At 57.8% G+C, this 46,685-nt stretch carries 34 protein-coding genes; 11 read left to right on the forward strand and 23 right to left on the reverse strand.

Annotated features, from left to right (window positions below):
• A partial coding sequence (locus V6936_RS16975) for an alpha/beta fold hydrolase (RefSeq protein WP_442892628.1) occupies positions 1–211 on the reverse strand: 211 nt, incomplete at its 3' end.
• Positions 212–297: 86 nt separating this feature from the next.
• On the reverse strand, positions 298–2,556 hold the full coding sequence (locus V6936_RS16980; protein ID WP_003802268.1) for a xanthine dehydrogenase family protein molybdopterin-binding subunit: 2,259 nt from the start codon (positions 2,554–2,556) through the stop codon (positions 298–300).
• Positions 2,557–2,952: 396 nt separating this feature from the next.
• Between V6936_RS16980 and V6936_RS16985 the strand changes: the two genes are divergently transcribed.
• Positions 2,953–3,429 carry a (2Fe-2S)-binding protein gene (locus V6936_RS16985; RefSeq protein WP_003802266.1) on the forward strand — a complete coding sequence of 159 codons (477 nt, stop codon included), beginning with the start codon at positions 2,953–2,955 and terminating at the stop codon, positions 3,427–3,429.
• A complete protein-coding gene (locus V6936_RS16990) occupies positions 3,426–6,278 on the forward strand; it encodes a c-type cytochrome (protein WP_301605964.1) in 2,853 nt (950 codons plus the stop codon). Before V6936_RS16985 ends, V6936_RS16990 begins: the two co-directional genes overlap by 4 nt.
• A gap of 374 nt (positions 6,279–6,652) precedes the next feature.
• Here the strand turns inward: V6936_RS16990 and V6936_RS16995 are convergent, their stop codons facing one another.
• The 6 genes from V6936_RS16995 to V6936_RS17020 all read right to left on the reverse strand — a co-directional run bounded on the left by V6936_RS16995 (position 6,653) and on the right by V6936_RS17020 (position 12,972).
• The gene (locus V6936_RS16995; RefSeq protein WP_131070870.1) at positions 6,653–7,201 is read right to left on the reverse strand and encodes a DUF924 family protein; all 549 of its coding nucleotides are present in this window, start codon (positions 7,199–7,201) and stop codon (positions 6,653–6,655) included.
• 45 nt (positions 7,202–7,246) lie between these two features.
• Positions 7,247–8,026, reverse strand: a complete 780-nt coding sequence (locus tag V6936_RS17000; protein ID WP_131070871.1) for an ABC transporter ATP-binding protein — start codon at positions 8,024–8,026, stop codon at positions 7,247–7,249.
• A complete protein-coding gene (locus V6936_RS17005) occupies positions 8,023–8,790 on the reverse strand; it encodes an ABC transporter ATP-binding protein (RefSeq protein WP_131070872.1) in 768 nt (255 codons plus the stop codon). The genes V6936_RS17000 and V6936_RS17005 overlap by 4 nt, the downstream gene beginning before the upstream one ends.
• Entirely contained in the window at positions 8,787–10,682 is a 1,896-nt protein-coding gene (locus tag V6936_RS17010) for an ABC transporter permease (RefSeq protein ID WP_059318872.1), read from the reverse strand. Before V6936_RS17010 ends, V6936_RS17005 begins: the two co-directional genes overlap by 4 nt.
• Positions 10,683–10,749: 67 nt before the next feature.
• Positions 10,750–11,925: an ABC transporter substrate-binding protein gene (locus tag V6936_RS17015; RefSeq protein WP_100214854.1), complete on the reverse strand. Its 1,176-nt coding sequence runs from the start codon at positions 11,923–11,925 to the stop codon at positions 10,750–10,752.
• Positions 11,926–12,384: 459 nt separating this feature from the next.
• Positions 12,385–12,972 (reverse strand): hypothetical protein, encoded by a 588-nt coding sequence (locus V6936_RS17020; protein ID WP_003802253.1) that lies wholly within the window; start codon positions 12,970–12,972, stop codon positions 12,385–12,387.
• Between the two features lie 185 nt (positions 12,973–13,157).
• Between V6936_RS17020 and V6936_RS17025 the strand changes: the two genes are divergently transcribed.
• Positions 13,158–15,593 carry a penicillin acylase family protein gene (locus V6936_RS17025; RefSeq protein WP_301605965.1) on the forward strand — a complete coding sequence of 812 codons (2,436 nt, stop codon included), beginning with the start codon at positions 13,158–13,160 and terminating at the stop codon, positions 15,591–15,593.
• Positions 15,594–15,639: 46 nt separating this feature from the next.
• On the opposite strand, the gene V6936_RS17030 is transcribed toward V6936_RS17025, so the two are convergent.
• The gene (locus V6936_RS17030; protein WP_301605966.1) at positions 15,640–16,773 is read right to left on the reverse strand and encodes a GGDEF domain-containing protein; all 1,134 of its coding nucleotides are present in this window, start codon (positions 16,771–16,773) and stop codon (positions 15,640–15,642) included.
• A gap of 114 nt (positions 16,774–16,887) precedes the next feature.
• The gene (locus V6936_RS17035; RefSeq protein ID WP_131070875.1) at positions 16,888–17,802 is read right to left on the reverse strand and encodes a LysR family transcriptional regulator; all 915 of its coding nucleotides are present in this window, start codon (positions 17,800–17,802) and stop codon (positions 16,888–16,890) included.
• Between the two features lie 106 nt (positions 17,803–17,908).
• On the opposite strand from V6936_RS17035, the gene V6936_RS17040 reads away from it, so the two are divergent.
• Together V6936_RS17040 and V6936_RS17045 are read left to right on the forward strand one after the other, a co-directional pair.
• A complete protein-coding gene (locus V6936_RS17040; protein ID WP_336580156.1) occupies positions 17,909–19,498 on the forward strand; it encodes a sulfatase family protein in 1,590 nt (529 codons plus the stop codon).
• 37 nt (positions 19,499–19,535) lie between these two features.
• On the forward strand, positions 19,536–20,507 hold the full coding sequence (locus tag V6936_RS17045; protein ID WP_003802244.1) for a Bug family tripartite tricarboxylate transporter substrate binding protein: 972 nt from the start codon (positions 19,536–19,538) through the stop codon (positions 20,505–20,507).
• A 307-nt stretch (positions 20,508–20,814) separates the two neighbouring features.
• On the opposite strand, the gene V6936_RS17050 is transcribed toward V6936_RS17045, so the two are convergent.
• From V6936_RS17050 to V6936_RS17060, 3 genes are all read right to left on the reverse strand, one after another.
• The gene (locus V6936_RS17050) at positions 20,815–21,789 is read right to left on the reverse strand and encodes a Bug family tripartite tricarboxylate transporter substrate binding protein (protein WP_336580157.1); all 975 of its coding nucleotides are present in this window, start codon (positions 21,787–21,789) and stop codon (positions 20,815–20,817) included.
• 21 nt (positions 21,790–21,810) lie between these two features.
• Positions 21,811–22,704, reverse strand: coding sequence for an MBL fold metallo-hydrolase (locus V6936_RS17055; protein WP_039943477.1), 894 nt, complete (start codon positions 22,702–22,704; stop codon positions 21,811–21,813).
• Positions 22,705–22,874: 170 nt separating this feature from the next.
• Complete coding sequence (locus V6936_RS17060) at positions 22,875–23,630, reverse strand: GntR family transcriptional regulator (RefSeq protein WP_336580158.1); 756 nt, start codon at positions 23,628–23,630, stop codon at positions 22,875–22,877.
• A 196-nt stretch (positions 23,631–23,826) separates the two neighbouring features.
• Between V6936_RS17060 and V6936_RS17065 the strand changes: the two genes are divergently transcribed.
• Positions 23,827–27,435: a BTAD domain-containing putative transcriptional regulator gene (locus V6936_RS17065; RefSeq protein WP_336580159.1), complete on the forward strand. Its 3,609-nt coding sequence runs from the start codon at positions 23,827–23,829 to the stop codon at positions 27,433–27,435.
• Between the two features lie 83 nt (positions 27,436–27,518).
• On the opposite strand, the gene V6936_RS17070 is transcribed toward V6936_RS17065, so the two are convergent.
• Complete coding sequence (locus V6936_RS17070; RefSeq protein WP_336580160.1) at positions 27,519–29,123, reverse strand: phospholipase D family protein; 1,605 nt, start codon at positions 29,121–29,123, stop codon at positions 27,519–27,521.
• A 153-nt stretch (positions 29,124–29,276) separates the two neighbouring features.
• Here V6936_RS17070 and V6936_RS17075 point away from each other — a divergent pair, with 153 nt between their 5' ends.
• A complete protein-coding gene (locus V6936_RS17075; protein ID WP_059318868.1) occupies positions 29,277–30,200 on the forward strand; it encodes an EamA family transporter in 924 nt (307 codons plus the stop codon).
• Positions 30,201–30,203: 3 nt separating this feature from the next.
• On the opposite strand, the gene V6936_RS17080 is transcribed toward V6936_RS17075, so the two are convergent.
• From V6936_RS17080 to V6936_RS17115, 8 genes are all read right to left on the reverse strand, one after another.
• The gene (locus V6936_RS17080; RefSeq protein ID WP_336580161.1) at positions 30,204–31,688 is read right to left on the reverse strand and encodes an NAD(P)H-hydrate dehydratase; all 1,485 of its coding nucleotides are present in this window, start codon (positions 31,686–31,688) and stop codon (positions 30,204–30,206) included.
• Between the two features lie 187 nt (positions 31,689–31,875).
• On the reverse strand, positions 31,876–32,898 hold the full coding sequence (locus tag V6936_RS17085; RefSeq protein WP_003802227.1) for an XdhC family protein: 1,023 nt from the start codon (positions 32,896–32,898) through the stop codon (positions 31,876–31,878).
• Between the two features lie 24 nt (positions 32,899–32,922).
• A complete protein-coding gene (locus V6936_RS17090) occupies positions 32,923–34,593 on the reverse strand; it encodes a TRAP transporter large permease (RefSeq protein ID WP_039943474.1) in 1,671 nt (556 codons plus the stop codon).
• 11 nt (positions 34,594–34,604) lie between these two features.
• Positions 34,605–35,213 (reverse strand): TRAP transporter small permease subunit, encoded by a 609-nt coding sequence (locus tag V6936_RS17095; RefSeq protein WP_039943468.1) that lies wholly within the window; start codon positions 35,211–35,213, stop codon positions 34,605–34,607.
• 204 nt (positions 35,214–35,417) lie between these two features.
• The gene (locus V6936_RS17100) at positions 35,418–36,596 is read right to left on the reverse strand and encodes a xanthine dehydrogenase family Fe-S subunit (RefSeq protein WP_003802220.1); all 1,179 of its coding nucleotides are present in this window, start codon (positions 36,594–36,596) and stop codon (positions 35,418–35,420) included.
• A 3-nt stretch (positions 36,597–36,599) separates the two neighbouring features.
• A complete protein-coding gene (locus V6936_RS17105; RefSeq protein ID WP_336580162.1) occupies positions 36,600–37,436 on the reverse strand; it encodes an FAD binding domain-containing protein in 837 nt (278 codons plus the stop codon).
• The gene (locus tag V6936_RS17110) at positions 37,433–39,835 is read right to left on the reverse strand and encodes a xanthine dehydrogenase family protein molybdopterin-binding subunit (RefSeq protein ID WP_059318865.1); all 2,403 of its coding nucleotides are present in this window, start codon (positions 39,833–39,835) and stop codon (positions 37,433–37,435) included. The genes V6936_RS17105 and V6936_RS17110 overlap by 4 nt, the downstream gene beginning before the upstream one ends.
• 24 nt (positions 39,836–39,859) lie before the next feature.
• Entirely contained in the window at positions 39,860–40,957 is a 1,098-nt protein-coding gene (locus tag V6936_RS17115; protein ID WP_336580163.1) for a TRAP transporter substrate-binding protein, read from the reverse strand.
• A gap of 381 nt (positions 40,958–41,338) precedes the next feature.
• Between V6936_RS17115 and V6936_RS17120 the strand changes: the two genes are divergently transcribed.
• The 4 genes from V6936_RS17120 (at position 41,339) to V6936_RS17135 (ending at position 44,850) form a co-directional block, all read left to right on the forward strand.
• A complete protein-coding gene (locus tag V6936_RS17120) occupies positions 41,339–41,653 on the forward strand; it encodes a non-heme iron oxygenase ferredoxin subunit (RefSeq protein WP_003802212.1) in 315 nt (104 codons plus the stop codon).
• Positions 41,654–41,684: 31 nt separating this feature from the next.
• Entirely contained in the window at positions 41,685–42,962 is a 1,278-nt protein-coding gene (locus tag V6936_RS17125; RefSeq protein ID WP_336580164.1) for an NAD(P)/FAD-dependent oxidoreductase, read from the forward strand.
• A gap of 66 nt (positions 42,963–43,028) precedes the next feature.
• Entirely contained in the window at positions 43,029–44,318 is a 1,290-nt protein-coding gene (locus V6936_RS17130; RefSeq protein WP_003802208.1) for an aromatic ring-hydroxylating dioxygenase subunit alpha, read from the forward strand.
• Between the two features lie 13 nt (positions 44,319–44,331).
• The gene (locus V6936_RS17135; protein ID WP_003802207.1) at positions 44,332–44,850 is read left to right on the forward strand and encodes an aromatic-ring-hydroxylating dioxygenase subunit beta; all 519 of its coding nucleotides are present in this window, start codon (positions 44,332–44,334) and stop codon (positions 44,848–44,850) included.
• A gap of 1,518 nt (positions 44,851–46,368) precedes the next feature.
• On the opposite strand, the gene V6936_RS17140 is transcribed toward V6936_RS17135, so the two are convergent.
• Positions 46,369–46,685 (reverse strand): isochorismatase family protein (locus tag V6936_RS17140; protein WP_336580165.1); only part of this gene is annotated, 317 nt, incomplete at its 5' end.

Genomic DNA, 46,685 nt, shown 5'->3' on the forward strand with positions numbered 1-46,685 from the left:
AACCACGGCCACGCACGTCCTGAATATAGGTGTCAAAGTGCTGGCCGAACTGCTCGCCCACAAAACCCCAGGTCACCGCCGGGCTGGTAATGCCGGGAACAATGATGACCGCAGGACGCTGATCGCGCCCACCGACGGAACCACCGTAACGCAGGTAATGCTGACGAATGCCATTGGCGTGAACATGGCCGCCGTAAAGAAAGGTACTCATTAATCTGTCCTTGGATTGAAACCGTCAGGTCCAAAGCCCGGTACTGCTAAAAGGCCCTGAACCCGATCCCTGAAAATTGCTGCTGCCTACACCGTTTGGGGCGTAGCAGCCAGCGCGGCCCGGACCACATCCGGTGTAAAGGGCACCTGCCGAAAACGTCGGCCAGTTGCATCAAACAAAGCATTGGCAATCGCCGAGGCACAGGGCACGGAGGCAGACTCGCCCGACCCCATCGGCGGTTCAGACTGCCTGTCCATCAAAATCACCTCAATGGGCGGGATGCGCGGGAAATCGATAATCGGGTATGCCCCCCACTCCGCGCTGACCACCCCTTGCGCGTCAAAACGCACCTGTTCATACAGGCTGCGGCTCAAGGATTGAATGACATTGCCGTGAATCTGGTGACGCACTCCCGCAGGATTGACCATCTGGCCCGTGTCCTGACCGACGTAAATCTGCTGAACCTCGATCACTCCCGTATCCTGATGCACTCGCAGGTCCAGCAACCAGGCCGACCAGGCTGCGCCAAAACCGGGAAACTTGCTGTGTATATAACGGGCATACGCCAGGCCACGACCATACAGATAGCCCTGCGCATCGGGCTGCCCGCGCGAACCACGATGTCCAATCTGCCACTGGCCTTTGTCCGCGACTGCCTGCAGCAGCTCCTGGGCGCGCACATCCTGATCCAGATAGCGCAGGCGATAACTCAGCGGGTCTACACCCGCCTCCACCGCCAGCTCGTCCAGAAAGCAGTCATGCGCAAACGAATTGGGCATGGCCGACACGCCGCGCAACCAGGAGGCACGCACAATCGCGGGCATGTCCTGGCACACAATGCGCTGCTTGGGATAGCTGTAAGGCGGCACCGCCGTGCGATCGCCCATCTCCAGTTGCCGGGGCGCCGCCGACTCCCGACCGGTCAGCAACAAAGCCAGATTCGGCGCATCATTGGAGGGGTAATGGGTCACGAACTCGTAGTGACGCAGTTGCCCCTCAACATCCATGGAACCGACCACGTCCATCAACTGAGCCGCACCTTTAGGCTCCCAACCGTGCTCCTGTTCACGCGTCAGTTGCACGCGTACCGGCGCCCCCACCGCCTGTGACAGCAAGAGGGCATCGGCACACACGTCGTCAGCGCAATTGCGACCATAACAACCCGCCGCTTCATGACGGATAATCTCCAGATCCGCCTCGTCCTCGCCCAGCAACTGGCTCAAGTGAACGCGCAACATATGCGGGTTCTGTGTGCCCGACCAGATCCGGCTATGGCCTGGCTGATAGTGCGCCACTGCGCAAGAAGGGCCTATCGACGCATGCAACTGAAAAGGCCAGACATAAGTACGCTTCAAGCGTTTGCCTTCGGGCGGCAATGCATCAAAGTCCGGCCCTTTATCGACAAGCAAGCGCTCCGTCATGGGCTGACGACGAATCAACTGCTCCAGATTATTCATATCCTCCAAAGGAGGAATCGCTTTCCAGCGCACTTTCAATTCACGGGCGGCACGCATGGCGTGTTCTTCACGAGCCGCGACCACCCCAATAAAGTCGCCAATCACCACGACACGCACATCGTCGGCAATATGACGGATGGACTCCTCGTCCACGGATTCCAGGCTGCAACCGATGAAGTCGCCACTATCACGTCCGGTATAAGGAGGGCGCACAACACGGCCATGCAACATGCCGGGTACACGCACATCGTGTACATAGACCCACTGCCCCGCGACCTTGCCCGGAATATCGACACGCGCCTGGGCGGTCCCGACAATGCGCAATTGCTCGGCCGGTTTGGTGGGAGTTTCCTTATCCAGATAGGCCCGCAGTTCCTGACCTTCCAGCAATTGCCAGTACGTCAGGCTGCGCCCGTCCGGAGCAATGACTGTGCCGTCATCCACACGCAATTGATCGGCGGGCAGCGTCCAGCGTTGCGCGGCTTGTGCCAGCAGCAATTGACGTGCCTGAGCCGCCGCCTTGCGCAGCGGTACAGCATGAATCTGAATGGACGCGCTGGCGATGGTGGGACCCTGGTTGGGCACTGCATCGGTATGCCCCAGCACCATTTGCACACGGGCCATGGACACATCCAGCTCATCTGCCACAATCTGGCTCAGTGCGGTCTGAATACCCGTACCCAGATCCACATGTCCATGAAACGCGCGCACCCACCCCTGCTCGGACACCGCGACAAAAACATCGTCGTGCGCCTGCAAATATTCGGACACCACGCCGGGCTGACCGGGCGAAGGCTTGGGAGGCCGTACCGGTGCCGCTAAAATCAGCAAGGTGCCGCACGCCCTGAGCAAATCCTGCTGCTGGTGACGCGGCGCATCGTAAGACATCACTCTCTCCTGGCTGGGCTCTTTATAGAGGGTCTGGCACGGGACAGTCCGGGCTCGGCCCCTGACAATCCACCCAAGCGCTCGACAAACCTTCAATTACTAGCGTACACGCCCTAATAAAACAAATAAACCGCAACAGACCTTATTTTCCACAACTACTATAAAGATAAAATCAAGGGCCCAATAATCAGTGTAAACCCTATACTAAATGAGATTTCGCGGAATTTTTCATGACTTCCCACAAGGCCTTTGATTGATACCTCAAGGGAGTAGTAGAATCTATTTACTCAATAAATTAAAGTGTATACACTTAATTTAAGCATATCAATACCGAACTGATAAAAGCACCGCCCATCCTGTCCGACAACAAGGTGCGATCTACCCAAGGTGAAACCCATGAACCCTTGTACTCGCCCGCACACTTTGCGGGTCAATCAAGAGACCCACATCATCGAGGTGGAACCCGATACCCCGCTGCTTTATGTGCTGCGCAACGATCTGGAGCTCAACGGCCCCAAGTTTGGTTGCGGGCTGGGCGAGTGCGGCGCTTGCACCGTTCTGGTCGACGGCGTGGCCGCCCGCTCCTGTGTAGTGCCCGTCAGCCTGGTGGAGAATCGCCAGATCACCACGCTGGAAGGCCTGACCCACAACGGACAAGCCAATGATGTTCAGCAGGCATTCATTGATTGCCAGGCGGCACAATGCGGCTATTGCCTCAATGGAATGGTCATGACTGTCCAGGCTCTGCTGGACCGTAATCCGCAAGCCACGGAAGCACAGATTCGGGATGAACTGCGCTATAACCTGTGCCGTTGCGGCACCCATGTAGAGATCATGCAGGCCGCCCTGCGTGTTGCAAAGGCCCGGCAATGAGTCATTCAGTACAGGACTTTTCCCGAGCGCTGTGGCCCGAGCTGCCCAGTGACACCCGCTTGCTGCATGGCGTTGTTGTGCGCCCTCCTTACTGGTCCTACGAAAACGGCCAGTATCTGGGTGCGGAATTACAGACCGTCGACAAACAGGCCGCCCTGCAAGTGCCCGGTGTCGTGGACTGTGTACATATCGGTAATTTCCTGGGCGTGCTGGCTGTTCAAGCCGAGCAGGCCCAGCAAGGCGCCGCCTTGCTGGATGCTCGCTGGGTCACGCCCGTCGCGGCAAGCCAAGCCGCTCTGCCAGCGGATGACGCCCGCGCGCCCACGCTTAGCCCCCCCGACCAAGGCTATGAGTGGCAGTCTGCCCTCGAGCACCCGCATACTGCCTGGGCCCGCGCTTGCTATCACAACAAGCAGCTTTTTGTTTGGGCGCACACCCGGCGCCCCGCGGCTCTGCTGATAGAACTGCAAGCCTTGAGCGGCCTGCCCAGTGAGCAGATCCATCTGCACGATACGGCCGACAATCAAGCCGATGCCTACGACTGCGCGATGGATGCAGCGCTCATGGCCTTTGGCCGCCCCCAGGCCGTGCAAGTTCGGGCCAGCCAAAGCGAAACCAGCATTCGCCTGAGCGTCTATCAAGGCGCCGCCGAGCCAAACGATCTGACTGCCCACTTGCAGGCGTGCCGTTGGCAATTGAACACCTTGTCTGGTGTGCGTCCTTCCCTGGCCGCCATTCTTTGCGACCAGCAAGGCTTGCCCAGCAGCGGCCTGGCAGTACAAAGCGACTACTTTTCCGCCCCCCTTCCTAATAGTGATGGCGCTGCCGCCAGCAGTGACCCCGACAGTCTGGCCCAGGCCACCGTCTTTGCCCAAGAGTCACAGTTCGATCAGGCCTGCCACCAGTTGGGACTGGACCCCTTGGAGGCACGACTGGAGCATGTCCGCAGCCCGCAAGGGCGCGAATTGCTGCAACGCGTTGCGCAACAGTCGGATTGGTCCGGACCCCTGCCGGCTCACCAGGGGCCGATACGCAAAGGTCGCGGGCTGGCCTACAGCCATACTGTGGAACACATCCCTGGACAGGCAGCCCGTGAGCAGTGGTCAGCGTGGGCTGTAGACGTGAGCGTCGACACCCGCCAGGGGACGTTAAGCATAGACAGGCTGACCGTTGGACACGACAGTACGGAACAGGACAACCCGGAACGAGTACCGGAATCGGCCCCTGCCCTGGCTGACAGACTGGGGCGGTGGGCGCAGCAACTGCTGAACCAGGATCTGGGCAAAAGCGGCGCTCATAGCGGCAAGCCCCCTGTCACGGAAGCGATAGATAAATCTGCCGGCAAACCTACCGTCCAACTGGTCAAACGAGAAGCGGCCGTCGGCCAGCCCTTGGCCTGGAATCAGGGCGTGGAGCTACCCGCTGCGGCCGCCATTGCCAATGCCATTTTCAATGCCAGTGGCATCCGCCTGACCAGTGCTCCTTTTAACGAACAGTCTCTGGCACTGGCTTATCAGGCCACCACCAGCGCCAGCAGTAAAAAACGCAAAGCCTGGTGGGGAGCCTTAGCCGCGGTGGCAACCGGCACCATCCTGAGCGCCCTGCCCTGGCGGCCCGCCATTGCTCCAGTGGGGCACGTGGATACATCCATCTTTTCGGAGCGCGCCATCGAGCGTGGGCGGCTGGTTGCCATTGCGGGTGACTGCATGGTCTGTCACACGGCAGAAGGCGGCAAGCCCAATGCGGGCGGCCTGGGTCTGGAGACCCCGTTTGGAACGATCTACACCACCAACATCACCCCAGACAAAGAAACCGGCATTGGGGGCTGGAGCTACAAAGCCTTTGAACGCGCCATGCGCGAGGGCATCCATCAGGATGGTCGTCATCTGTACCCGGCCTTTCCTTACACCGCTTTTGCCAAAATCAGCGACGAGGACATGCAGTCGCTCTACGCTTATTTGATGACACAAGAGCCGGTCAAGGCCAAGCCACCCGAAACCAAACTGCCTTTCCCCATGAATATGCGGCCTTTGGTAGCGGGCTGGAATCTGCTGTTTCATCGAGACCCCAATGCGTATGTGCCCGACCCGACGCAAACCGTGCAATGGAACCGCGGAGCGTACCTGGTCAACAGCAGCGGACACTGTGCCGCCTGCCATAGTCCGCGCAATATGCTGGGCGCAGAAAAAAGCGGTGAAGCGAATTTCCTGGCCGGCGGTTTTGCGGACAACTGGGAGGCACCTGCGCTCAACAGCCTGTCCAAAGCCCCCATCCCCTGGACAGAACAGGAGCTGTACCAATACCTGCGCACCGGCTACTCCCCCCGTCATGGCGTGGCCGCCGGGCCCATGGGCCCGGTAGTCGCAGGACTGGCTGAACTGCCTGAGTCGGACGTGCGTGCCATGGCCCATTACTTGAGCAGCCTGAACCCGGTCGATCCTGAACAGGAACAAACCCATGCTGCGCAGGCTGCATTACTGGAGCAAAACAGCCGCAGCACTCAGGAAGTGATGGTGATGCCGGGCGAAAACCTGTTCAACGGCGCTTGTGCAGTTTGCCATGACCCGCGAGGTGGCCCGGTACTATTTGGTGCCCGTCCGTCTCTGGCCCTGAACAGCAATCTGCACAGTGAGCACCCCGACAATACGATTCAGGTACTGATGCACGGCATTACCCGTCCGGCGCAGCCCACCCTGGGTTCCATGCCCGGTTTCAAGAACAGCATGAATGATGAGCAGATGGAAGACCTGCTGAACTATATGCGGGCGCGTTTTGCACCGGACAAACCGGCCTGGACGGGATTAAAAGACAAGATTGCGACCATACGAGAACAGAAAGGTCACTTGTAGACAGGGCGTGTCCGTCGATTGTGTTCAGACACACGGCAGATGAAACAAAGGCGGCTTCAAGCTTTCACTTGGCCGCCTTTGTTTTGGGCTCATTGCCGTCAAACTGGATAAAACCAGGAACTCTCAAGGCAGGCTCTCGACCAGCACGCTGAAGGATTGATCGGGAGCTTGAGTTTACGTAGATATTTGGGTTTGGGTTTGGGTCAAAGCATGGGCCAACAATCGAAACTTGTGTTCCCAGCAAGCCTAAGCTCCAGCGCCAATCACAATCCTGGCTCAGTTCTAGGCCCAGCCCAAATCAGCATCAGGCCCCGAATCCAAACCAAGACCAAGACCAAGACCAAGCCCCCAGCCTAGCCCAGACTCAGCACCCATCAACCCGAAAAACCACCAGTCTCCAGAAACTTTTGTTCTTCCGCTGTCGTAGTACGCCCCAGAATCGAGTTGCGATGCGGAAAGCGGCCAAAGCGCTCCACCACATCCAGATGCTCTTGGGCATGATCCAGCCAGGGACGGCCAATTTCCTGATTCAGGCGCACGGCCTCTTGCTGATCGGCCAGATTCTCGGCATGGGAATACGGCAGGTAGCAAAACACACGACGCTCTGCCGGAATGTGTTTATCCAGCCCCTTGGCCACCATCTCCTTGGCAATCGCCAAACCCTTTTCGTCGGTCGCATACATGCGAGGAGTGTGCCGAAAGGCGTTGCGTGGGAACTGGTCCAGCAAGATCAGCAAGGCGTAGGCCCCTTCTGCGGTCTGCGCCCAATCGTCCAGCTCGCCCTTGGCCGCACGCTCATGCCAGTCCAAAAATCGTTCGCGAAACTCCTGATCGAAGTCATCGGACTTGCGAAACCATTTCTCTGGCCCTGATTCGACCCAGAAGGCTATCACTGCCTGAGGATGGGGACGTGCATCTACCATGGTGTTCTCCTGGAAACGGTACGCCCTCCTAATCGGAGCGTGACCTTAAACAGACAGGTAAGTGCGCCGCACCTGCTCGTTGGCGCTTAATTCCTGCATCGTGCCACTGTACTGTATTTGCCCTTTTTCCAGCACATAAGCCCGATCCGAAACCAGTTCGGCAAAGTGCAGGTTCTGTTCGGACAACAAGATACTGACACCGGCCTGCTTGAGTTCCAGAATCATGTTCACCATCTGCTCCACAATCACAGGCGCCACCCCTTCAGAAGGTTCGTCCAGCAAGACCAGATACGGATTACCCATCAAGGTCCGAGCCACGGTCAGCATTTGCTGCTCACCCCCGCTCATTTGTCCGCCAGGCCTGTCTTGCATTTGGCCCAGATTGGGAAACAGGCTGTACAAACGTTCGGGCTGCCAGTGAGGAGCTGCCGAGCCATCCGGCCAGCGCCGAGCCGGCTGACGGCCCACCTCCAGGTTCTCCGTGACGCTCAGGTCAGTAAAAATACGTCGATCTTCGGGCACAAAACCCAAGCCGGCACGTGCAATTTCGAAAGGCTGCTTATCGTGGATGACTTGACCCATAAACTCGATATGGCCTTTGGCGCGCTCCATCAAACCCATGATGGACTTCAAGGTCGTGGACTTGCCCGCGCCGTTACGGCCCATCAGCGCAACAACTTCGCCCCGCTGCACGGTCAAGGCAAGGTCAAACAGAATATGCGCCGCGCCATACCAGGCATTCAGGCCCTCAATACGCAGCAGGGCTTGCCCGTTCGCCCCATTTTCGCCAGCCCGTTCAGAACCGGCCCACACAGCCTGCGTCATGCTGACTCCTTGCTCTCGAATGTTTTACCTGTACCAAAATACACTTCCTGCACCTTGGGATGCTGACGGATATAGTCTGCATCCCCTTGTGCCACCAGTCGCCCCCGAGCCAGCACAAGCATGCGGTCCGAGTGCTCGAACACCACGTCCATGCTGTGTTCGGTAAACAGCACGCCCATATTGCGTTCGATCACCAGTTTCTTGGTAAGACGCATCAGCTCATTGCGCTCTTTGGGCGCCATGCCGGCTGTGGGTTCGTCCATCAGCAAAAGACGCGGATCATTGGCCAGCGCAATCGCCAACTCCACCCGCTTCACATCCCCGTAAGCCAGCTCGCTGCAGGGCCGCTCGGCTTGGCTCAGCATGCCCACCTGATTTAACAAGTCCAACGCTCGCGCACGCTCGAACTGAGCCGCCCGACGCCAGAAAGAGAAGAGCTTTTTCTGATGCGCCAGCAAAGCCATCTGCACGTTCTCCACCACGGTCAGGGACGCAAAGGTGGCCGCAATCTGAAACGTGCGACCCACGCCCATGGCCGCGATCTTGCGGGGCGCCAGCCCCACCAGTTCCTGGTCGCCCAGTCGCACTGACCCGGCCGTGGGCGTCAACTGCCCCCCTACCATATTGAACGTCGTCGTCTTGCCTGCGCCATTGGGCCCGATCAAGGCCAGAAACTCGCCGGCCTGCACATCGAACTCGATACCGTCCACGGCCAGATTGCCGCCAAACGCTTTTTTCAGCCCCCGTACTTGCAACAAACTCATGACGATGCCTCCGATGCCACGGGACGATGCGCCCAGCGCTTGAAAAAGCCAGCAATGCCCTGCGGGAAAGCCAGAACCAGCAGCAAAATCACGCCACCGAACAAGGCCCGCCAATACTGTGTGACGCCCAGAAAGAAATCCTGCAACAAAGTAAACACCGCTGCGCCTACCACCGGGCCAACCAGCGTTTGCAAACCGCCCAGCAACACCATGACCAGACCGTCCACCGACTTGTTCACCGCAATCACCTCGGGCGATACGCTGCCTTTGGAGAAGACGAACAAGGCGCCGGCCAGCCCTGCAAATGTGCCCGCAAGAATAAAGGTCAACCACTGCACCCGCTTGACAGGTATGCCGATCGCCTCGGCCCGCAAGGCCGAATCACGGCTGGCACGCATGGCATAGCCAAAGGGCGAGAACAAAATACGCCGCAGCAGGAAGGCGGCAACCGCCACCAACAACAAAGCGAAGTAATAGTAGCGATCACCCGACAACCACTCTGCCGGCCAGATGCCCACCACGCCGTTGGAGCCGCCCGTAAAACTGTCCCACTGATACACGATTGACCACACAATCTGCGCAAAGGCCAAGGTCAGCATAGCCAGATAGACCCCGGACAGCCGCACGCAGAACCAGCCAAAAACCAGCGCCCCCAGACCCGCAACGGCCGGAGCCAGGATCAGGGACCAGCCCATGGACAAGGCCGCGGCCTTGAAAAGCAGTGCCGCCGCATAGGCACCCAGCCCAAAGTAGGCGGCATGACCAAACGAGTTCATCCCACCTGGCCCCATCATGAAATGCAGGCTCAAGGAGAACAGGGACAAGACCAGAATATCCAGGGCCAGCACAGGCGCGTAGGGGAACCAGTCGCTCAGTAAGGGCAAGGCAGCCATCACGACCAGAACCAGCAACACCATGATCTGGAAGGCCGTGCTCCCGGCCCGCAAAGGAGCTTCAATCGGAGCCGAATTACGGCTGACCGCCTGGGCGCGACCAAACAAGCCCCAGGGCCGGAACACCAGCACCACGGCCATGAAAATAAACTCCACCACCAGCGTCAATTTGGGAAAGGCAAAATCCACGCCAAACATGGTGACTGTACCCAGAGCGATACACAGCGCCTTCAATTCAGCAACGATCAACGCCGCCACGTAAGCACCGGGGATGGAGCCCATGCCTCCGACCACCACAATCACAAAGGCGTCACCGATCACGCTCAAGTCCAGCAACAGATTGGCGGGCTGACGCGGCAACTGCACGGCTCCCCCCAAACCAGCCAGAAAAGCCCCCAGGGCAAAGACGCCGGTAAACAGCCAGGCCTGATTGACACCCAGCGCGCCCAGCATTTGCCTGTCATGCGTGGCAGCACGCACCAGCACGCCCCAGCGGGTACGGGTCAGCAACAACCACAGCAAGCCCAGCACCACCGGGCCGATCACAATCAGCACCAGGTCATAAACCGGAAAGAAGCGTCCTGCAATGGAAATGGAACCGGTCAGGCCCGGGGCCAGTGGCCCGAGCAGATCCTCCGGTCCCCATACGGCAAGAGTCGCATCATTGATGACCAGCACCAACGCAAAGGTAGCCAGTAACTGGAACAACTCGGGCGCTTTATAAATACGCCGCAACAGCACGATTTCCAGTAATGCCCCCAGGGCGCCCACCAGCAGCGCCGCCACAATCAGGCCGGCCCAGAAACCCAGGGCTGAACCGCCCAGAAATTGCACCGTGGAATACGCCAGGTAGATACCCAGCATATATAAGGAGCCATGTGCAAAGTTGACAATGCGTGTCACCCCAAAGATCAGGGATAAACCTGCCGCCACCAGAAACAAAGACGATGCCTCGGCCAGTCCGTTAAGGAACTGCACCCATAAACCCGATAAGGCCATTACTGCCTCGCGTCAGAAGTGGCGCGCCAGACGGCGCGCCGATCTACGAAATACTGCGTTCTTGGAATTATTGATTGGCCGCGGCAGGACGCCACTGGCTGACCTGCTCATCCGTAGGCTGTACATCTTTGCCATCGGCATAACGGATATGGGTCATGATGCCCTTGCCATCTTGCTTGGCCAGCACACCCACATACGCCCCTTGCGTGGACTGATGATCCTGCGTGCGGTAGGTAATGGGGCCAAAAGGCGTCATCACATCCAGACCACGGAAGGCCTTGATCATGGCCTCTGTGTCCGTAGAGCCGGCTTTTTCAATCCCGGCAGCAATCGACACAATGGTGCTGTAGCCAATAATGGTGCCCAGGCGCGGGTGCTCGTTGTATTTGTCCTGATAGGCTTTCAGGAACGCATTGTGTTCAGGGGTGTCGATGGCATACCAGGGGTAGCCTGTCACGATCCAGCCCTCGGGGGTTTCCTCGCCCAATGGGTCAAGGTATTCCGGCTCGCCGGTCAACATGCTGACCACGGGCAGGGCCGGGCTGAAGAACTGACGCTGATTGCCCGCCCGTACCAAACGAGCCAGATCGGAGGCAAAAAGCACATTAAAGACGGCATCAGGCTTGGCCTCGGACAAGGCCTGCACCACAGCACCCGCATCCACTTTGCCCAGCGGCGTGGCCTGCTCGGCCACAAACTCGATATCGGGCTGGGCTTCTTTCATCAAGGTCTTGAAGGTGGCAACAGCCGACTGACCATATTCGTAGTTGGGATACACAATCGCCCAACGCTTCTTGTTCAGCTTGACCGCCTCGGGCACGAGCATGGCCACCTGCATGTAGGTGGAATTGCGCAGACGGAATGTGTAGCGGTTGCCATCGGCCCAGACGATCTTGTCCGTCAGGGGCTCACTGGCCAGGAAAAAGACTTTCTTGTGCTTGGCAAAGTCCGTAATGGCCAGACCGATATTGGACAGGAAAGTCCCGGTCAGCACATCCACCTTCTCACGCGAGATCAATTCCTCGGCAGCGCGTACTGCATCGCCGGGATTGGAATTGTCATCCTTGATGATCAACTGCAACTGCTTGCCGTGAATCCCCCCGGCCTGATTGATCTGCTCAACCGCCAGCTCCATCCCGTTTCGATACGGCCCCAAAAATGCAGGCTGGGACTTGTAGCTGTTCAGCTCCCCAATCTTGATCACGTCTTGGGCAACAGCGGCGCTCCCCAAGGTTTGCAACATCATCGTTCCTGCCAGTGCTACCCCTGCAAATGTCTTGTTCATTGTCTTCTCCGTGGGCTTGTGAGGCGAAACACGACTCAGCAACTTGTCTTGTTTTAGTGATTTAAAGTGTACACATGGTATTTTTGCGAGTAAATCGGCCAAGACCTAGGGATATACCCTTGAACACTTTAAACATAAAACACAACAAGCCACGCAGAAAGCCGATAAAGCAAGGAAACCGAGAAGAAAATGAGCAGAAAAAGCTGTTTGCCCCAGGCTCGAGAAATTGCCGATATACAGTGACTACACTCAATAAGCCCAAGGATTACAACACTAGCACCCCGCTTCGTTCCTGCACGCGCCGAATCATGGATTTCATAAACTGCTCCATCATATCCGGCAATGGGGCATTAATCGGCTAAAAAACCCGGGATGAGGGGGGCGACCCGACACGTCAGCCACGGTTTGGGCCCGATCTCATCCACTGCGTGTCTCATGCACGTTTTGCCCCGCGGAAGGCAAATCATAGAGTTGGGGGGTACGGGTAGGATTGAAGTCCTGCCATTGGCCCTCGCTCCAGGTGCCATCCGCCCATTCGATGGCATAACCACCGCCCTGCTGCATCTGACGCACCAGCGCGGCCTCATCGGCCTGCCCCAGGCGCACCGCCAGCATGACTCCGGAGACTCGGTTCAAGGGTTCTCGGACAGGTTTGCGGCCTCCCAGTTTCACAATTCCCCCCACCATGGCACCCACATACGCCCCCAGCGCCAGAAAGGCAATCAGCACAAACTGTGGCCAGCCCGTCATGCCAAGCAACCACCAACCCACCGCTAAGCCGAGCACGGCCCCCACCACCCCGCCCACCATGGCTCCCAGCCCGCCGCCACGCGCCGCCTTGTCCAGGGTCCTGTCGCCTCCAATCGGGTATTGGGCATGCTGGCCTCCAGGCTTGAGATAGAAAATCTGCCTATCTCGCTCTACCACACCCTGGGTTCGCAGCATTCCGGCCACTTGCTGGGCTTGCTCAAAAGTATCGAACTGCGCGGCGATAATGCGTTCCATGACTTGGCTCCCTCAGGAAAATAGACACCCGTGACCCAGCAACTTCTGTTCCTGTCCGTCTTCGGATACTGGGGAAATCCTCTATAAAGCTTCAACTGGAAATATCAATACCTAAAGAATTTTGACGTTATATTCTCAGAATATAAAAAAACGTGCGCCTGCAAGGCAGCTCATGAGGAGACCTGATGTTGACTTCCCCCCGTCGCTTCCCATCCCGGCTAGGCCTGGGTCTGCTGACCACCAGCCTGCTACTGGCCGCCTGCGCCACCACGCCTCCTGCGGATCGCAGTGTCACCATCAAACGCGATCACTACGGCATACCGCATATTTATGCGGACAGCACCTACGGCCTGTTTTATGGCTATGCCTATGCAGTGGCCACTGACCGTCTGTACCAGATGGAAATTGCCAAGCGCTCGGGCTGGGGAACGGTAGCCGAAGTGCTGGGACCGGACTTTCTGGAGCTGGACAAAGTCACCCACACCAATATCGACCCGGACTCCATCCGCCAGCAACTGGCCGCCCTGTCCAACGAGGATCGCGCCATGTTTGAAGGCTATGCCGCCGGGTTTACCCAGCGCGTGCGCGAGGTGAAAGCCCAGCCAGATACCTTGATGCCCAAGGAGTTTCTGGATAAGGGCTTTGAGCCGACCGAATGGCAGCCCGAAGACATTGCCATGGTTTGGGTGGGCCTGATTCTGAACCGCTTCTTTGCCGGGACGGCAGAAGTGGCCAATCTGAATCTGCTGGAAACCCTGAAGGCTGATCAGGGTGCGGAGCGTGGCGAACAACTGTACAAGCAATTGCGCTGGCTGAACGACCCCACCGCCCCCACCATCATTCCCCAGCCCGAGGCCAAGACCGCGCTGGCCGATCTGCCCAGGCATTTGCAAGCTCTGTCCTCGCAAGCGGCGCAAGACTATCTGCATAAGCAAGCCCTGGCCCTGGGGCCCACCGTGGCCGCTGGCACGCCTACGGCCAGCAATGCCTGGCTACTGGGCCCCGCAAAGACGACTCATGGTCATGCCGTGCTGTACAACGGTCCTCAACAAGGCTGGTACACCCCGTCCATTACCTATAGCGTTGGCCTGCACGGAGCCGGTTACGATCTGACAGGCAGCACTGCCGTTGCCCTGCCCGCTATCCTGTTCGGTACCAATGGCCAAATTGCCTGGGGCTCTACCGTCGGTTCGCTCGACACCAACGACGTCTACCAATTGCGCTTGAAAGAAGGCGACCCGCACCGTTACTGGTACAACAACGCCTGGCGTCCCATGGAGCACAAGCAGGTGCGTATCAAAGTGCGCGGGCAAGACGATGTGATGCTGGATGTATACCGTGCGGCTCAAGGCTATGTCAGCAGTTGGGACCAGAAAAACAACACCGCCTACGCCAACCGCCGCAGTTGGGAGGGTCGGGAAATTGAAACCCTGCTGGGCTGGGCTCATGCGGCCAAAGCCAGGAACTGGGAAGAGTTCATGGCCCAGGCTGCCCGCGTCAGCGCCTCCATTACCTGGTTCTATGCGGATACCAAAAACAATATCGGTGCCGCCGCACTGGGTCTTTTACCCCAGCGCCCGGCCAGGCAGGCCATTCAGTTCCCTGCCGCCGGCGATGGCAGCATGGAATGGCAGGGCTTTCTGAGCTTTGACCACAACCCCAAAATCCTGAATCCGCAGCAAGCTTATATTGCCAGCTGGAACAACAAGGCCTATAGCGCCTTGCTGGCAGACAACTCCAACTTTTCCTATGTGGACCGCGTGCAGGAATTGCTGGCTCCTTTGCAAGCCAAACAACGCCTGAGCGACGAAGAGATCTGGGGTATCGATTCCCTGGGCGCTCGCTCTGACCTGAATGCGCGTTACTTTGCGCCCTTCATTCAGGAGGCGGCCCAACTACCCCACGCCAGTGCCTTGGCTCGTCAAGCTGCCGAACAATTGAAAGGCTGGGATTACAAGCTGCACGTGAGCAACGATGGCAAGCACTACGAAGGCAGTGCCCCGGCCATCATGCAAGCCTGGATGCATGCCGCGGTGCCCGTCTTTCTGCAAGGTCGTTTGCCTGACAGCATCTACAAGACCTACACGCAAAACCTGTATCCCGCCATGGATGACCCGCGCAGCGCGCAGCCAGCCGCTGCGGCCAAACTGATCTGGAATGCGATCCAGGGCCCGGCTGCCGGTGTCCCGCAAACAATTGATTTTCTCCAGGGCCGCCCTGCCCCGGAGCTGGTCCTGGAAGCGTTGGAGAAGGCCGTCGTCCATTTGCAAAAGTTGCAAGGCGCACAGCCCGCACAATGGCGTGCCCCGGCAGTTTCCATGCTGTTTGCAGCTCGCAACGCGATCGGGGTGCCGTGGTCTGACACCGCCTATGAGCATCGTGTGACGCCGTATCTGAACACCGGCAGCGCTCGCTTCCAGTACGTAATGGACCCAAGCGGGGTGCGTATGTGCTCGATCATGCCGCCAGGACAAAGCGGCTTTATCAACCCCAAAGGGCAAGCCGATCCGCATTACTCGGATCAGCTGGACATGTTTGCCTCGTTCAAGTGCAAGCGCGATGCCATCAGCGCATCAGACATAGACAGCGCCAGTGAAACCACCCAGACCTTGCACTACTAACACGGCCATGAAAAACGGGACCTGAACCACATCAGGTCCCCTTGTCCTATGAGCCGACGGTAGGGATCGATTCCTGGGTCACCACCTGATTGCGTCCCGCCCGCTTGGCCTGATACAAAAGCTGGTCAGCCCGCATTAAGGCCTCTTCAATGGCCTGCCCAGGCTGACACGGCGCCAAGCCTAGGCTGGCCGTAATCTGAAAAGGCTCACGGTCGTGGTTATAAAAGGTTTGTGCCTGGACCTGCTGCAAAAGAACATGGGCAAAGCTCAAGGCTTGCGCGTCGCTGCGGCCAGCCAGAATCAAGACAAACTCTTCGCCACCATACCGGGCCGCCAGATCATGGGCTCCCAAATGCGCCTTGAACAAAGCCGCAGTGCGCGTTAGGACATCATCCCCTACCGAATGGCCGTGCGTATCGTTGATCTGTTTGAAATGATCCAGGTCCACCATCAATACATGCAAACGCTCCTGTACCGGGCCCTGCCCCAGTTGGCGGCTAACCGCCCCCCGGTTCAGCAAGCCGGTCAAGGTATCGTGCGTGGCTTGTCGATACAGCCGCAATAACAAGCCAAGGTGAAAGTAATTGGCGGTCAGGGCCACCACCAGCAAGGCGCTCAAGAGCCAGAGGTCCTGCAAGCCTTTCGCGCTGAGCCAGGTCCCCGAGCTGACGCTCGCCAGAATCTGCAGGGCAATCAGGGCGCCCCCCACCAAAGCGGATTCAAGCAGCGTAAACGGAAAAATACTTAACGTGGCCACCAGCAAAAAAGGGATAAAGCCATACCCCAGCACGACATAATGCGCGGCCCCTGACAGAGTCAACAACATATATGCATAAAAGGAAGCTGGCAAAATAAACACCAGGCCACTCAATACATAAATACGGGTAATGCGTTGATGGCCGTGGAAGGCCAGCCAGACACACGCGATCAGGCCCGCCAGGCTCAGGATACGGACTGCCATCAGGTGAGCAGGCCAACTGGGCAAAACCAGCCAGTCCATCAAGGTCCACAGCGGGGTGAGCAACGCGAACAGCAAACCGACCAGAACTACCCGGCTGCGCAAATACTCTATACGGGCATGAATGAAGTCACGAGAATGATACTTCCCGCTCAGTGTGTCGCGCACCGAGCTAATACTGATTGCTTGCAAGTTTTTCCAGCCTTTCAGAACTGTTCCCATCAATCAATTCGCCAAGAAGAAACAAAGTAACATAACGGCAATTTTTAGTTACACGGATATAAAAAACAAGCTGTCAATTCTTTCAGGGTCGGCCAGCGCCGACCCCTTTTACATTCACGCTGCTTGCGCCTGTTGACTCATCCAGCTAATCACTTCTTCCAACATCGGTTCGCCCGAATCCTGCGGGCGCCACAACAGGCCCAACTGACCGTGCAAACGCTGATCACTCCAATCCAGTTCCAGGATGCACAGTTCCGGGTAGACCGGCACCATGCTGCGCGTCATGGGGACTAGAAAATCACTGCCTACCGCCACACGCGCATTGGTATGTGCATAAGCCGATTCAATGGCACAAGTGGGATAAGTCAGACCCTTGGCATCCAGACTCAACTCGAAACTGCGTCGCATAGGGCTATTCCGAGGAGGCAGTATCCAGGGATAGTCCAGCGTTTGCTCCCAGGTAATCTCCTTTTGCTGGGCCAGCGGATGCTCGCGCCAGGCGGCCACGCCCAACGGCACCATGCCTAGCGGCAAATAGGCCATTGCCGGATTGCGCCCGGCCTCATCCACCCGGCCAATCACCAGATCCAGCTCGCCCTGTTCCAGATTGCGGCTCAAGACATCCAGGGTGCCCTCCTGAATGCGAATATGGCACTGGGGATCACGCTGGTACAAATACACCAATAACTGTGGCAAATAAACTGCGGCCACCATCGGTGAAATACCCAGCGTGAACTGCTGACGAAAACCCTGCCGGTATTGTTCCAGCGTGGCATTCATGCGATCGAGGCGATTGAGCACACCCTGCGCCTGGGAAACCAATGCCAAGGCAGCGGGCAACGGTTCAATACCCCGCGCATGGCGCTCAAATAAGGGCATGCCTATATTGTCCTCAAAATCCTTGAGCCATTTGGACAAGGCAGGCTGAGTCATATTGGATTGCCGGGCGACATCGCTCATGCTTTTTTGTTCACACAAACGAATTAAAACCTGCAAATGCTTCAAGCGAATGCGTTCACTCCAGCTCATGACTTACCTATATGAAAGGGGTATAGATACCTGCCAGTTATTCAATTTAACATTATGGCCACAGCTTCCATAATGGGTATACCCAAAGCTACAAAATAGGCAATGCATGTCTCAATCCGTATCCAATTTTTTACTGATCATCGCCGATCAACTCCGCGCGGACCATTTGGCTTGTTATGGCAATAAAGAAATAAAAACACCCAATTTGGATGCATTGGCAGCCCGCGGCTGGCGTGCTGAGCGATTTTACGTCGCCACCCCCATTTGCATGCCCAATCGTGCTTCGCTGATGACGGGCCGCATGCCTTCCTTGCATGGGGCCCGTCACAACGGCGTTCCCCTGCCGCTGGAATCCAATACCTTCGTCGATGTATTGCGCCAGGCCGGCTGGGGCACCGCGTTGGTGGGCAAGGCACATCTGCAAAATATAACGGATACTCCGCCCTTGTACCCACGCCCGGAAGATCCCCCTACCCGGGGCGAGGCACGCGCACCTTTAGCGACCAACGATTACGGACAGGAATGCGGGCAATGGTGGCGTGATCGCGCCGATCACGGTGTGCAACTGCCGTTTTACGGCTACGAGCACGTAGATCTGGCTATCGATCACGGCGATCAGGTCTGGGGCGACTATGGACGCTGGCTGCAAAACGAACACCCTGACATCGCCGCCCTATCTGGCCCTGAAAACGCCATCTCGACCCCGGACTATGCGTTAAGCCGCATTGGACAGGCCTGGCGCACCCGCGTGCCAGAAGAGTACAGCACCACGGCCTGGATTGGGGAGCGCACCCGCGCCATGCTGGATCACTATGCACAGGAACAGCAACCTTTCTTCATTCAGTGCTCCTTTCCCGACCCACATCATCCCTTCACCCCCCATGGCCAGTACTGGGATATGTACAAGCCGGAAGACGTCAGCCTGCCCGACTCCTTCCACCTGGGCTCGCACCCCTTGCCGGCCCACCTGCAACTGCTTCATCAATTGCGCGATGAAGGCAAGGCAGTCAAACATACCCCCACGCTGTTTGCCTGCACCGAGCGCGAGGCCCGGGAGGCCATCGCCCTGAATTATGGCTCCATCACTCATATTGATGCCGAGATCGGTCGCATTCTGGACCATCTGGAGCATACGGGACAGGCGGACAACACCATCGTCATGTTCATGAGCGATCATGGTGACTTCATGGGCGATCATCAGTTATTGCTCAAGGGCCCCTTGCACTACCAAAGCATTATTCGCAGTCCCTTTATCTGGTTTGATCCCCGAGCTGCGCAAACGCAAGGCACCAGTGCAGCGGTCTGCTCTACCATTGATATCGCGCCTACCGTGCTGGAGCGTGCAAACCAGTTACCTTACAACGGCATTCAGGGCCGCTCCTTGCTGAAACTCATGCACAATGACGCCCAGACCTGGCGCAGCGGCGTGCTGATCGAAGAGGAAAACCAGCGCAAACTGTTTAATACCCCGATCCGCACCAAACTGCGTTCACTTGTGACGCCACAGCATCGCATCAGCTTGTATGAGGGTGGACAGATCGGCGAGCTGTATGACCTGCACGCCGATCCGCTGGAACAACATAATTTGTGGAATGAACCCGATGCGCAAGCCTTGAAAACCAGGCTTTTGTGTCAATTGATCGATACCATGATGGCTCACAGTGAAACCAGTCCCTTGCCTTTGGCGATAGCGTGAGCTGACTACTCTTAACCATCCTTATCTGGAGACATCTATGCCCACCCTTTCCTTGCTGCGCAACGTAAGCATTTGTGCGCTGATCCTACCTTTGGCTACACCCGTCCAAAGTGCCGAGGTGGCCACCATTGTGGTCAGCTCCGTAGCAGGCGGTCCGCTGGATGTCCTGGGTCGCATGTTGGCCCGCGAGGCCAGCGAAACGACGGGCCAGACAATTGTGGTGGAGAACCGTGCCGGTGCGGCCGGCACCATCGCGGCCGAAGCGGTAGGGCGAGCCAAACCGGATGGCAATACCTTGCTGTTGACGCTCGATACGGTGGCCACGGCCAACCCGCACATTTACGTCAACAGCAAGTTCAAGATTGACGAGTCTCTGGAACTGGTTTCCTTGCTGGGCACTTTTGACCAGGTTCTGGTGGTACCCAGCAAAACCGGCATCAAGTCTCCGGCAGAGTTCCTGGAGCGCGCCCGCGAGAAACCGATGAATTATGGCTCCGCAGGCATGGGGTCGCCCGGTCATTTGATGATGTCTGCCCTGACACAGGACAGCGGCATCAAGCTCGATCACATTCCCTATCGCAGCAATAGCGCGGTGGTCAACGATATGTATGGCGAGCGCCTGGACAGCGGTTTTCTGACGATTGCCGGTGTTTTAGGCCCCATCAAGGAAGGCCTGTTGACGCCCCTGGCAACCTCTGGCGGCAAGCGCAATCCTTTGCTGCCCGAGGTCCCGACCTTGGCCGAAGCCAAATTGCCAGGTTTGGAAAACTTTGACGAGAGCTTCTCGTACCTGGTTTTCACCACCAAGGGTTCGCCCCCAGAGAAGGTCAAGGCCTGGAACGCGCTGCTGAGCGATATCGTCAAGCGTCCTTCTACCGCAGAAACCTTGCGGATGCTGGATATTCAGGCGTACGACTCGTCCAAGGTGTCTGCGGCCCAGTGGGTGCAGCAACGCAGCGCTCGCTGGGAGCAGATCGTGCGCGACAACAATATTCGCTCTGATCAGTAATCATTGAGCTTAGGGCCCCTGATTTCAGGGACCCTTTTTTATGGGCAGACTAGTGCAAAGACATGACTGAGGGCCTGCTTGCTTCGTTGCCTTGTCTTGAGGTGAAAACACAAGGGATGGTCACGATGCCGCTCATCATCGCTTCCGTCTACACAGCACCACACCACGTTTGAATGGCCTGGGCATGAGCCCTTGGAGGCCGGGTGCGACGTGGCGCCCGACCCAGCACGCTGACCAGGGCAACCATGCGCGGCGTGGGCAAGCGCCCTGCCAAGACACGCCAAGCCCCGGATCAAGCAGCACTCCATCAGTCCAAACTAATCCCAGCCTTAGTGACGATGTCATGCCAGTAATCCGCCTCCGCAGGCAATCCCTTGCGAAACTCCTCGGCAGACACCTTGGACAGCAGATAGCCCTGATCCAATAGCTTTTGACGAATCTCGGGATTTGCCAGCACGTTCTCCAAGGCAGTTTCAATCTTGCCCACAATGTCCGTATCCGTCCCTGCCGGAACAGCCAGGGCCCACCAGTTGCTGATCACCACATCTTTGTAGCCCAGCTCGTCCAAAGTCGGCACATCGGGTAAGACCGGGAGACGCTCTGGCAAGGCCACCGCCAAGGCCTTCAGACGCCCTTCTGGCAAAAAGGCGGCGCCCAGTCCATAGCTGCTGACAAACATCTGTACCTCATTGCTCAGCAAAGCCTGAATACCCGGTGCCGAACCCCGGTAATGAATGCCCAGCATGTCGCCCTCCATCACCTCGGACAGCTTCCAGGCCGACAACTCGGGGGTGGTTCCCGCTCCTGGTGTTCCATAATTCACCTGGCCTTTGCGCTGCTGAACATACTCCCGGAACTCGGCCATGTTGTTGACCGGCAATTGCCCATTCACATAAACCAGCGCCGCCGCATCGGCCACCTTATTGATCACATACAGATCCTTGAAAGGGTCGTAACCCATGTTCTTGTACAAGAACTGATTGATCACAAAGTTATTGGTCACCGAAAACAACAAGGTGTAGCCGTCCGGCTTGGAGCGGGCCACCATTTGCGTGCCGATATTGCCGCCCGCCCCGGTTTTGTAATCCGTAATCACCGTCTGCCCCAACTCGCGGGAGAGTTCGGGCTGCAAAATACGAAAAATAATATCCCCCGCCGCGCCCGGAGGGTAAGGAATCACCACCCGCACGGGGTGATCGGGATAATCCGCCCAGGCCGGCGCCGCCGCCCCCATGCAAAGCGTGGCCATCAGGCCCAAAACTGTTTGTTTGATTACCTGCATTTTGTCTCCCCCGCGTGCCTTTTACAGGTCTATACGCATCAAGTCTGTTGCCAGTCGCAAATCGCCTTTATAGCTCTTGCGAATATCCCGAGCCACCTCGTCCAGACGCTCCGGGCCCATCAGATCAACCGGCAGGTGATTCGCGGCCGCACGTTTAATCACTGGACTGGTAGAGTCGTAATGCCCGAAATGCGTGGCCACTAAACTCTTCACATTGGCACGGCGTGCAATTTCCCCCAATTGCAACGGACTGGTATGGGCAAAGGTGCCCACCCCGGACTCGGCACGATGTTTCAGGAAGGACTCGGGGAAGGTGCATTCGTGAATCAGCAAATCGGCATCCTGCGCCAAACGGATCATGGATTCGCACGGCGCGGTATCGCCACTGAATGCCACCACCTTGCCTTCGGCTTCCATACGAATGCCAAAACAGTCCGTAATTTCGCTGGGGATATGGTCAACCACGTCAATGTAGATCTTGACGTCCTCATCTTCATACATCAGACCTGGCTCCACCTCGAACACCTCTGGGCGCACAGCCTCGATGTTCTTCTGACGAGCCGGGTAAGCCGCACGGGCCTGGATATCAACGCGAAACGCGCCGTTCTCGAAAGAATGATCCACAAAATCCTGGGTGCCTTTCGGGCCGAAGACCTTGAGCTTGCCTTCGCGGTTAAAAACCCAGCTGGACAGCACAAAAAAGGGCAGTCCGCAAACATGGTCATAGTGCAAATGGCTTAAAAATACCCAAGGCACATCCGCCGGATTGATATTGGCCTTGACCATCTGGCGCGTGGAGCCTTCGCCGCAATCGAACAAATAGTTCTTGCCGTTTTCCAGGGTCACCAAAATGGACGACTGGGCACGGTCGGGATCTGGCAGCGCAGCGCCGGTGCCAAGCATGGTTATCTTCACGTCAAACTCCTTCAAACTGATAAAAATATCCGGCACCTGAACCGTGCCTCTTCCATAAAGTCATAAAGTTCTATTTTTAGGACTTTATAAGAAAAGTGTACACTCTGCCCTCACGACGAATAACTTGGTGTTTTTACCTAGAAGGCGGACAGACGCGCGCCACGCCTGGATTAAGGAGCGTAAAGTCCGGGGGTCAACTCAGTCTGAATGCTGAGATACTTGGCCGGGTAAAAGACCTGCGCGGCATAGACCAGTTGATTGTCACGATTCACAATCAAACGAATGACCCGCACTACGGGCATGCCTATGTCCATATGCAAATGACGAGCCAGATCCGCATCGGCTACCCGGACCGTCAAGGTCTGACGAACCGTATGGATCTGCTCACGCGCCAGACGGTTGAGCACCAAAAGCACCGGCTCCTGGCTCAAATCAGGCTGCAAGGTCTGAGCCAAGGAATCGAGCACATAGACCGTATTGAGACTATAGGCCACCCCGTCGGTATAGTTAACGCGGCTGGTCCACCAATAATCATCAGGCAGGGACTGGCCAGTAATCTCGATAGGCAAGGGCCCCCGGCCCTGGCCCAGCTCCACCATCACCGAATCCAGACGCGTCAGATGCTCAATCAGGGCCTGCCAGTTGGTTGGCAACATCAGCCAATGATCCTGCGCAACGTCGCCAATCACAAAGGTGCCCTTGCCTCGCGTGCGTTCGATCAGGCCTTCTTGCTCCAGCTCGTCCAGCGCGGCACGGACCGTGGCACGAGAAACGCCATATTCCTCCATCAGCTCTTCCAGCGTGGGAATGCGGGTTCCCACAGGCCACTCCCCCCGTTCCAGGCGCGCCCGCAAGGTATATTTCACTTTCAGAGAAAGAGGCAATTTGGACTGCTTGCGCAGTGAAGAGCGTGTAGGGTCCACCATACAAATAGGCATGCCAGCCCAAGAAAATAATCAGCCCACATCATAGCCTGCGATGTGCGGGGTCGCCGATAGGGCAAAAAAGGTTTAATGCAGGACAGCCAAGGCGTTTATTTTTGCAAAATTTCGTAAACGAAAATTAAACGGATCGGATACATTATCCCAATCATTGCTTAACTCTTGATACGAGCCCGAGCCCATGGATGTTCTGCCCTCCTCTGCCTCGCACTTGGCCCAAATTTACCTACTCGGCACCTACCGATTACGGGTTCAAGGACAATGTCGCGCCAATATTATCAATTACGATAAAGCGCGGATTCTGCTGTCCATGCTCGCATTGGCGCAGGGCAAACCCATCAGCCGCAGCCGTCTTGCGGAAACAATCTGGCACGAAGACCCCATCAGCGTCGGGCGTGCCCGTTTGCGTCATGCACTGCATGCCTTGCGCCGGGCCTTTGAAGGGTGCGATCAGGTCTTGCACATTACCAATGACACCTTGGCACTGGACCCCTGTCACGCCCAGGTAGACGTACTGAGTCTGCTGCAACACCCCAGCCAGCCAGCCTTAAGCGATCTGGAACGCCTGAACCTGTATCAGGGTCCTTTGCTGGGACAGGTCAAACTGCATCATGGCGAGCAATTGCAAGACTGGCTGCAAGAGACGCAACAAACCATTCGCCAAACCCTGTCGCACTGCCGCGACCGGTATATCGAGTCCGGGCTGGACACGCTGCCCCCCGCGCAAGCGATCAGTTATCTCAAACGCTGGCTGCTGATCTGGCCCGAAGAAGAAAAACTGCATCAAGCGCTGATCCGCCTGCTCAAGCAAGAAGGCCAACACGAAGCCGCGTTGCAAGCGTATGAGCAGTGCTCGGTCTTGCTGGCCGATCGCCTGGGGTGCGAACCCAGCGCCCAGACACGCAGTCTGGTCGATCTGCCCGCGCGCTCGGCCCCCCATGCCAAAGCCTTGTCCACCACCGTCCAATTGCGCCTGCGTCCCTTGGCCGCGGTCGGCTTTTGCCTGCGCTTTGAACCCGGCCATCGTCATGCCCGTGAAAAAGGCGGTCAACTGCTCGAGCAAAGCCGCCAGACCCTGCTCCAGTTGATCGAGGATCATGGCGGCTGGGCCAGTGAGGCGGGCCCCAGTCAAGTGCTGGCCTATTTTGGCTACCCGGACCTACTGGAGTCGCCCATCACCCAGGCGGCGACTTTGGCACGGGTTGCGGCCACCGTGCGCATGGATGAACATATCAAGCTGAGCATCGCCATTCATGCAGACCTTGTCATGGACGATCAAAGCCCCTGTCCAGACCCGTGGGGACAATTGGCCCAGGTGGTCTTGCCCTTGAGCTGGGAGGCGGCCCCCGGGGCGCCGCGCGTCACCTTTCAAGCCGCATTGCGACTGGACCCCAAAGATGTACAAGGCCCGGTGGGCCGCCACAATGAAGCGCTCTGGCTCAACCTGAGCCCCTCAGACATTGACGCTGTACGGCTGACCAGCCGTGTCTACGGCCGCTCTCAAGAGTTCGATCATCTGGTGCAGGCCTGGTCGTATATAGGCCCCAACCGGTCCCTGCATCACATTGCCATCCATGGCCGAGCCCATATTGGTAAAAGCCTGCTGGTCCAGTCTCTGGCAGATTATGTACAAAAAACCGCCCATCACTGCATCGTCCTCCATTGCCGCGAAGATAAGCGCCGTGTCGCCTGGCACCCCATCCGTCTTTGGCTGCACGAGCAAATTGCCAATTACATCACCGCACAAACCGGTAAACAGCGCGACCCCTTTTCCATTCAAACCCTGCAAGAAGCGCTTGAACTGAGTCCCAAGCAAGCGCAATCCCTGCATGAGTGGCTAAACAGCGGGCCAAACGAACAGGACTTGAACGAGCCCTCTACGGCGCATACCGACCTTCTTTTCAATCTGCTCAGCGGCCCAGGCAGCGCCCCGCGCCGTCGCCTGCTGATTATCGAAAACGTGCAATGGGCCGACCCGCCCACCCAGCGTCTGATCCGACTGCTCTCGCATACCACGCCCCGTCATCCAACCTTGCTGCTGACCACCAGCCGCAAACCGGGCCACGGCATGGAACGCGCCGAACACCTGAATCTACGGGCACTGGACCGCTCCAGCATCAACAGTCTTCTGAGCGGGCAGCGCGGGCAGCGTCTGGCGCGCGACAAACGCAGCCGGCTGGTCAAGCTCAGTGCCGGCAACCCGGGCCATGCCAATGAACTGCTGCGCTGCCATGAGCTCAATTGCGAATGCAGCCACGCGCTGCGCCTGACTGACCTGATCTGCACGCAATACCACAGCCTGTTGCCCGCGACGCGACACATCCTGACCAGCATTGCCCTGCATGAGCAGGCTATTTGCATCAACGAGCTTGGCCTGATGCTGCGTCTGGACAATACGGCCCTGAGCAGCGGTCTGGATACACTGGCCACGCTGGACCTGATTGATTTAGACGGCAAACACGTATCCTGCCTGCCGCTGATCGCCCAGGCGCTGGAGCGTGTGGCCATGCAGGAGGAGTTGCGTCAGGCTCACTATGCCATTGCCCAACACGGCATACGCCGTCGCCAGGCACCTGCCCATATTGCCCTGCACCTGTGCGAGGCGGAAAGCCCTGAAGCGGCCTTCTGGTGGCAGCGTGCGGCCCGCGAGGCCCTGGCACAAAGCGATCTGCGTCAGGCCAGTCAGTATTTGCAGCGTTCACTCAACCGCAGTGAGCTGATTGAAGACCTGCAGGTGCGTCAAACCCTGCAATTTGAATGTCGCATGTTGCAAGGCGCGATTGAATCGTCCCTGTACGGCCCGGCCTCGGCCTCGACCGCCATGGCCTATGAATTGGGTCATGAGCTTCAGGACGAGCAGGATTCCGACCAGGTCATGATCAGCCTGTGGACGGCCTGGTCGGCATTGCATGCACAAGGCAACTTTGAGCAGGCTTTGCACAAAGCACGCCAACTGCTGGCGCTGGCCAATGAAACCAACCATGACCAGAACCGCAGCTGGGCCTTGTACGCGATCGGTCAACACGAACTGTGGAAAGGAAACATCAACAATGCCATTCAGACGCTGAATCTGAGCCTGGCCGTCTTTGATGATTTGAAAGAGCAAAACAGCCGACGCGCGATTGCCGAGCATTTTCCCCAATCGATTACCTTCGGAACCTTGAGTGTGGCCCTGGCCCTGAAGGGCGATCAGGATGCCTCTCAACAGCACGCTCGCCTGGCCTTGCAAAGCCTGCGTTCAGACACCATTTTTTCGCTACGCGCCATCACCCATTTGTTCGTGATGCAGGCCTACTACCTGATGGAGCAACTGGAAGACTGCCTGCAAGTGGCCGAACTGTCCTTGCACGAGCTTCAGAAGTCACACAATCCCGAGCCCTGGTCGGCGCTGAGCCGCTCGTTCCTGTACTACTGCCAGGTCATGTTGTACGGACGGGAAAGCAGCATGCAGTTCCTGCTCGATTGTGTGCAAATTGCCCAATACGGCCTGCCCATCAGCACTGATGGACTGATGAGCCGGATTGCCCGCGCCATGATTCGCCTGGGACGCAGCAATGAAGCCATGCCCTGGCTGGACAAGGCTGCCGCTCAGGGGCTGCGCTATGACACGGGCAGCATGGGGGCCGAGTTGCATTGTGTGCGTGGCGACGCCTGGATGGCGTTGGGGGAAAACGCACAGGCCTTGCAGGAATGGAATCTGGCTGAACAGCAGATGGAAAAACACGGCCTGTATCGCTACGCCGACTGGATTCGGGACCGTCGGCAAGCCGTTCAAAAGCTCAAGGTCTAGCCCCACCTTGCCGGTGCGCTTGCCAGCAGCAGCCTTGCGCCGTTTAAACAGGATAGCGGAGCTCGCACTGGCAGGAAAACGGCTTACAGCAGCCACTCAATCGGCAGGACGGACAACACACCCACGCCCGCGCGCCGCCAGATGCTGGCATCGGGTTCGGACGTGAACCGGCGCTGGGTGCCGTCTTCATTGAGCTGAATCCACACCAACTCACCCTTGTCGTCCAGTTCCACCCGATAACTGCGGTAAGGCAGCACTTGTTCAAAACTTCTGGACAGGGCCTGCGCCATTTCAGGGCTTTCAATGATGAAACCCAGCTCAGTATTCAAATTGACCGAGCGCGGGTCGAAATTAAAGGAGCCCACAAACAGACGTTTGCCATCAACGGCAAAGGTTTTGGCATGCAAGGCTGAGCCAGAGCTGCCAAAGGGGCCCGAGCCATGACGGGTCGGCTTGTCCATCGTGGGACGCAACTCGAACAACTGCACACCCGCTTCCAGCAAGGCTCTACGCCGCTTCGCGTAACCGGCGTGCACAGCCGTGACGTCCGTGGCGGCCAGCGAGTTGGTCAGAACACGAATCTGCATCCCTGGCCGCTGCATCAGCCCTTCAAACGCCCGCACCCCCGCAGCGGTAGGGACAAAATACGAGGACACCAGATCCACCTGATGAGCGGGTTTGCCCAACAGCTCATCCATTTGCCAAACCAGCAGTTTTTCCGGACTGACCGGCCCGAGGGCCTTGGCCGGATCATCGCTAATCATGGTGGTACGCGCCCACTGAAAATCCAGCTGGCCTTGCACCAAAGCGCTGACCAGATTCGATTCACGTAATATTTGCTGGTACTTTTTGGCGCGGGGCTGTACTTCGGCATCCTGCAACTGCTCCTGAAACGCCGCAAGGGTTTGAGAGCTTTCAGTCTTTACGAGCCGATCGATGGGATACGCAGACTGGCTGGCCCAGTAAAGATCAAAGTCCTTGGAGACCTCCTGCACCACCGCCCCAATCGCCATCACATCCAAATCTGCAAACAGAATGTCCTGCGTGGCGCCAAAATACTCATCACCCACGTTGCGGCCGCCAATAATGGTGACCTGATTGTCCACGGTGAACGATTTGTTGTGCATGCGCCGGTTCAGACGCGAGAAGTCAGTCAGGAAGCCCAGGGGCTTGGGCCAGCGCAACACAAAGGGATTGAACAGGCGCACCTCGATATTGGGGTGGGCATTTATGGCCGCCAGCGTGTCGTCCAGGCCCGTAATGCCATTGTCATCAATCAACAGGCGCACCCGCACACCCCGCTCGGCCGCCTGCATCAACATGCCCAGCATCAAGGTGCCGGTCGTATCGCCGCGCCAGATGTAATACTGCACATCCAGCGTTTTTTGAGCCGCAAACGCCAGCAGGGCACGGGCGGCATACGCATCGTGCGGGTCGAACAACGGATAAATACCCGATAAACCGGGATGCTGCTGTGCCTGAGGGTCCACCGCCCGGCCGATCGCAGTGTCACGAGCCTGCTCCAGAGGCAGCGCTTCGCTGTGGCTGCGTCCTTCCAGAGAGGGCAAGGCACAGCCTGTCAAAGCAGCCAGCAAGGCTCCCCCCGCAATCAGGGTACGCCAGACGCTGGACGCAGCCTGCCCCCGCAAGCGGGGTAACGTTGGCTTTTTGACGGGGTCGATTTTCATGAAGGCATCTCTGTGAACATGGGCATCGTTCCACATAGTAGCACCGCCCTGGCGCCCCAACCGCCAGCCCGTGTCACAATCACCACTTGCAGCCCGTGACAGGGCGGACAACAATAAAGCATCCGCCTATTCTTTAAGCCTGAAACAAGTAGCATGCCCACCGCCCAATCTTCTGCCTTACTGCCCCGCCACCTTGCCATTATGTTGCTGTTAATGCTGGGCAGCTCCTTTGCCGCCAACCATATTGCGGCCAAAGTGGCACTGGACCATGGCACCGGACTGATCATTTCTGTTATTTTGCGCTCGGCTGCCGCCACCCTGGCGCTGAGCGTGCTGCTGATCTGGCGCAAGCAGGCCCTGTACGTGCCACGCCCCTACCTGGGCTGGCAACTGCTGCTGGGCGCACTGATCACTGTGCAATGCATGTTGATCTATTCCTCCATTGCCCGCATCCCCGTCGCCCTGGCATTGCTGGTGGCCAATATGTACCCGATATTGCTGGCTTTGCTTACCTGGGTACTGGGCGGACACCGTCCCACTCGCAAGACAGCCATCATCATGGTGGCCATTCTGGCAGGCCTGCTGCTGGCGCTGGACACGCCCAGTCTGATCAAAGGCGCCACCGTTGATGCCCAGTGGATTCTGGGCGTGGTGTGCAGTTTGCTAACCGCACTGGCCTTTGCCATTGGCCTGTGGATTACCGAGAACAAACTGGCACCGCTGCCCGGCCTGGTGCGCAGCTTTTGTACGATTAGCCAGACGCTGGTTTGCCTGATTGCACTCAGCCCCCTGGGCCTGCTGCCCGGCGGCTCTTCCCTGCCCCACGATGCGGTAGGCTGGATAGCCCTGTCGTTGGTCTGTGTCCTGTACACCACGGGTTTTGTAACGCTGTTTGTGCTGGCACCCCGCCTGGACATGACACGCAATGCGCCCTTCATGAATATGGAGCCGGTCGCCTCCCTGATTCTCGGCTGGCTGATCCTTAAGCAGACCCTGAACTCCACCCAACTGCTGGGCGGAGCCATCGTGCTCAGCGGTATTGTCGCCCTGGCCTACCGGCGCACGCCCCGCACGTAAGAATCAGGCGCTGGACAAAAGTCGCTGCCAGACACGCGGCAACACCGCTAGCAGGTCCTCCGGAATCAGCCCAGGACCGAATTCCAGTGCCGCTTGTGAGTGCAGCCAGACTGCGGCCCCCGCCGCTTCAAAAGCTGGCATGCCTTGCGTCAGCAAACCACACACCAGCCCGGCCAGCACATCTCCGCTGCCGCCGGTAGCCAGCCAGGGCGGTGCGCAGGCATTGATCAAGGCCCGACCGTCGGGGGCGGCAATAATCGTATCCGCGCCTTTGAGCACCACCACGGCCCCGCATTGGGTGGCCGCCAGCCGCGCCGCTTCCAGACGATCAGGCGCCACGTCAAAGACACGGGCAAACTCGCCTGAATGGGGCGTGAGCACACATTGTTCGTGCAACGCCGCCCATAACTGCTGCGGCTGTTGGGCAAAGCTGCTGATGGCATCGGCATCCAGCACACAAGGACGCTGGGTTGCCAGCAGGGCCAGTGTCAGACGACGGGTTTGTTCTCCCAGGCCCGCCCCCGGCCCCACCAGCCAGGCTCGGATGCGTTGATCGGTGGTCAAGGCGTCATCCCAAGGCGCCACCATGATGCTGTCCATCGCACTGGCATACACCGGCCAGACTGAAGAAGGAACTGCCATGCTGACCAGCCCTGCTCCTGCCCGCTGCGCTGCGCGGGCCGCCAGTCGGCTGGCACCCGTCATGCGTTCGCCCCCCACCACCAGCGCGTGTCCGCGTGTGTACTTGTGACTTTGTGCATTGAGCTGGGGAAGATCGGCCTGCCACAAGGCTGGCTCATTCAACCAGGTATCGGGCTCGGGCAAGGACGGGCCCGGCATGCCAATATCGGCCAGTTCCAACTGACCACACAAAGCCCGGCCCGGATACAAAACGTGACCGGGCTTGTAACGCACAAAACTGACCGTCACCGTCGCGGGAGCGGCCACTCCCCTCACTTGTCCACTGGCACCATCCAGCCCGGAAGGGATATCGATGGCGCAGACGGGCACTTTGGAGTCGGCCAGAGACTGAATCAGCCCTGCCGTCTCACCTTGCACATCCCGATCCAGACCCGCACCCAGCAAGCCATCCACGACGACGGAAAAGCGCCGGAAATCCGGGCACTGACTCTCCCAACGGCCCTGCCATTGGGATTGCGCCCAGGCTGCCGTTCCTTGCCGTCGGGATGGGTCTACCAGGCTAAAGACTGAAACCTGTCTTCCCTGCTCACGCAAAATCTGCGCGGCCACCAAGGCATCTGCACCGTTATTCCCCGGCCCGCATAGAAACAGCACCGCTCCTTGCGGCCAATGGCGCTGCACGGTGCGCGCCACCGCGCCTGCGGCCGCCCGGATCAGTTGCTCGACCGACACTCCAAAACCCGGGGCCGCCCTATCCATGCGGGCGCACTGAGCAGGACTGTACAAGGCCTGTTTTCCTGGGGGCGCGCTCAGGGGCAAAAAACCATATTGGGACACAAAAGGCATAGCGGGCTCACAAAAACAGAAATCAAATCCATTCCTGAGGGCATAGGCGACTGTTGGTCAGCAAGGTTCCAGCACCATGATTCCCAGGTCCGGGGCGGGCCATCTACAAAAAAAAGAACGGGTCACCGCCCGCTCTCTTATCTTAGTGCCAATTGTCCGAATACAACACGCTGGCAGTGCCCCCCTCTTAAGCGGAAGTCTGCTCCTGCCTGTCTTTGACAGAAGCTACCGACAGCTCCCGTGGCACCTGCACCCCGTTTTTAACAGCGATGATTTCCGCCATGATGCTGACCGCAATCTCTGCCGGCGTTTTGCTGCCTATATACAAACCAATCGGACCTTTGAGCTTATCGATTTCCTGAGGCGTCAGGTCAAAGTGTTCGGCCAGACGTTCACGACGGCTCTGATTATTGCGCCGCGATCCAATGGCCCCCACGTAAAAAGCACTGCTCTTGAGGGCTTCCAGCAACGCCATATCGTCCAGCTTGGGATCATGCGTCAGGGCCACAATAGCGGTTCTTCGATCCGGCACGCAGGCAATCACTTCGTCGTCGGGCATGCCGCGCACTACCCGTGCTCCGGCCACACTCCATCCCTGAATATGTTCGCTACGCGGATCGCACACTGTCACGTCAAAACCATTGAACAAGGCAATGGTGGCCACGTACTCGGACAACTGTCCGCCGCCGATCAGCAAGAGCCGGTAAGACGGCCCGAACGTCACGGACAAGCAATCTTCGCTTACATGCAAGGCCGCCGGCACACGGGCAGCACTGCTCCAAGCGCGGCCCGTGTGCAAATCCACGTGCCGCTGCACCAAATGGCGCTGCTCCAGCAAGGTCAGCACCTGCGCCAATGCCTGCGGACAAGGGTTGAACTCGACCAGCAGACGGATTGTGCCGCCACACGGCAAGCCAAACCGGTGTGCTTCATCAGCACTGATGCCATAGGTCAGCAGTTGGGGACGATCCTCATCCTGCCAGCGCTTATCCGCCCCGGCAGTCTCGTGGTAAGCGCGGATCAGATCGTCCTCGATACAGCCACCCGAGACCGACCCGACCACCGCCCCTCCTTTTTCCAGAGCCATGATGGAGCCCTCCGGACGGGGGGACGAGCCCCAGGTCTGCACGACGGTGACCAATATCGCGTCCCGTCCCTGTGCGCGCCATTGCTGTAACTGGCGCAAAACCCTGACATCCAGGCTCTCCATACGTGTCTCCTGTCTTTCCCGTGTTTACTTGAATACCGGCATGCCGCCACCCGAATCATCAAAGGGATTCAGGTCGGAACCGTATTCATCCTGCATTTCAATCGTGACCGTACTCGGATCAACTTTGGCGCCGGTTCCCTTGTAGTGCGTGACCATGCCCGGAAACAGAAGCACCACGGCAATCATCACAATCTGGATACCAATAAAGGGTACGGAGCCCCAGTAAATGTCGCCTGTGGCCACACCCGGGATCTTCTTTTTCGTCACTTTGTCGATGTAATCATCCTTAGGGGCCACCGAGCGCAAATAAAATAGTGAGAAGCCAAATGGTGGATGCATAAAGGATGTTTGCATATTAACGGCTAAGAGCACGCCAAACCAGATCAGATCAATACCCATCTTGTCGGCAACCGGCCCCAGCAAAGGCACGATAATGAACGCCAGCTCGAAAAAGTCCAGGAAAAAGGCCAGCACAAACACCAGTACGCTGACCAGTACCAGAAAGCCGTACTCACCGCCGGGCAGATCAATCAGCAGATGCTCCACCCACAGGTCGCCGTCCACACCCCGGAAGGTCAACGAGAAGATCGTGGAGCCGATCAGAATGAACATGACAAAGCAGGACAGCTTGGCCGTGGTATCCATGGCTTGCTTGAGCAGATCAACACTCAGACGCCGACGACTGACAGCCATCAGAATCGCACCGACCGCTCCCATGGCCCCACCTTCCGTAGGGGTGGCAATGCCCAGAAAAATCGTGCCCAGAACCAGGAAAATCAGTCCCAAGGGAGGAATCATGACAAAGACCACCCGTTCGGCCAGGGTCGACAACAAGCCCAGCTTGAGCCACTTGTTGATCAGGGCCAGCACAAAGGCTACGCCGCCCACCAACAGGATGCAGATAATGACTTTTTCGTCGACTGGCCCGTTCGGGTCTACCCAGTACTCGTCCAGCAGATAGCCGGCCACCAGCGCGATCAACAGCAGCACACACAAAGAGCGTGCGCCGGAACGACCATTGGCCTGGGAGTAAGTGCGGTGCTCTGCCGGAATCGGGGGCACGTCTTTGGGACGCAACACGGCCAGAATCAGAATGTAGAGCAGGTACGAGCCGGTCAACACCAGGCCGGGTACCATTGCGCCACGGTACATATCGCCTACCGAACGTCCCAACTGGTCAGCCAGCACGATCAGCACCAACGAGGGGGGAATGATCTGCGACAAGGTGCCCGAAGCCGCGATCACTCCCGTTGCCAACCTGCGGCTATAACCGTAGCGCAGCATGATAGGCAAGGAGATCAGGCCCATGGAAATCACCGAGGCCGACACCACCCCCGTGGTTGCCGCCAGCATGGCGCCCACAAACACCACCGCAATAGCCAGGCCACCGGGCATGGAACCAAACAGCTGGCCAATCGTATCGAGCAGGTCTTCAGCCATGCCCGAACGCTCCAGAATCAACCCCATGAAGGTGAAAAAGGGAATGGCCAGCAACGTGTCGTTGGCCATGATGCCGAATACGCGCAGCGGCAGTGCCTGAAACAAGGACCAGTTAAACAGGCCCAACTCCACACCAATCAGGCCAAATACCATGCCGTTGGCGGCCAGCGCGAAGGCAACTGGAAAGCCCAGCAGCAGAAAAATAATCAGTGACACGAACATCACTGGCGCCATATTGGCGACAAATAAATCCATCATGATCGGTTTCAGCCTTTGTGTTGTTGCGCTAACTTGGCCTGGGCTTGCCGTGCAATGTCTTCAGCGAGCAATTCCTCAGGCGTTTTTTCCAGCAACTTCTTGTTGGGATTGGGGCAGGCCCCGCGCAAGAAGCCGATGCACTTGATCAGGTGCGAGATTCCCTGCAAGGAAATCAGGGCAAAACCGATGGGAATGATGAGTTTGGCAGGCCAACGGATCAGCCCTCCCGAGTTGGAGGAGACTTCCTGGCTCAGGTAAGAGTCCATGAACACCGGCCAGGACAAGGCCATAATGGCAAGGCAGGCGGGCAGCATGAACAACACCACGCACACGGCCTCAATCACAATTTGCGTGCGCTCGGACAGGCGCGAAGCCAGCACGTCCACCCGCACATGCTCATTGCGCAAGAAGGTATAACCGCCAGTCAGCAGAAAAAGGGCACCAAACAGATACCACTGCACCTCCAGCCAGGCATTGGAGCTGGTATCGAAGAATTTACGTGCGAAAGCGTTATAGGAGCTGATCACGACAACCAGCAGAACCACCCACATGACCACCCGGCCACAGAGCTGATTCAGGCTGTCAATCGCCCTTGATAGTTTGAGTAGAAATTGCATCAATCCCCCAGATTTTCTGCGTTGACGTTAGTTGGAATCTCATTGGACAGGAAACGGGCTGCAGGCTTGTGCGGGGCGCGATCCGCCATCCCTCTGGCGCCGCCTGCTGGCGGCCCCGGTCAGGGGGCGCACGCGCCCCCCGAAGCGATGCGCTCTGTCATCTCCTCAGTCCCGTTTTATTAATCGTTTTGCCTTGTCCAGCGCCTAGGCGCGTCGGAAAAGCCCCTTGAAGCGGTCCCACAAAATGCTGAAAAACATTTTGACCGGATTGAACTCGGCCACCACTGGCTCCTGCCCTTCAGCCAAGGGGTTTTCCAGACGCAGGTTCACGTTTTTGCCGAACTCCGCAATCATGCGACGCACGAAATCCTGTACCAGCCCGGAACGCGAGAACTGCGCCAGCGGCCCTTGCAACGAATACACCAGCTCCACGTGCACGCGGCTGCGCTCTTGACCGTCTGGCTGAACCTGATAGCTGACGTCACCGCGCGCGCGCGATTGACTCAAGGAGTCCACCCCTTCGCCCCGCAACACGGCGGCACGACGCTCGTTGTCTTCTTCCAGCGTGGCATTGCCCTTGAACGCAGCCGACATGGGGCCAAACTTGATCGCGATTTTTCCTTGTACCGTGGCCCCTTCCTGAGACTCGATGATCGCCCCCGGCAGACAAGCCGCCACTTTGGGCAGATCCTTCATGAAAGCCCAAACCTGATCGGCCGGGAAACGGGCATCAAAACCACCTTGAATGGCTTGCCCCTTGCCCTTGTCGGCATTACCGGGCGCAGCCGCAGCCACCGGAGCGGGCATCTGCGCTTCTTCCTGGACAGCGTCAAACGTCGTAAAGCTGTTCTGGTCCCAGTCTTGCGGCACGTTCTGCACGACAGCCGCGCGCAAGGCTTCCACCTGGGCATCGGGCTGATCGCGCAAGGCCTGCAGCACGGACAAAATGGCGGCCGTAATGCCTTGATAGCCAGTGCAGCGGCAAATATTGCCGGACAGCTCAATACGCACACGGGCTTCGTCCGCGTCGGGCAAACGCAGCACAATGTCGCGGCTGGTGGCCAGCATGCCAGGCGTACAGAAGCCGCATTGCAAGGCGTGTTTTTCCGAAAAAGCCGTACGCAGACGGCTCATGATCGGATCGTCGTCGTAGCCTTCTACGGTGGTGACTTCGTGTCCATCACAAGCACCGGCAAACGTAATGCAGGAGCGCACTGGACGGCCATCCACCAGCACCGTACATGCGCCGCACACACCGTGTTCACAGCTCAGATTGGTGCCGGTCAAACGACTTTTTTCACGTATGAAATCACCCAGATGGGTGCGTGGCTCGGCCTCGTGCTTTTGCTGGCGACCGTTAACTTGAATCGAAATTTCTGCCATGTCTTAACCTTTCACGCCCAGCGCCTGCTTCAGGCTGCGCTCTACGACCGTACGGAACAGCACCTGATGGGCCTCATCCCGTTGTGCCAGATACGGCTGCAAGGCCGCTGCAATCGTGTCCCCGTCCAGAACGGCCGCTCCTTGTGCCGCCACCTTGACAGCCAGTTCGGGCACGGAGCGCGGCGCGCCTTCCATTGCCCCCATCACCACTTTGGCGATGCGCGTGGCCGGATCGAAGTAACAGGCACAACTGGCATCGGCAAACTCGCCCACTTTACGGGTGAACTTGTAATAGCCCCAGCGAGCCGAACCTGATACCTCGGGCACATCCACGGACTCGATGAACTCACCGGCTTCCAGCACCGTGGTGTAGGCAGCCAGCATGAAATCGCTCATGGGAACCGTGCGGCTGCCTTGCGTTCCACGCACATTGATGCGTGCGCCCAAGGCGGTACAGGTCAGCACCCAATCGGCAGCTGGGTCTGCATGCGCGAGACTGCCGCCCAGGGTGCCACGATTGCGCACGCCCCGGTACGCGATACGACCGGCCACTTTCTGCATCATGTGACCGCGCAGCAGCTCGTGGACCCCGTCCTCAATCTCGGCATGCGTGACGGCGGCACCAATACGCACCCATCCCTGTGCAGCCTGTACCTGACGCAGCTCCGGCACAGCCGACACATCCAGAACACGGCCGGGACGCACCAAACGCAGATTCAACATAGGGCCCAGAGACTGGCTGCCCCCCATCAGGCGCAGCGCCGACGGGTCGCTGCCATAGGCTTGCTGGATCTGTTTCAGGCTGCGGGCCTGTTCGTATTCAAACTTGGCGGCCTTCATGCCTGCACCTCCGACACGGGCTGTTTGTATTGCTGAGTGGCGCACGGGGCGGCGGCGCGAATGGCGCTCAGCAGCCGATGCGGTGTCACAGGCGTATGCGAGACCTGTGCCCCCGTCGAGCGCAATGCATTATTGATGGCGGACATGATGGCGGCCGGCGGCGCAATCGCCCCACCCTCTCCCATGCCCTTGGCACCGAACTCGGTATTGGGCGAGGGGCTTTCCATGTGTTCGATATGGATATTGGGCACTTCGCAGGCACCTGGCATGACATAGTCGGCCAAGGTCGATGCCAATGGCTGCCCGAACTCGTCGTAAGGCATCTCTTCATACAAAGCGGTGCCGATCCCCTGGGCAATCCCGCCAATCGTTTGCCCTTCCACAATCATGGGGTTGATCATCACGCCACAGTCTTCGACCACCACATACTTGAGCACCTCCACCCCGCCCGTGCGCGGATCAACCGCCACCACCACGGCATTGCTGGCATAGGTAAAACTGCCGGTATCGACCTTGGGCTTGTAACCCACGGACAGTTCCAGACCCTGCGGGTCCACATCCTCTGGCAAATACTGCGGGTTGATGTACCAAGCATCAGCCACTTGAGCGATGCTGACCTGACGACCCTGGGCGCTGAACGTGTCGCCCTGATGCTGCAGACTGTCCTCATCGGCATTGAGCATATGGGCGGCAATCTTGCGCACACGCGGCAGCAATGCCTTACAGGCTTTCGAGACTGCGCCGCCCGACATCACCAGCGAGCGCGAGGCGTAAGTGCCGGTGGAAAACGGCGTGCGGCCGGTATCCCCATGCACCACTTTGATGCGTTCTACGGCAATGCCCAGGATTTCGCTGGCGATTTGAGCAAAAGAGGTTTCCATACCCTGGCCATGCGAATGCACTCCCACGCGCACCTCCAAACCACCATCCGGCGTCATGCGGACAAAGGCCTGGTCGAAACCGGGAATGACTGCTGTCCCCCAGCTGGCAAACACAGAGGTGCCGTGCGCGGACTGTTCGGTGTAGGACGCCACCCCCAGACCAATAAGGCGGCCATCCGGTTCGCCCTGGGCCTGACGCGCCAGTACCCCATCCACATCGACGGCCGCCAAGGCGCGGCGCAGGCTTTCCGGGTAATTGCCCGAGTCGTAGTGCTTATTGGCCACGTTGACATAAGGCATTTGTTCGCCTTGCACCAGATTCATCAGGCGGATTTCCCACGGGGTCTTGCCTACCGCCAGCGCGATCTGATCCATCATCTGTTCAATGGCCAGGCAAACACCCGTGCGGGCAACGCCGCGATACGGCATAAAGCCCGGCTTGTTGGTTCCCACGCCGCGCGTGCGGCAGCGGTACCCCCGAAAATCGTAAGGGCCGGGCAGATTGCCCAAGGCTTGACCAACCTCCAGACCCACCGTAAAGGGCCAGACGGAATACGCTCCGCCATCAATATCAATTTCGGCATCCAGAGCCAGCAAACGGCCTTCATCGCTGATGTGTGCTTTGAGCCGGTACTGGTGCTCCCGGGTATTGGCCCCCGCAATCAAATGCTCGCGGCGGTCTTCCATGAAACGGAACGGCTTGCGAAAGGTCTTGGCCAGCCAGGCCACACACAGCTCTTCCTGATGCAGCACGCACTTATAACCAAAGGCACCGCCCACATCAGGAGAAATCACACGCACCTGCGCCTGATCCATCCCCAGGAACTGGGCAATACCGGTGCGGTGCATGTGAGGGATCTGACTGCCGCAATACACCACCAGTTGATCGGCCTGGAAGTCCCAGTACGCCAGTACCGCTTTGCCTTCCATCGGCAACATGCACTGTCGCGACAGACTGACCGAATGCTCGATCACGCGGTCGGCACGGGCGGCATGCTCTTCAAAAGCAATGTCTGAGCGCAAGGTCACAAATACATTGTCCTGCCAGCCTTCATGCAACAGCTCACCTTGCGCGGCCAAGGACGCCTGAACGCTGCCATAGACCGGCAACTCATCGTACAGAGCCTCTATCTGCTCCAGAATGTCCTCAGCCACGGCCCGGCTTTCACCAAAGGCCAGGGCAACGGGTTCGCCAACATAGCGCACGCTGCCCAAGGCCAGCGGCGGCATGCGGGAGGACTGATAACTGGGCAGGGTGGAAGCGGCGTAAATATCCTGACAATCGGGCATATCGGCGCGGGTAATCACCTGCGCACGTGCCCTGTCTTCAATATTGATCTGACGAATTCGGGCATGGGCCATGGGACTGCGCAAGAAGGCGACTTCCTGCAGCCCCGGCATGGTCATGTTGCCGATGAAGTTGCCCCGGCCATTGAGATGGCGCGCATCCTCCTTGCGAAGAACGCGCGCGCCCACTCCTTGGCCACCCAGGCTTGACGGGTGACTGTGCTGACTCATTTCACTACCTTAAGAATGTACTGCTTAACCGCGCTTGCCCAACTCGCTGAAAGTGAAGTTGTCCAGGGCGCTTTCTGCCACCCGGAACCAACTGGCTTCCTGCTCCTGGAAGGTCTTCCAGCTTGGATAAATCTTGGCAAAATCGGCGTTGCTATCCGACAACTCCTTCCACAGCTCCTGAGACTTGTCGTAGGCAGCCTTCATGACGTCTTTGGGGAAGTAGCGCAGTTTGGCGCCATCGGCCACCAGCTTGCGCAGGGCGCCGGGGTTCAGGGCATCGTATTTGGCCAGGCACAGCATGGACTGCTCGTTACAGGCGGTCTCGAAAGCAGCCTTGAAATTGGCAGGCAATGCTTCCCAGGCATCTTTATTGACCATGGAGGTCAAGGACGCACTGCCTTCAAACCAACCGGGGGAATAGTAGAAGGGAGCAACTTTGTTCAAGCCCAGCTTTTCGTCGTCGTAAGGCCCAATCCACTCGGCAGCGTCAATCGTGCCTTTTTCCAGCGAGGAGTAAATATCGCTGGGAGGAATCTGCTGAGGCACCGCGCCCAGTTTGGACAAGACCATGCCGCCAATTCCACCGATGCGCATCTTCAGGCCCTGCAGACTTTCCAGGTCCTTGATTTCCTTGCGGAACCAGCCCCCCATCTGCACGCCCACGTTACCGGCTACAAAGTTCACGATGTTGTATTGGCTGTACATGTCACGCAGCAATTTCAGGCCGCCACCGTAGTGGATCCAGGAATTGTGCTGACGGGCATTCATGCCAAACGACAGGCCAGTGTCAAACGTCACGGCGGTGTTCTTGCCCACAAAAGCGGTACTGAGCACGTGATTGCATTCGACGGTACCATTGCTGATGGCATCCATATTCTGCGCGTAAGGCACCAGTTCACCACCGGGAAAAGCGCGAATCTCGAATTTGCCCTCGGTCAGTTCGCTGACACGTTTGCACAGTGCCTCGGCCGAGCCATAAATGGTGTCCAGGCTTTTGGGCCAGCCGGTGGACATGCGCCAGCGCACGGTGGGACTGTTTTGTGCAATTGCAGGGGCAGCTACCGCTGTCAGACCCGCACCGGCGACCGTTGCCGATTTCAACAGAAAACTACGACGCTCCATCACTCACCTCTTTGTATTTTTTAATGTATTTACACCCCTTGCTCGACAGGGGTCTGGGTTGTGCCCGCCAGTCTGGCCTGATGCCCGGACAGCAGCGGTCCAAACCTTGCCAAACCGTCCCCCCCGAGGGGCCAGACGGACGTTCCAAGCGGTGTAACTGCCCTGTGAAATTCACACTTACCGCTTCGATAATAGTAAGTGTGCTGATTAATTAATTTTTGGTCAAGCAGGGAAACTACTGACGCATGTCCTTGATGGGATAAAGGAAAGACGCATCAATAGCTTAAGCCTCAACTAGCGCAATCCCTTATAAAAACGATATTTTATTTTTCAATTTATACAGTATACTGACTAAATTGAATGCATAATCTGGAGACGACTTTGAACTGGATAAAAATTTCCGAAACCGACGCCATCGACAACGAAGAGTCCCTGGCTATCGACTGGCAAGGCAAGAAATTGGCCCTGCATAAACTGGACGACGAGTTCTACCTGACCGACAACGTCTGTACCCACCAATATGCCCTGCTCTCTGACGGCTATCTGGAAGATGGCTGTGTGGAATGCCCCCTGCATCAGGCCAAGTTCTGTTTGCGCACGGGCAAGGCCATGAACGCGCCGGCCACGGTGGATATCAAGGTCTATCCGTTACGCATTGAAGGCAATGATATTTTGGCCGACCTCAGTCAGGCCTGAGTTTTTTCCAGCGGACGAAACCAGCAACATCATGGCACACTACACCTCCGTACTGATCATCGGCGCAGGCCAAGCGGCGTCGGTACTGGCACGCGAACTGCGCGGCCTGGGCTATAGCGGCAGCATTACCGTGGTAGGGGAGGAGACTCACCTTCCCTACGAGCGCCCGCCACTGTCCAAAGACGTGCTCAAAGCCAGCGCGTCCACCGAAAGCGTTTTCCTGCAAAAGGCCGAGTTCTATCAAGAACAGAATATTGAGCTTGTACTGGGCACCTCGGTGCACTCTCTCGATTGTGCGTCCCGCCAAGCCCACCTGAGCAATGGGCAAACCTGGAGTTTTGAACACGCCGTGCTCGCCACGGGCGGCGCGGCCCGCGAACTGGCACTGCTGCCTGCGACCCAGGCTAACGCCTTGTACCTGCGCACGCTGGATGATGCCTTGCGTCTGCAGGCCCGTTTGCATCCAGGCGTGCGTGTGCTGGTGATTGGCGGAGGCTTCATGGGTCTGGAGCTGGCCTCGACCGCCCATGAAACCGGCGCACAGGTCACCGTGGTTGAGGCAAACGAGCGCTTGCTGGCCCGCAACGCCCCTGCCCTGCTATCGCATTGGTTGCTGGAGCGCTTTGAATCGCAAGGTATCACGGTGTGTTTGGGCCAAGGGGTAAGCCAGGCTCATTTTGCAACGGACAAGGAACATCCGGTTGAACTGGAGCTTAAGGATGGTCAGCGTTTACAGGGTGATGTAGCGCTGATCGCCGCTGGCCTGACCGCCAACTCCGCCTTGGCCCGAGCCAGCGGCATTGCCGTAGACGAGATGACCGCCGGGATTATTGTGGATCGTCAGGGCCGCACCAGTGTGGCGGGCATTTATGCCGCAGGCGATTGCACCACACAGATTTGCCCCGAGACGGCGGTGCGCACTCGCACGGAATCCTGGCAGAACGCCAACGAGCAAGCCCGTCAGGTGGCCCATGTGATTGCCGCACAGCCAGCGCCTGCCGCGCCCGTGAGCTGGTTCTGGACAGATGTGCTCGGTTGCAACATTCAGATGCTCGGTCAGGGCAGTCCGGATCTGGACTATCAGGTACGCGGCGTCATGGACAGCCAGGCCGATGCCATCAGCTTCATGCTATTGGCTTTCGAAGGCCCCTATTTGCGACATGCAATCGCCGTCAATGCCGGAGCGGACTTGCGCGCCTTGCGCAGCATCATGGAGCAGAACGTGCCCGTCGATCCAGCTATCGTGCTGGACCCATCGACCAAGCTGCGCCAGTACGTGAAAGAAGCGCTGCGTACAGCCCACGTCTAAAAAACAGAAGCGGCCTGCGCCGCCTTGTCATCACGATTCATTAAAGAGTTATCAGAGGAGAACCCCATGTATCAGACGCAAACGGTGATAGGCCAGACGGTCGGGTCCAAAGACCGCCCTGTCGAGCAATGCACCTGGCCCGAGGATGTACTCAACACGATTCCCGATTGGGTCTACACCAGCAATGACATCTACAACCGCGAGATGGAGCGGATTTTCCACGGTGACACCTGGAATTTCGTGGCCCTGGAGGCCGAAATTCCCGATTCGGGTGACTACAAGCGCTCGTATGTGGGCGCCACACCCGTGGTGGTCGCTCGTGCCGAAGATGGCAGCATCAACGTTTTCGAAAATCGCTGTGCACACCGTGGCGCTGAGTTCTGTCGCCACAACCAGGGCAACACTAATGAGTTTGTGTGTCCCTACCACCAGTGGTCCTACAGCCTGAAGGGCGACCTGCAAGGCATTCCCTTCAAGCGCGGCGCTAATAAAGAAGGCGGCATGCCGCGCAGTTTCAAAAATTCCGAGCATGGCCTGAAAAAGCTGCATGTGACAACGCACAATGGCGTGATTTTTGCGTCCTACAGCGATAAGGTCGAGCCGATTACGGAGTACCTGACCCCTGAGATTCTGAAGGACTTTGAGGCCGTGTTTCCCGGCAAGAAACTCAAGATTCTGGGTTACTACCGCAACGAGCTGCCTTGCAACTGGAAGATGTACCACGAGAATCTGAAGGACCCCTACCACGCGACCTTGCTGCATTCGTTCCTGGTGGTCTTTGGCCTGCTCGTAGCGGGCAACAAATCGCAGATGTATGTGGACCCTGTGCATGGCCGTCATGGCTATATGGCTTCGGCCAAGTCCGAGGACAAGTACGCCGAGGTCAGCGAGGACAACAAAAAGGAAATGCGTTCCTTTGTGGACGATATGCGTCTGCGCGACGAACGTTTCCTGGACTACATCAAAGAGTTTGATTCGCCTTGGTCAGTAACCATGCAGACCATCTGGCCCAACCTGATTGTTCAGCGTGAAATGAACACCTTGGGCGTGCGTCAGATTGTCCCCAATGGCCCCAACAGCCTGATCATGCAATGGACCATGTTCGGCTATGAGGACGACACTGAGGAGATGACGCGACATCGTCTACGTCAGGGCAACCTGATGGGACCGGCCGGTTTCCTGGGCCTGGAAGACAACGAGGCCATGAAATTTGTGCAAGAAGGCGTACGTCGTTCCAGTAGCGAGGTGAACATCATCAAGCTGGATGAGAGCAAGCTGGGCACGTCCAATACGCTGATCTCGGAAGCGGCCATTCGCTCCATGTACCAGTACTACCGCCAAGTGATGGATCTGTAAGACGAGCTGACTTATGAAAATGGATTTTTCTTTCAAACCTGCCCAGGTGCCTCTTGAGCGTGCTGTGACCCTGAAGGCGGAAATCGAGCTGTTCAATGCCGAGTACTGTGCCACCTTGGATCGGGGCAATGTCGAAGACTGGCCAATGTTTTTTGTGCAGGATGCCTTGTACCGGGTGACCTCACGCGAGAACGCAGATCTGAATCTGCCCGTGGGTCTGGTTTATGCAGAAGGTCGCGACATGATGCACGATCGTGCCGTGGCGATTGCTCGCACGCAGATGTACGCCCCGCGCTACATGCTGCATCTGGTCACCGATGTACGAGTCATCAGCGAGGCTGACAATGGCGATCTGGAAGCCGAGGCCAATTTCATGCTGATGCAAACGCTGGTGGAAGGGCCTTCTACCGTGCATCTGGTGGGCAATTACTTCGATACGTTCACACGTGTGGACGGTCGTTTGATGCTCAAGGAGCGTCAGGTGATTTTTGATACGTCCATTCTGGCGAACGATCTGGTGTTCCCCGTCTAGACCTGGTGTCTGCCTGTATTTTTAAAACCGTTTTTTGTGTGCTGTTTCCGAGCCACTTGAGTCAGAGGATTTTCTGATTCTTTTAAGCACCCTTCTTTGTTGAGGGGTGCTTTTTTTTGCTTATTTACTGGGCAGAGGGCTTATGGCTGGCGCAGTGTCAGAGATATGAGTCTTTACGACGGGTAGCGCAGGCTTGGGAGGACTATCAGGCCTGGGGACATTCAGCTTAGTCAGGGTCGGGAATAAAAGGTCTCTGTGAAAACGCCATTCAGTCGGCCTGCTGGGGTATCCGGGCTGAGCACTTGCCGGTGCTGCGCACCGGTGCCCTTGTCAGGAGATAGCTACGGGCGCATCCTGAACTCGCGGGGTGGTTCGTCCCCCGGACGGACCACAAACGCCCCGCTCAAACAGCAGGATGCTTGCACCCCTACGCTATCTCCTGCCCGCGGCAAGTACTCTGATCCGCCATGACACCCCAGCAGACCGACTGAACGGCTCACGATGGCTTTTTATCTACCCATCTCCTACAGGCTCTTTGAACAAATAGGGCCCTTTACCTTGCTCTTCTGCGTTTCCTAAGCGCCTAGCGATCTGCTTCGCGTAATAAGCCATAGGCAGTAAGCAGATGAGCATAAAGAACATTAGCTCTCTCCCACACGCAACGATCACCTCTCCCCCAAACACTCCACTGTCACGATGAGTTTTACATTCCCTCCAAACACAAAGAAACCATCAAAAGCCCCGCAATTTAAATTGACAAGCTGCAAGCCTTTGGCCTTTGCCAAAGCAAACCCCATCTCCCCTTCCGTTCTCCACCCATCCAATCTGAGTCCCTACCCTCCACTCCCCTCTGCCAGTGTCGTTTAGGCTTTAAACAATGTTGCTTGTTTTCTTGTGGGGCCCGTGTTCGGCTTGGCGGGCGAGTCAGGGCCCTTGCCGCGGGCAGAGTCCCGGGGTGGGATGCAAGGGTCGTGCTGTTTGAGGAGCACGCTTGCGGTTTGTCCGGGGGACAAACCGCGCTCCGAGTTCACGACCCGCCCGCCCCGGGACTCTGACAAGGGCACCCACGCGCAGCGTGGGCAAGGGACCCGCCAAGACAAGCCGAACACGGGCCCCACAAGAAAGCCCCCCCCCTCTCTGACACAAAGCCCAAACAGCAACGTCCAGAAGAACTCCTCTGGTGCTCCCAAAGCTCCACCACACCCTTCTTAAAAAGATTCACAAGACAGCCCTCCCGACAGACAACCTGTCGATATACCATCCCCTTAATCAAGACCGGTGACAGCAAGCCCTGCAAACCCACAAGGCGACCAGAAATAAAAAAGCCCCCGAGAGCCATACGGCTCCCAGGGGCACAGGTCCGATAGCCCGCCCCCAAGCGGCAGACCATCGATACTCAATCACAAGACTATCGAGACAGACTTGTTAACGACGACTCATGTCCATCAAGCACGGACGCCCATCCAGGCCATGATGAACCATCTTGTTCTTCTCAAACATGCAAGAGCTTGAATCGCTTTAAAGACCTATCAACTTCATGGTCTCTTCACGCGTCGCCACCGTGGCGTACTTCTGACGCATATCGAACAGGTTGGCCTCGTGCGGGCCAATTGCCCGATCACCCACGCAGTCCGACACCACCAGGGGGCGAAAACCCAGTTGCATTGCATCGACCACGCTGGAGCGCACGCAACCACTGGTCACCGCACCCGCCACCAGCAGTGTTTGCACGCCACGCTGGGTCAGCCACGCCGCCAGGGGCGTACCAAAAAACGCCGACGGCACGTTCTTGCGAACAATAAATTCACCCGGTGCAGGAGCCAGCTCCGGCACGA

This window comes from Alcaligenes sp. CHO6 (assembly GCF_037120595.1).
In the GTDB taxonomy this organism is placed as follows: domain Bacteria; phylum Pseudomonadota; class Gammaproteobacteria; order Burkholderiales; family Burkholderiaceae_B; genus Alcaligenes; species Alcaligenes ammonioxydans.

Coding starts and splice junctions, on each gene's coding strand:
- V6936_RS16980 (WP_003802268.1), bottom strand. CDS start 2,556: ATGTCTTACGATGCGCCGCGTCACCAGCAGCAGGATTTGCTCAGGGCG.
- V6936_RS16985 (WP_003802266.1), top strand. CDS start 2,953: ATGAACCCTTGTACTCGCCCGCACACTTTGCGGGTCAATCAAGAGACC.
- V6936_RS16990 (WP_301605964.1), top strand. CDS start 3,426: ATGAGTCATTCAGTACAGGACTTTTCCCGAGCGCTGTGGCCCGAGCTG.
- V6936_RS16995 (WP_131070870.1), bottom strand. CDS start 7,201: ATGGTAGATGCACGTCCCCATCCTCAGGCAGTGATAGCCTTCTGGGTC.
- V6936_RS17000 (WP_131070871.1), bottom strand. CDS start 8,026: ATGACGCAGGCTGTGTGGGCCGGTTCTGAACGGGCTGGCGAAAATGGG.
- V6936_RS17005 (WP_131070872.1), bottom strand. CDS start 8,790: ATGAGTTTGTTGCAAGTACGGGGGCTGAAAAAAGCGTTTGGCGGCAAT.
- V6936_RS17010 (WP_059318872.1), bottom strand. CDS start 10,682: ATGGCCTTATCGGGTTTATGGGTGCAGTTCCTTAACGGACTGGCCGAG.
- V6936_RS17015 (WP_100214854.1), bottom strand. CDS start 11,925: ATGTTGCAAACCTTGGGGAGCGCCGCTGTTGCCCAAGACGTGATCAAG.
- V6936_RS17020 (WP_003802253.1), bottom strand. CDS start 12,972: ATGGAACGCATTATCGCCGCGCAGTTCGATACTTTTGAGCAAGCCCAG.
- V6936_RS17025 (WP_301605965.1), top strand. CDS start 13,158: ATGTTGACTTCCCCCCGTCGCTTCCCATCCCGGCTAGGCCTGGGTCTG.
- V6936_RS17030 (WP_301605966.1), bottom strand. CDS start 16,773: ATGGGAACAGTTCTGAAAGGCTGGAAAAACTTGCAAGCAATCAGTATT.
- V6936_RS17035 (WP_131070875.1), bottom strand. CDS start 17,802: ATGAGCTGGAGTGAACGCATTCGCTTGAAGCATTTGCAGGTTTTAATT.
- V6936_RS17040 (WP_336580156.1), top strand. CDS start 17,909: ATGTCTCAATCCGTATCCAATTTTTTACTGATCATCGCCGATCAACTC.
- V6936_RS17045 (WP_003802244.1), top strand. CDS start 19,536: ATGCCCACCCTTTCCTTGCTGCGCAACGTAAGCATTTGTGCGCTGATC.
- V6936_RS17050 (WP_336580157.1), bottom strand. CDS start 21,789: ATGCAGGTAATCAAACAAACAGTTTTGGGCCTGATGGCCACGCTTTGC.
- V6936_RS17060 (WP_336580158.1), bottom strand. CDS start 23,630: ATGGTGGACCCTACACGCTCTTCACTGCGCAAGCAGTCCAAATTGCCT.
- V6936_RS17065 (WP_336580159.1), top strand. CDS start 23,827: ATGGATGTTCTGCCCTCCTCTGCCTCGCACTTGGCCCAAATTTACCTA.
- V6936_RS17070 (WP_336580160.1), bottom strand. CDS start 29,123: ATGAAAATCGACCCCGTCAAAAAGCCAACGTTACCCCGCTTGCGGGGG.
- V6936_RS17075 (WP_059318868.1), top strand. CDS start 29,277: ATGCCCACCGCCCAATCTTCTGCCTTACTGCCCCGCCACCTTGCCATT.
- V6936_RS17080 (WP_336580161.1), bottom strand. CDS start 31,688: ATGCCTTTTGTGTCCCAATATGGTTTTTTGCCCCTGAGCGCGCCCCCA.
- V6936_RS17085 (WP_003802227.1), bottom strand. CDS start 32,898: ATGGAGAGCCTGGATGTCAGGGTTTTGCGCCAGTTACAGCAATGGCGC.
- V6936_RS17090 (WP_039943474.1), bottom strand. CDS start 34,593: ATGGATTTATTTGTCGCCAATATGGCGCCAGTGATGTTCGTGTCACTG.
- V6936_RS17095 (WP_039943468.1), bottom strand. CDS start 35,213: ATGCAATTTCTACTCAAACTATCAAGGGCGATTGACAGCCTGAATCAG.
- V6936_RS17100 (WP_003802220.1), bottom strand. CDS start 36,596: ATGGCAGAAATTTCGATTCAAGTTAACGGTCGCCAGCAAAAGCACGAG.
- V6936_RS17105 (WP_336580162.1), bottom strand. CDS start 37,436: ATGAAGGCCGCCAAGTTTGAATACGAACAGGCCCGCAGCCTGAAACAG.
- V6936_RS17110 (WP_059318865.1), bottom strand. CDS start 39,835: ATGAGTCAGCACAGTCACCCGTCAAGCCTGGGTGGCCAAGGAGTGGGC.
- V6936_RS17115 (WP_336580163.1), bottom strand. CDS start 40,957: ATGGAGCGTCGTAGTTTTCTGTTGAAATCGGCAACGGTCGCCGGTGCG.
- V6936_RS17125 (WP_336580164.1), top strand. CDS start 41,685: ATGGCACACTACACCTCCGTACTGATCATCGGCGCAGGCCAAGCGGCG.
- V6936_RS17130 (WP_003802208.1), top strand. CDS start 43,029: ATGTATCAGACGCAAACGGTGATAGGCCAGACGGTCGGGTCCAAAGAC.
- V6936_RS17135 (WP_003802207.1), top strand. CDS start 44,332: ATGAAAATGGATTTTTCTTTCAAACCTGCCCAGGTGCCTCTTGAGCGT.